Source organism: Pseudomonas sp. GW821-FHT09D08 (genome assembly GCF_059416305.1).
Map to the genome: position 1 here is coordinate 104899 of NZ_JBWKOX010000006.1, position 57671 is coordinate 162569.

Consider the following 57671-nt stretch of genomic DNA (forward strand, 5'->3'; position numbering starts at 1 on the left):
GCGCGGCATCCCGACCATGACCGTGCTCGCGTTCTTTCAACTGACGCCCCCCGGCATGACCGCCGTACTCTATCGTCCTTTGCCGGGCGAAACGCTGCGCCAGATTTCCAGCCGTGAAGGCTTTGACTGGCGCACGAACCTCGACCCGCTCGTGGCCCTTATTCGCCGCTTGCATGGCGCGGGCATCTACTTCCGCTCGTTGCACCTGGGCAATATTGTCGTGACACCGGACAATGAAATGGGCCTGATCGACGTGGCCGACATGCGCTTCCTGCGCGCGCCCTTGAACCCTGAATTGGCAAGGCGCAACCTGCAACACTTCGCGCGCTATATTGCGCGCGAGAAGCTGAACGAACGCTTTCCAATGCAAGCACTGGAGCAAGCGCTGCTAGCGGCATGAGAACAGCCGCCGGGTGGTTTCGGTGAAATCATTCCAGGCTTGCTCCGGCGCCAACGCCCGCGACTGAGCCTCGACAACCTGTGCACTGGAACTCCTGAACGCACGGTTCAGGAGGTCGGCCCAGGACGCGGTGCTGTCTACGGGCGCGTACCAGCCGGCATCACCCAGTTGTTCGCGGAACACCGCCAGCTCACTGGTCAATACCGGCACACCGGCCATCACCGCCTCTTGCAGGATCAACCCCAGGCCCTCTTCCGTGGACGGAATGGCAACCCAGTCAAATGCCCGATAGAGGGTCGCCGCCTCAGGAAAATGCCCCGGCAGGGACACCTTGTCGCGCAAGCCAAGCGCCTCGATACGCGCCTCGAGCCTGGGCCTCGCCGGCCCCTCGCCGATGATCACCAGGCGCGCATCCGGCTGATCGGCCGTCGCACTGGCAAAGGCCTCCAGCAAACAGCCAAACCCCTTGCCGTCTACCAGTCGACCTACCGCACCCACTGCCAGCGAGCCATCCAATGGCAGTCCCAGGTGGGAGCGCGCCTGCTCACGGGTAAGCACTGCGGCACGGAACACAGCAGGATCGAAGGCACTGCGCAGCACCGCCACAGGCCGTTGCAAGTAACGCTCAAGGGAGCTGGCGAGGGTTTGCGACACGGCCGCCAGGGTCAGTTGCGACGCTGGAAGCTGCTCGACGAGCTTGCGATCAGCTTTGCGCAAGCGCGTGACACCATGAAAAATCACCACGGCGCGCACCTGCGGCGAATGCTTTAGCACCGGTAAAAGCACGCGTGCGACACCGATGCCATCAAGCAACACAACCTGCACATCTTCAGGCAGGGCCCTCTGGAAGCGCGCACGCATCCAGGGCATCAGCCACTTCCACAGGTGCCGTCCCTTGAGCCTGGCAGATGAGAGATTCCACTCGACGGCCTCTTTGACCAAGCCATCGTTACTCTCGGCGCTGCCCTGAAGCAACCAGGTGTGCACCCGTACCTCGCTGTCGGCCTGGGACAATATCTGCTGATGAACCTTCTGCACCGAAGCGAATGCAGAGCCACCAGCCCACATGATGTTGAGAATACTCATCGAAAAAACCTTATGCGGTGTGGGTGCGGCTCGTCGTACTTACTAATGGATCAACCAACCGATACCGACCCCCAGGATCAGCATGACGGCCAGCTTGACCCGCTCTCGTCGCTTACGCCGTACCTTGTTCAAGCGCTCTCCTGCCGTCGCCACATGCAAACCAAAACCGGTGTGCAAAACGGCATCACCTTCCAGGGTAACGGCGGCCAGGTTCAGCTGCGCGTAACGCCTGGAAAGCCCCTTCTCACCTTCAAACCCGGCATAGGGCGCACACAACCAATATTCCTTGATACGCCGCAGGCCCGGGTTCAGCGAGAACCCCTGCCAGTCAGGCTTATCGGACAGCAAAGGATAGCAAGGCACCCCACCAATCAGCTCACGCGCCCCCAGATGGATATAGGGACTGTGCACCTGCAGGTCGTAGACGTAGTTACGCAACCAGACTTGCAGGATATCGGGGCGTTGCTCCAGGACCGTCTTGGAATCTTCGACAAAGCCGGGTCGATAAAACGCCCAATCATCTTCGCAATGGAATATGTACGGGGTCTTGACCGAGCCGTAGGCCAAGTCGATGGATGCCAATTGCCCCAGTTTCGGGCGGTTGATCAGGAACGTGCAATGGCCGAGCCAGTGCTCAGGAATCGCCAGGCGTACCGCGTCATCGCCAGAGTCTTCGGTAATGAAGACTTCGCGGATGGCCGCTGTATTGAACAGATCGAAGCTCGCGAGCGTGCGCTTCAGCAAATCGAAGCGACCACAACTGGTCACGACGAGCGTTATATCGCTTTGAGCGGAGAATTGCATTCAAGCCTCGATAATATCATAAGGCCACTAATCGCGGCCACCTGGCAGATATCAAACGCCCAATTTCAAGCGCAACTTTTCCAGCAAATTCAACGGGGCTCGGGGTCGCAGCGGTGGCTTCAGCACCTCGACAATGCGCTGGCCGATGCGCGCAAAGCTGAACTGGCTGACCGCGAGGTCTTGCCCGTTGCGCGCAATCTCGGCCGCCAACTGAGGGTTGGATCGCAATGCAGCGAGTTTTTCCTGCAACTGGGGAATGTCTTTGTAGAACACCACATTGACCATGTCCTTGAAGCCAAGGGCCTGGTTTTCCGCGGCGCCCTGGTCAAACGCCAGCAGCACACAACCACAGGCCATGGCTTCGAAGTTCTTGATCATATACTCGCCCATGCCCACGTCGGCACTGACGAAAAAACGAATCCGGTTGAGGGTTGCGCAGTATTCCTCACCGGATTTGGTGCGCGTGACCACCAAAGGTTCAACGCGGGCCAACTCATCGAGCAATGCCTTGCGACCACTGTAGGCCACGCTGTTGGTGCTGCCGACAAAGGCCAGCTCAATGTCGCGCTCCAGCCCCTGGGCCTGCAACAGCGCCTGATCGTAGCCCTTGGGCACGAACACCGCATCGAAGCCTTCGGCGCGCAGGCGTTCGGTCACCATATGCCCCGAACTGATGACCCGCGCCCACGGCAACCGACGGTAGTGGGCACTGAACTTGCCCGTGTACTTGCAGGGAATGTAGTTCTGGTAGGCATCGTGTTCGAGGATCACCAGGTTCGGGATCGTACGGATAAAGCCGGCCTGGCGAATCTCCTGCTTGAACCGCAGGAAGAACACGATGCGGTCATAACGGCTCACGTCGACTTCACGCTTGAAGTAACCGCGCAGGTTGCGCTGCTCAGCACTGCTCAGCCAGCGGGTATCACACTCGCAGTGCTCGGCAATGCCTTCGTACAGGCGATCCAGAATCGCGCGCTGTTCTTTCTGTACCAGAAACAAAACTTTCATGACCTTCCCTTTCACAACTGCCGTCACAAACGCCAGAACAACTCATGCCGTCGTACGGCCTTGCGGAAAAACTCGTTCTCACCATAAGGCGACCGCGCCCGCCCCGCCAAGACCCGTTGCAGCCAGCGCCGCACACGCCGCTTGAACGGCGGGGCGGGTTGCAGGTCATGCATCATGCCCAGCGCCATGGCCTTGTCGCGCTGCCGGGCCGGCGACAGCGACAGGCTGCACGGCCACAGTTCCAGCGTGTCATCGAACAGCGGCGGCAGGGCAATTCCGGCGCCCGCGTCGCCCATGGGCCAGCGGTCGTTGTCATGCAGGTGGTTGGCGTAGCCGAGCACGGTGGTCGGCTGCCACTCCAGACCTTGCAAGGCTTCGATCACCGCTTGCTGCGCGCAGATGTGGTCCGGATGGGGATCCAGGACCGGATGGGGCAAGACGATCACTTCAGGGCGCGCGGTCAGCAGCAACTGACGCAGATCGGCGAGCAGGTTTTGCCAGGTCGGCAGGCCATCGGCATCCGCCGGCAACGGGAAAGGGTTGAATTGGCGGAACAGGCGGGTATCCGACAGGTCGGCCTCGCGCGAAGCGATCGGCTGATCAGGCGCAGCGCGCATCGCCGGCAGTTGCAGGCAGAAGTAACCCAGCTGCACGCAGTGTGACTGTGGCACACCGGCCCAAAGCGGCACGGCTATGCTGTCCCAGGCGCGCAGGCGCCCTTTGGTCCGCGCGGCCTCGACCGGATCCAGGCCCATGCGTTGATAGTGCTCGGCTTCGATTTCACCGGCGGTAAGGGTCACGATCCATGGCTTGTCGGCCTGGCTGTAAAGACCGAAGGCAGCCAATTCGGCATCGTCGGCATGAGGCGCGATAACCATGACCCGCTGTGCCGAATAATCCGGCGTGCCCCAGGCCCACAGCCGAGGAGCGCCCTGCACAGTACAAAAACGTCCGCGCAAGCGCAGCTCACCGGACATCAGGGCCGACGCCCAGCCACTGAGGTTCAGGTAGCGAACGCCATTCACCCCGCGCTCGAAGGCCTGTCGGTCAGTGCTCTCGCCGCCCAGAATCTCAATGGCCGGATCCAGGAAACGTCCCAACCAACCACTCTTGACCTTGATAGCCAATACCAGGGTCGCCTCGGCTTGCAGCGGCGAATCCACCCGCAGCCGGTCACCGTCAAAGCGAACCCCGGCCACCTCGGCATCCGCCGAAAACCGGTATCGGTAGTCTTCGTTGGGCGCATAAAACAAATGGTCGGCAAACCATGCCTCGTGGGCGGCCCAGGCCAGCACACCGAGCACCAGCGGCAGCCACCAAGCCACCCAGATACCGATCACCACCAGCAACAGCAAGCCGATCAGCAAACCGACCCGTTTGTTGCGCCGATGGCGCTTGAGCAATTGCTGTTTGCGACTCATACGGTCAGCACCGGCACAGGGTTGCACCAACGGTCCTTGTACTCACGGTCGGCACGCCCGAAGGAGAAACGCAGCGGCTTGCCCACTTCACGGGCCTGTTCCCAGGCGCCCTGGGTGTTGAGGAAGCTCAGGACACTGCCCGGGCTGAACGCACGGGTTTCAGGGTCGACGCCGCCATTGACGTACTCCACGCTGATCCACTCCGGCGACTCGACCCGGTACACCAACTGGACCGCGATGGGCGCATCATTGAGGAAAATCACCGAGCCGATCAGCCATTCGCGCAGCAGCTCGATCACCTCGGCCATGCGCTCGGCGCCGGTGGCGACAAAGCCCCAGCGGCGCAGGAACAGATCGCAGTAGATCGCGGCCAATTCCCCACTGGAAAACTCGCTCACCGGTCGCACCACCCCACCGGCCTCTTCGAGCAAGCGCAGTTCGCGACGCTGGTTGTAGCGAAACTTCTTCGACAGTTCTTCCGGGGTGCGGGCCATGGCCAACTGTTCGGCCTGGAGCTTGAGGCCGCTGAAACGGCCTTCATTCAGGGCCGACAAATAGCGCGCACGGTGCCGCAAGGGCGCCTGGGCTGCAGGCGCGGCGGGCAGGATCAACTCGGCGTTGCCCAGGTCGAACAGGCCTTTTTTGCCGCGCTGCTTGAGCACATCCTTGGACAAGGCCAGGTCGCGCCCCCAGGTCGCGATGCAGGCTTGAAGCTCGCCGCCCTGCTCCCAGGCCAGGTAACGCACGGGGATGTCGGCCAGCCCGGCCAGACGTTCGATCACTTGCGGGTGGGTCGCGACACTGCCGCCAAAACGTTGCCAGGCATCGCTGTAGACCGGCGCGTCGACGACGGACCAGCCACGCTCGCGCCAGCCTTGGAATCGATTGAGCATCAAGCCCCCGCGGTCAGTTCAATAACGTGCGGCAATTGCCAGAAGGTATCGCGTACCGCCTGATCCGAGAAACGCTCGCGCAGGCGCTCCAGCATCATCTCGGCGCACTGCCGTTGCTGGTGTTGGTCCATCGCTGCCAGGTGCCGCAGCCCCTGGGCAAGGTGCTCGGCATCGCCGAAGGGAAACAGGATACCCACGCCTTCGACCACTTCCTTCGCGCCGCCACAGGCCGTGGCCAGCAACGGGACGCCGGCCGCCATGGCTTCCAGCAGCACCATGCCAAAGGGTTCATGGTCGGAGCTCAGGGCAAACACATCGAAGGCACGGAAATACCGGCGCGCCTCCGGCACCTGGCCGAGGAACAACACCTTGTCGGCAATGCCCAGCTCCCGTGCGAGGGCCTTGAGGTCCTGCTCCAGGCGCCCGCTGCCGAGGATCGCCAGGCGGCTTTCGGCCGGCAAGTGCGCCAGCGCCTGGGCAAAGCCCTTGAGCAGCGTGGCCTGGTCCTTGTCCGGGTGCAGGCGACCGACATTGCCGACCACCCATTCGTCCGGCGACAACCCCAACGCGTCACGCGCCTCATGTGCAGGCACCTGGGTGGCCTGCAAGGCGTCGACGTCGATGCGGTTGTACAACGTCTGGATGCGCGCCGCCGGCCAGGTCGGCAGGCAGCGGCGCATATCGTCACGCACCGCGTCGGAAACCCCCAGCAGGCTCAGGCGCTTGCGGAAGATCCCGGCAAACAGCCTGCGACTGCGACGCTGGTAGTCACCAAAGGCGTGATGCACGCCAATCACCGGCAGCCGCGTGCCGAGCAAGGCGATGTAGATCGGCTTGAAACGGTGGGCGATACAAAAACTGAAGTTGCGCGACGCGGCGATCTTGCGCAGTTCACGGATGGCACCCAGCTTCAGGCCACGGATGGCCTTGGAGCTGAATTCCATGAACAACACTTCATCGGACGCACAACCGGCGGCCACGTGCGGGTCGGCGACCCCGGTGAGAAACACCGTGGTCACCTTGTAGCCGGAGCCTGCAAACAAACTGGCGTACTGCCGCGCGCAGTCCAGGAACGGCCCGTCATAGCCATGGCAGAACTGCAGGACGTGGCGTTCAGCCGAGCGCGTCATAAGGGTCCACGCCGTCTTTGACGACCAGGATGTCTTCCATGATCAGGTACTGCAGGTCGGAGCCGAAGAACATGTTCAGCGCGTCGGTCGGCGAGCAGATCATCGCTTCGCCACGACGGTTGAGCGAGGTGTTCAGGGACACGCCGTTGCCGGTCAGTACTTCCAGCTCTTTCATCATGTCGTAGTAGCGCGGGTTGTATTCGCGCTTGAGCACCTGGGCGCGGGAGGTACCGTCTTCATGCACCACTTCCGGCACGCGGGTCTTCCACTCTTCCGACACTTCAAAGGTGAAGGTCATGAACGGCGCCGGGTGATCGACCTTGATCATCTGCGGCGCCACGGTGTCGAGCATCGACGGGCAGAAAGGCCTCCAGCGCTCGCGGAACTTGATCTGGTGGTTGATGCGGTCGGCCACGCCGGTCGCACTTGGGCAACCGATGATCGAACGACCGCCCAGGGCGCGCGGGCCAAACTCCATGCGGCCCTGGAACCAGGCCACCGGGTTGCCGTCGACCATGATCTTGGCAATGCGCTTGGGCATGTTCTCGATCCTGCGCCAGTTCGGCTTGCTCTCGTGCTTGGCGCAGGCGGCGATCACGTCTTCGTTGCTGTAGGACGGGCCGAGGTAGACGTGTTCCATCTTCTCCACCGGTACACCACGGGCGTGGGACACGTACGCGGCGGCACCGACAGCAGTGCCGGCATCGCCGGACGCCGGTTGCACGAACAGCTCTTTCACGTCGTCACGGGCAATGATCTTCTGGTTCAGCTTGACGTTCAGCGCGCAGCCGCCGGCGAAGGCCAGCTTGCCGGTGTCCTTGAGGATGTCGCCCAGGTAATGGTCGATCATCTGCAAGGCCAGCTTTTCAAACAGCGCCTGCATGCTGGCGGCGTAGTGGATGTACGGCTCGTCGGCGATGTCGCCTTCGCGCTTGGGACCCAGCCACTCGATCAGTTTCGGCGAGAAGTAGAAACCCTTGCCCTTCTCTTTATAACGGCGCAGGCCGATGACGTTGGCGTAGTCGGTGTTGATCACCAACTCGCCGTTTTCAAACGAGGCCAGGCGCGAGAAGTCGTACTTGCTGGCATCGCCGTACGGCGCCATGCCCATGACCTTGAACTCGCCGTCGAGCATCTCGAAACCGAGGAACTCGGTGATCGCGCCGTAAAGGCCGCCGAGGGAGTCCGGATCGTAGAATTCCTTGATCTTGTGGATCTTGCCGCTCTCGCCGTAGCCGAAGAACGTGGTGGCGTACTCACCCTTGCCGTCGATGCCGAGGATCGCGGTCTTCTCCTGGAAGCCGGAGCAGTGGTAGGCGCTGGAAGCATGGGCCAGGTGGTGTTCAACCGGTTCGATCTTGATTTTCTTCGGATCGAAGCCCAGTTGCTCCAGGCACCAGACGATCTTGTTGCGGTAGCGCTTGTAGCGACGGTTGCCCATCAGGATCGCGTCAAGGGCGCGGTCCGGGGCGTACCAGTAACGCTTGGCGTAGTGCCAGCGCGCCTCGCCGAACAGGCTGATCGGGGCAAACGGGATCGCCACCACATCAACGTCGGAAGGCTTGATGCCGGCCTGTTCCAGGCAGAACTTCGCCGACTCGTAGGGCATGCGGTTCTTTGCATGTTTGTCGCGTACGAAGCGCTCTTCTTCGGCGGCCGCGATCAGCTTGCCGTCGATATACAAGGCTGCGGAAGGATCATGGCTAAGGGCGCCGGACAGGCCAAGAATCGTCAATGCCACAGGGGTCTAGCCTCTTTTAGTCTGCATGCAGGCGGGTTGCGCCTGAAAAAAGTGTGCTTCCCGCCTGGGCAGGAAACAGCTAAAGGGCGGGATTATAGCTCAAAAGCAGTGGGAAGCTGTTAGCGGCAAGAGTCGCCTGCCCCATCGCCGTGTGCACAGTGCGAGCGCGCTGATGGGTCGCGTAGCCGAATTCCTGAATGATAAAAATCGTCCCAGTCACTAAACTCGCGCCCTTTTGCGCGTTTACACCCTAAGCGCCACGGATTCCGACTGACTCATGACCCCCCTCGCTCGCTTCAACCTGTTGTTGCCCGGCCTGCTCGCCCTGTGCGGCGTCGCCCAGGCTGATGACCCCGCGCTGATCCTCGACCCCAGCGTCGTCACCGGCTCGCGCAGCGCCAGCCCGACCTTCGACCTGCCCTACTCCGTGGACGGCATCGGCCGCGAGCAGATCAGCGACGGCCAATTGGGCATCAACGCTTCCGAAGCCCTGGCCCGCGTGCCCGGCCTGGTGGTGCAGAACCGCCAGAACTATGCCCAGGACCTGCAGATTTCCTCCCGTGGCTTCGGCGCCCGCTCGGCCTTCGGTGTGCGCGGCATCAAGCTGATCGCCGACGGCATCCCCGCCAGCACCCCGGATGGCCAGGGCCAGGCCGCCACGTTCAACCTCGACACCGCCGAGCGTATCGAAGTGCTGCGCGGCCCGGCTGCCACCCTGTATGGCAGCAATGCCGGCGGCGTGATCCAGATGTTTTCCCGCGATGGCGAAGGCCCGCCGCGCATCGGCGCCGAAACCCTGGTGGGCAGCGACGGCCTGAACAAGAACCACCTGAGCGCCGAAGGCGCGGCGAATGGCGCAGGCTTTGTACTCGACGCCTCGCGCATGGACACCAACGGCTACCGCGACCACAGCAGTGCCCGTCGCGACCAGACCTTCGCCAAGCTCAACTTCCAACCGGATGACGACAGCAAGCTGGCGCTGATCTACAGCAGCCTGGAACAGAATGGTACCCAGGATCCACTGGGGCAGACCTGGGACGCCTACAAGGCCAACCCGCGTTCGGTGAGCAGCAATGCGCTGACGTACAACACGCGCAAAAGTATCGATCATCAGCAATTGGGCATGAATTATGAGCGGTATTTCGGTGATGCGACGCTGCAGGTGAACGGGTATACCGGGCGGCGGAGTGTGATTCAGTATCTGTCGATCCCGGACAGGTTCGGCAGTGGCGCCGCCAACCCGGCTAACGCTCGCGGCGGTGTGGTAGCTTTCGACCGCAAGTTCTATGGCGGCTCCCTCCATTGGCTGCAACCCATCACCAGCGCACCCGGCGACCTGACCCTGATCACCGGCCTCGACTACGACCGCAGCCAGGATGATCGCCAAGGTTATTCCAACACCGTCAATGGGGTGCATGGTGTCAAAGGGGCCTTGGGTCGCGATGAAATCGACACCGCCACCAGCCTCGACCCGTTCGTGCAAGCCAACTGGTTGCTGGGTGACTGGACCCTGCAAGCCGGCCTGCGCCACAGCACCATGGAAATGGACGTAGACGATCACTTCCTCAGCGACGGCAACGACAGCGGCAGCAAGACCTACCAGAAGAACACGCCGTCGGTCAGCGTCATGTACGCCTTCACACCTGACTTGCACGGTTATGTAAGCGCGGGCAAAGGTTTCGAAACCCCAACCCAGGCCGAGTCCGCGTACTCCAGCACGGCGAACGGCTTCAACTTTGCGCTCAAGCCATCGGTCAGCAAACAGTATGAAATCGGCCTGAAAGCTCGCATTGGCCAGGACACCCGCGTGAATGCGGCCCTCTTTCAGATCACCACCGAGGACGAACTGGTAGTGCAGCAATCCAGCGGAGGGCGCACCACTTACCAAAACGCCGGCCGCACCCTGCGCCGCGGCTTCGAACTGGGCATCGAAAGCCAACTCAGCGAACAGTGGAGCACCAACCTCGCGTACACGCGCCTGCAAGCCACCTACGACAGCGACTTCACCAGTGGCACAACTCCCGTGGACAAAGGCAACTACCTTCCCGGCGTGCCGCAAACCACGCTGTTCGCCGAGCTGAACTGGAAACCCCGGGACTGGGTCAGTACCGCTGTCGAAGGCCTGTACCGCAGCAAGGTCTACGTCGAAGACACCAACAGCCAACACGCTGCGCCGGGCTACAGCGTGTTCAACTGGCGCGCACGGTTCGAGCAGAAGGTCGAACACTGGACCTTCCACCAGACCCTGCGCCTGGACAACCTGCTGGACCGCCAGTACGTCGGTTCGGTGATCGTCGGCGACGGCAATGGCCGCTACTACGAAGCGGCGCCCGGGCGCTCCTGGTACGCCGGGGCGGGTGCCGAGTATCAATTCTGAACGCACCACACCTTCAATGTGGGAGGCCCCGCGCTGTCGCGCAGCAAACCGGAACCCCTGTGGCGAGCGGGCTTGTCCCGCGTCGGGCTGCGCAGCAGCCCCAAAACCGGGTGCAGAGGAGTACCTGATACCCCGCATTCGTCTTCATCAGGGGGGCGCTTCGCACCCAACGCGGGACAAGCCCGCTCACCACCGGAATGCGGTCGCCTGAAATTGTTTATGTAATAAGGGGAGTTTGCTCATGCCCCCCAAGCGTCGGATGGAGTCCGCCTTTGGGGTGCAACACTAGACGCGCTCCAGCATCCGCCGGCTGGCAAAACTGAAGCTCAGCACGATAAAGATCAGCACCCCGGTCGCCACCTGCTGCCAGTAGAAATTCCAGCCGATCAGCAGCAGCCCGTTGGCGATCACGTTGATAAACAACACGCCCAGCAGGGTCCCCGGAACATTCGCCCGTCCCTGTCGGCTCAAGGTGGTGCCGATAAACACCGCGCCAATCGCATTGAGCAAAAACGCGTTACCGGACAGCGGCACATAGGCGCTGACTGTCGAGCTGAGCAACACACCGGCCACCCCACAGGCCAGGGCGGTAGCCAGGGCCACGATGGTGACGATGCGCCGCACCGACAACCCCGAGTAATACGCCAGCAGCGGCTGGGTGCCCTGGGCCAGCAACTCACGGCCCAGGCGTCCGCGCGCCAGGGCCAGGCCGTAGAACAGCGCCAGCCCCACTACCACCAGCAGCGGTGTCAGCCCAGTGAGCTCAGGCTTCAAGCCTTGGCTGATATAGATCGGCTGGCCGCCGTCCGAGAGCAGTTGCTGGGCGCTGGTGCCGATAAACAGGGTGCCCAGGGTGGCCAGGAACGGACTGATGCGCAGCCCGGCAATCAGGCCGGCGTTGACCAGCCCCACCAGCAGCGCCGCCGCCAGCGCGCCCGTGGCCGCCACCGCCCAGCCATGGCCGCCATTGAGCAGCACCACAAAGCTGAAACTGGCAAAGTCCAGCGCCGTGCCCACCGACAGGTCGATGCCACCGGCCGCTACCGCGTAGGTCATGCCGATAGCGACAATCGCCAGCAGCACGAAGTTGTTCAGCACCAGGCTTTGCAGGTTGCCTGCACTGAGGAAGCCCGGCGCTTGCAGCGCAAACACCACGACAATCAGGGTGAATACCAGTGGCAATGTCAGCGGCAATACGGCGCGTGCGTTCATGCCGTCGCCCCTCGGTTCACTGCACTGGAGGCTGCGACGACCAGCAGGATCAACACGCCCTGCACACCATTGACCCAGAAGCTGGAGAGGTTAAGCAGTTGAAAGCCATTGATCAGAAAACCAATCAACAGCGCCGCCAGCAACGTCCCAGGAATGCTCGCCACCAGCCGGCGGGAAAACACCACGCCGAGAAAGGCGATCGCCACCACCGACAGCAGCATGTCACCGGAGCCGGTGGTGCTGCCGCTGAAGAACGCCGCCGAACACAGCGCAGCCACCGCGGCACATAGACCGGACAGCAGATAGCTCGACAATACGTAGACGGGCACTCCAATGCCCGCCGCTTCGGCCGCCTGGGGGTATTCGCCCACCGCATGCAGGCGCAGCCCATAGGCCGAGTGCTGGATAAGCAGCGTCAACACGCCCGCCGTCACCAGCAGCACCCAGGCCAGGGCCGGTACGCCCAACCAGGTGCCACCACTGAGCAGGTCCAGCAGCGGCGAGTCCGTGGAGACCACCGTGTTCTCCGTCAACACCAACTCCAGCCCCGCCAATACATTCATGCTCGCCAGGGTCGCCAGCAACGGCGGCAAACGCAGCACCACCACGGCCAGCCCATTCAGCAAGCCGACCGCCAAACCGCAGCCCAGAGTCAGCAGCAACGTCAACCCGAGATCCAGGCCGGCATTATTGAGGCGGCTGAATACCGCCGCGCACAAGCCCAGGTTGGCCGCCAGCGACAGGTCCAGCCCTCCAGCCACCACGTTCGAGCCGCCGCCGATAATCACGCAGGTGAGCCCGAAGGCCAGCACGCCGAGGATCGCCGACTGGCTGAACACATTGGCCAGATTGCCTACCGACAGAAAATTCGGCGCAGCCACGGCAAACCCCAGCAGGATCGCCACAAACACGCCCACCGACCCACGGCGCAGCACCAGCACCCATAACCGCTGCGATAACCCAGGCGTCGCCGTTTCAAGCATGTTCCACCTCTCGAGCGCTTAAAGCCGCCGCAGCCACGGCTCCCGTCGCACAGGCCAGCAACTGATCGCTGTCCGCCTCCCCGGCACGGAATTCACCGGCGATCTCACCCCGATGCAGCACCAGGATTCGGTCACTGATCCCCAACAACTCCGGCAAATCCGACGACAGCACCAGCACCGCCGCGCCCTCTTCCACCAAGCGTCCGATCAAGCGGTAGATTTCCACCTTGGCCCCCACATCCACCCCCACGCAGGGCTCATCCAACAGGTACACGGCGGAGCGGCGGCTCAGCCACTTCCCCAGGGCGACCTTCTGCTGGTTGCCGCCACTGAGCTGGCTGACCGCCGCTTGGGGCCCAGGCGCCTTGATTGCCAATTCGTCGATCAGCCGCAGGCTTTCCGCCTGCTCCTTGCGGCGGCTCAACAAGCCCCAGCGGCTGAACCGTCCGAGCCCCGCCAGCGTGAGGTTTTCCAGCACCGAAAGCACTGGCGAGATCCCCTGGCTGCGCCGCTCTTCCGGCACCAGCGCAATGCCCTCGGCAATCGCCTGGGCCGGCGAACGCAGGCGCAGTAAACGCCCGCCCAGATGCACACTGCCGCTGTCGGCGCGCTCGACACCGAAGAGTGTCTTGAACAACTCCTTGGCTCCCGAGCCGACCAGCCCGGTCAGGCCGACGATTTCTCCGCGCCGCACGTCCAGATCGATCTGCCGATAGCGCCGCGCCAGGCTCAACCCGCGTACCTGCAACAGCGGCGCTCCCAGTGCAACCTTGGCCTTGGGGTACATCTCCTGCACCTCGCGGTTAACCATCAGCCGCGCAATCTCGGCGCTGGACGTATGCCGGGGCTGCACCACCGCCACGTCCCGACCATTGCGCAGCACCGTGACTTCATCGCAGAGGCTGTCGATTTCCTGCAGGTAATGGGAGATGTACAGGATGGATAAACCCTGGTCGCGCAGACGTTTGACGATGCGCAGCAACTGGTCGACTTCACGCTTGACCAACGCCACGCTGGGCTCGTCGAACACCAGGATCTTGGGCTGGCGAATCAACGCCCGGGTGATTTGCAGCACCTGGCGTTCGGCGCTGTTCAGCTCGCTCACCAGCGCACCGACGGGCAATTGCAAATCAAAATATTCCGCCAGCAAGCGCTCGGCTTCACGTTGCTGCCGACGTCGATCCACAAAGGGCCCGCGCCGCAATTCATGCCCGAAAAACAGCGCCTCGCCCACGGTAAAACTGGCGGGCAACAGACGCTCCTGATGGATGAACTGCACGCCCAGCGCATCCACCTGGCGCGGTGACAAGGCGGCGTACGACTGGCCATCGATACTCACCTGCCCCGCGTCCGCCTTGTGGATGCCGGCCAGGATCTTGATCAGGGTCGACTTGCCCGCACCGTTCTCACCCACCAGGCCGTGGATGCTGCCACGTTCGACTTTAAGGCTTGCGTCATCCAGCGCCAGGGTGGCGCCAAAGCGTTTACGCAGGTGGTGCAGGTGCAGTGCCGGCATCAGTCACCCCGCAGTTGCTGAACCTGGTCCAGGTTGGCTGCGGTGGTCAGCAGCGTGGCCACATGGGTTTCCTTGGGCAGGTCTCGTTGCCCGGCCAGGTAGCGCGCCACGTTCTGCACAGCGGTCTTGCCGATCAACGCCGGTTGCTGCGCCACCACCGCTCCCACCGGCGAATTTGCCTGGCCGAGCAGCGCCAGCACTTCCGGCGTACCGTCGACGCCGTAAGTCTTGATCTCGGTGCGCTTGGCATCGATCAGCGCCTTGCTCGCGCCCAACTGAGGAATGTCCCACGCCGACCAGATCGCCGAGACGCTGCCCGCCGGGTACTTGTTGAGCAGCGCCGAGACTTGTGAATAAGCATCCTGCACGGTGTTGGGGATCACGTCGCGAAGTTCCGGCTGGATGATTTCCAGCTGGGGGTAATCCTTGAGCGCCAGCTTCAACTGGTCATAACGGATCGCACACACCGGCACGCCGTAGAAACCGTTGAACACCAGGATCTTGCCTTTGCCGCCGGCGTCCTTGATCAACTGATCGGCCAACGCCTTGCCGGTGGCGACGTTGTCGGAGGTGGTGTTGTTGAGGCTGTACTGGGACGGTGCATCGATGGTGAACAGCGGGATGCCGGCCTTGCTGATGCGCTTGAGCCAGGGGTCGATCACGCTGAGGGTGCCGAGGGTCTGGATCACGGCGTCGGGTTTCTGGGTGACCACGGTTTGCAGCTGGGTCACCAGGTTCTTGTCGTTACGCCCGGCATCGAGGGTGATCGGCGTGCCGCCCAGGCGCTTGATCTCATCGACCTGGGCCTGGAACGCCTTGATATCGAAATAGTGACTGGTGCCGGTCATGCTCACGGCAATGCGCTTGCCGGCCAGGGACGGCACGGCCTCATCGCCCTCGGCAGCCTGGACACTGACGACATGGCCCAGCAACAGCGCGGCGCCAAGGCAGATCAAACGGGAAAGCGAGGAAAAGCTGGAAGTCATACAGGGCTCCGCTGCGACCGGTGAAAGGGTTCACCAGGAGGCATTGCAGAGCCCGTGCCAGGATTTTTATTGCATTAAATCAAGGGGGTAACGTTTCCGCATGAAGGAAGACTGTCGTTCTGGGGCAACAACTGTCTGTTAACTGTTGCTCAGGCAACAGTTCTTACTATTGAACGCGTCAGTAGACTCGCACAACCACGGCCGTCGGTTACTCAGGTGCTGCCCGTTGACACTCTAAAATCGCGGACATAGAATTTGCCGCAAATGGACTGGGGGATCCCGGTCGGCGTTATAGCCTCGGTGAGTCTCACCGGGGCTTTTCGCTTTCAGCAGTAGGGAAAATTTTCAGCCCCCAATTTTCAAAGCCCTCTCCCACCTTGTTCCGCCCTCCACTGCAATAAAACTTGCGTTTGAGCACGTCAAAGGCACGATTTTCCTGGCCCGGTCGTAAAACGCTCATGCCGATGGGGCGCGCAACAAGATCCGCAAGCTGCAACCCCGTAGAGTTGACCTGCTTCGTGGCAAACACGATGTCAAATGGTAGGCGGATACCTGGACGGTTGGCTCCATCGCACATCCGACGAAACTCCAACTCAAGCTCGTTATCCTCTTTACGACCTCGACGCTCGAAAATCACATGCGTCAGTGCGCTCTGCTGATTTTTCTCATGTAAAAACTCGTGAAGCGTCTCAAGACAGAAGCCCAAAGCCAGATGGTAGGGGTTGTGTATTGGGCCTTGCTGCTCTCTAAGCGTAGCTTTATCAATCACACAACTGATCAAGACGAAATTGCTCGACTCAATGATGCTGGTCAGCTCCTCCAGGAAAACATGCTTGTCTTGGCGAGAGACAAACATACTGGAGAACGCCCCTTTTTCCTTACGGATTTCCAGCTCATGCAAGCCAACAAGGTCATGCCCCATATGATTGAACTTGAACTTTTGAAGGGCAGGGATGACCTTTTCGCAATAGTGCCTCTTATGGAAAACACAGAAAGCTAAAACAAACATGGGGTAGTTGACATCAAGTGTCTGCATCCCGTGATCGCCACTTTCATCCACATAGACGATGAAGTCGCTGAACTCCCCTTTTGGCGGTTTCGCTGCCACAACTTCTGCAACACGCTCCGCCTCACTCTCACTTTCAAAGAGCAGAAACTGCGGAGGGGTTAGTTTTTCATCTGCCATGGGATATTTAATCCTAGGTTTTAGGTTCTTCTGGGTCGCCCCTCTACGTTCATATTGCCCTCAAGCTCTGCTACAGAGGGCCACCAGTCTGGACCCCTTTCGGCAAACGCTGATCAATCAGCTGATACAACGCACTACTCTCAGGCCAGTTCCGCATAAACCGCGCACGGTCCCTGGCATACGCCGGGGCGAAGCTGGCGGCAGAGCTGTGTTGGCACATCGCGTCGAGGTCGATCAGCGACCAGCGATCCTTATCCCAGAACAGGTTATGGCCCTTGAAGTCGCCATGGCTGATGCGCTCGCGAATCAGCTCGGCGAACAACTGGTCCAGCGCCAGCAGTTCATCTTCCGGCGCGTCACCGTGTTCGATATAGGGCGCGAAACGCTCGATGATGTCCGGGCCCGGCAGGTATTCGGTGACCAGGTAAGCGCGGCTGCGCAGCCAGAAAAAACGCTTTTCCAGTACGGCCAACGGCTTGGGCGTGGCGATGCCGAGGAAGGCCAGGCGATTGCCTTCGCGCCAGGAATGCCAGGCGCGGCTCGGGCGCCAGAAGCGCTTGAGCCAATGGGCGAAGCCCTTGATGTTGTAGCGCTTGATCACCAATGGCCGGCCGGCCACATCGACCTTGGCCACGCTGGCCGCACCACCGGTCTTGTACAGGTGGCCCTGGTCGAGCAACGCATCCGCCTGCTCCAGCACCGGCAGCATCGCCGGCTCTTCCTCGCGACGGATCGCGCGCAAGGCAAAGGCGCCACGCACCACGCTGAACAGCGTGCAGTCGCGCCCCACTTTGTTCAACAAGTCCTTCAAACGCCAGGCGCTGACCTTGCGCACCTGTTTTTCCAGGGCTTGCAGGGGCAAGGCGTGCTCGCCGTTGCTCAGCAGGTAGTACACCAGCAGTTCTTCGGTAAACGGCTCGAGGTTTTTCGGCAACTGGGCGAAAAACACCCCGAGGTTTTCCAGCACGCGGTCGCGCGACAGGGGCTTGCCGGCCTCTTCAACACGAATGCCGGCGCCATCGATCAAGTACAGCTTGCCGTCCCGGCGCAGCAGGTTGTCCAGGTGCAGGTCTTCCTGCCACAGGCCCTTGGCATGCATCTGGCCGATCGCACCCAGGGCCTCGGCCAGCACGGCGGTTTGCTCGTCGGCCAGTGGCGGTAGCGCTTCAACGGCGTGCCAGGCATCGGCCAGGCTCTCGGCACCTTCGATAAACTCGAACAGCAGCCAGCCGCCCTCGCCGTCCTGCAAGCCATCGGCGAGCAACAGCGGGGTGGTCAGGCCTTGCTCGGCCAGCAGGCGTACGCCGCTGAGTTCACGCTGGAAATGCCGCGCGGCCTTGCCGCCCACTAATAACTTGGCCAGCACCGGACGCCCGCGCCAGATCGCCGCGCCCACATAACGCTCGCCCGGCAACACCCGCAACAGGCTCAGCAGTTGCAGTTGCCCCGGGCCGGCGGCATCCGCGAGGTCGACGGTGAGGGGCAGGCTCGGCGTGCGGCCGGCGCTTTTCAACTCGGACAGGCGCATCAACGGTTCTCCTTGTGGCTACGCCGCTTCGTCAGGCGTTGCAGCCAGGTGGTGACGAGGGCGCTGCCTTCGGGCTGATCGAGGTAAGCCGCCAGCAATTGACGCACCTGGGCGTCGGACCACTGTGGCGCACGGCGCAACAGCGGCTCCAGGTCCTTGACCCGGTCACGCCAGCCGAACAGCAGCGGGCGGGTTTTCTCCAGGTCGATCAACTGCGCGGCGTAGCCGTCACCAGTAGCCTGCAGGAAAATATGCTTGGGGTAGAAACAGCCATGCACCTGGCCGACGCTGTGCAACCGGCGCGCCAGTTGACCGCAGGCCAGCAGGATCGCGCGGTGCTGGGCATCGCTGAGTTGCGCCCATTGCTCCAGCAATGAATCCAGGTCATTCCAACCGTCCAGGGCACGGGTCAGCAGCATCGCGCGGTGCTCACCGGCGACTTTGCGCTCGCCGTAGAACGCCGCCTGCAACGCCGGGATCCCGAGCTTGCGGTAACGGCTGATGTTGCGGAACTCGCGGGAGAAACTGGGCTCGCCCAATGGCCGGTGCAAGCTGCGCGTGAGGTAGTTGCTCTGGCGCTTGAGGTAATAGCCGTGGCCGTCGAGCTCCAGGCGAAACACGCTGCTCCAGCCGCCACGGCTGGTGTTCGGCTCGTCCACCGCGTCCAGTTGCCGGGCCCACAGGGCGTCGAATGTCGCGAGGCCGTGGCGCTCCAGCAGGGCGCGATCTTCAGCCGCCAGGAAATCACTCATTCACGTCCCTCGAAAAACTTCACTACGTGGCGAATCCGCCGTTTGTCCGACTCACTCAGGTGCCGACACCCACGGTACTGCATGTAGAAGCGCAGGCGCTGAGTGGCCGACAAGTGATACTTGGCCACCTTGTCCAGGCAGGCCAGGTCCTTGGTGATGCGGTACTTGAGCCAGAAACCGCGCCAGAAATCACCGTTGGGGCAATCGATCAGGTACAGGGTGGCCTGATCGTCGATCAGCAGGTTGCGCCACTTCAAGTCGTTATGGGTAAAGCGATGATCGTGCATGGTGCGCGTGTATTCGGCGAGCTGGCGGCTGACCGCGTTGACCCACTTGGGGTCGCGCAGGCGCGCATCCTTACGTTCGGCCAGGACCGAGAGGTCTTCGGTCCTCGGCAACTCGCGGGTGATCATTGCGCCACGATCATAGGCCAGGCCGCTGCGCTCCAGGCCCCAGGCGACCACATCGGCGGTGGGAATGCCCCACTTGGCGAAGCGCTTGAGGTTCTGCCATTCGGACTTGACCCGCGGCTTGCCCAGGTAACGCCGCAGGCCCTTGCCGGCGCCGGTGTAGCGCTTGACGTAGTAGTTGACCCCGCCACGCTCCACGCGAATCACTTCCGACAGCGGGTCGCGGGTCAGCCGCTCGCCTTGCAGGGCAAACACCGCTTCGAGGCTTCCAAAATCATCCGCCAGGGCGGCGTAGGCAGGTTCCAGGTTCCAACCCGCCATCAGATCGCATCCCCGTAACGTTGCTTGCGCGCGTAGAGCTTGTCGGCCTTGCGTTGCATCAGGCTCAGAGACGCCGACTGCTCGGCCAGGACCTGGCGCAGCGGCTGGCGGAAGTAGCCCTTGAGGAAGCGCAATTTATCGCGCCGGGTCAGGCCGATGTCCAACGCCGAGTAATACAGCGCGGAGAGGTCCTTGTCGCGCCAGCGCAGCGGCAGATGAGCGCGCATTTGCGCCCGATGCAGGTCGATCACCGAGAGCTTGATGTTGCGTGCGTCGATCGGCCTGGACGTGTCCAGCAGGAAGTGGCACAGGTAGCAGTCGCGGTGATTCACGCCGCCCCGGTGCATGTCGCCGACCATGCGCGCCAGTTCGGCCGTGAGCGCATGACGCAGTGCAGGTGTGGGCGGTTCGGCGACCCAGTTGACGGTCAGGTCTTCAAGGCTGATGGTCGGCGCCAGCTCTTCGGTGATGATGAACGAGTGCTGGTCCGCCGGGTTGCTGCCTTTTTCGCCGAAGGCCACGCCGGTCATGGTCGGCACGCCGATCGCCTGCAAGCGGTGAATGGCATCCCATTCCAGGCCGGCGCCGAGCACCGGCAGCTTGGCGGTGATCAAGTTCTTGAAGATTTCCGCCCAGCCGATGCCGCGGTGGATTTTGACGAAATACGGGCGGCCATCCACCTCGGTGCGCAGCGTGCGACGCGCCGCCAGTTCACGGAATACCTGGCCTTGCAGTTTCTCGACTTCGGCGAAGGCGTCACGCCCGGCCCATAACGTCTTGAACGGTTCGGCAAGAATCAACTTCATCGTTTTGGCTCCGCCAGAATCACATCCGCAGCGTGCTGCGGCATGCTGTAGAGGTCGGCCGTCTCGGCGAAGGCCAACCCATTGCGGCCCCAGGCCGCGCGCTGTGCAGAATCGGTCAACATCTGCGCCAGGTACTGGTTCAACTGAGCCTGCTCAAACGGCTCGTCCAGCACCAGGCCGCTGTCGGCTTCGGCGATGTAATGGGCATAACCACACACCGCCGAGACCAGCACCGGCAACCCGGCCACCAGGGCTTCGAGCAACACGGTGCCGGTATTTTCGTTGTACGCCGGGTGGATCAACAGGTCGGCGCCCAGCAGGAAGCGCGGAATATCGCTGCGCCCCTTGAGGAACTGCACGTTATCGCCCAGCCCGAGGGTGGCGCTTTGCAGTTGGAATACCTTGGGGTCGTCCTGGCCGATGACAAACAGGTGCGTGCGTTTTTTCAGCTCGGCCGGCAACGCCGCCACGGCCTTGAGGCTGCGGTCGACGCCCTTGGTCTTGAAGCCGGAACCGATCTGCACCAGCAGCAGGTCGTCATCGCCCAGGTTGAACTCCTTGCGGAAGCCTTCACGAATCTCGGCCGCATTCGGCGGCGCGCGGCGATCCTGGGCAATGCCCGGTGGCAACAGGTGAAAGCGCTCCAGCGGCGTGTCGTAATGCTTGATGAACAGCGGCTGCTGCACTTCGGAAATCATCAAGACTTCGGTCTTGGCGTCCTTGGCAAACACCGCGCGCTCGTACTCGGCAAAGTGGCGATAGCGCCCAAAACTGCGGTACAGCGAATGGCGCAGGTTTTGTGCCTTGTCTTCGAAGCAGCCGTCGGCGGCGTAGTACACGTCCAGGCCAGGCATCTTGTTGAAGCCGATCAGGCGGTCCACCGGGCGCTTGGCCAGGTCGGCCTGCATCCAGGCGCTGAGCTTCTCGTTGCGCCGATGGTTGAAGAACGCCTTGACCGGCGCCACCAGCACTTCGAAGCCGGGCGGGATGTCGCCCTCCCAGATCAGCGTGTAGACACGAATCTGATGGCCGCGCTGCTGGCACTCCAGGGCGATGCGCATGAAATCGCGCTGGAGGCCGCCGAAGGGGAAATATTTGTACAGAACAAAAGCCAGTTGCATCAGTGCAGCTCCTCAGCCAGTAACAACGTGCTCAGCCGGGTTGCCACACGCTCAGGGTTCAAGCGCGTGAAACACAGGGGCGACTCGCGCTTGATGTCGAACCGACGCAGGTCGTCGGCCGTCGGTTGATAGGTACATTGTTTTTGCAGGCACGGCGCACAGGCAAAGTCGCTGGCCAGGTGAATCTGGCCCTTGCCGTAGGCGCCGGTCAGGCCGGGGTTGGTGGGGCCGAACAGGGAAATGGTCGGCACATCCAATGCCGCCGCCAAATGCCCGAGTCCGGTGTCCACCGCCACACAGGCGCGGGCGCCGGCCAATACCCGGGCCACGCCGGCCAGGTTCAGCTTGGGCAGCACTTCGGCGTTGTTCAGGCCTTGGGCCAGGCGCTCCGCCCGGGCCTTTTCGGCGGCGTTGCCCCACGGCAACTTCACGTCCACGCCCAGGCGGCCCATACGTTCAGCCAACTCGCGCCAGTAGGCTTCGGGCCAATGCTTGGTGTCCCAGGTGGTGCCGTGCAGCAGCAGGACGAAGGGCTTTTTCGGCGGCAGGCCGAGCAGTTTTTCGGTGCTGAGGCCGTAGTCGCCCAAGCCTTTGGGCAAGTCATAGCCGAGGGCCACGGCGAACAGTTGGCGCAAACGCTCCACCGCATGCTGCCCACGGGCCACGGCCAGGCGCCGCGAGTAGAAGCGCGCCGCAATCGGCTCACGGGCCGAGTGTTTGTCGAATCCGGCCACCGGAGCTCGCACGTAGCGGGTCAGCCAGGCGCTTTTGAACAGGCCTTGGGCATCGATCACCAGATCGTACTTGGTCGACTGGACTTGCTGCTTGAAGCGCCGCCACTCGCCGCTCTTGAAGGTTTGCCAGAGGTTCTTGCGCCAGCGGCGGATCGCCACCGGGATCACCTTGTCCACCGCCGGATGCCAGGTGGGGATTTCAGCAAAGCCTTCTTCCACCACCCAGTCGAAGCGAATGCCGGGGATCGCCCGTGCCGCGTCAGTCAGTGCCGGCAAGGCGTGGATCACGTCGCCCAGGGATGAGGTCTTGATTACCAGTACCCGCAACTCAGTGAACCTCGACCACGTCGCCCTGCAACCGCTGCAAGGCATCGGTTACCGGCTGCGGCAGCAATTGGCGCAGGCAGTTGTAATGGCCGAAGCGGCAGGTGCGATCAAAGCACGGGCTGCACTCCAGCCCCAGGCGCACCACTTCGACCTGGTCGGCCAGCGGCGGGGTGAAGCCCGGCGAGGTGGAGCCGTACACCGCCACCAACGGGCGGTTCAGCGCAGCGGCCACATGCATCAGGCCGGAGTCGTTGGACACCACGGCGTCCGCACAGGACAGCAAGTCGATGGCCTCGGCCAGGGACGTGTCGCCACTGAGGTTGACGGCCTCTTCGCGCAGGCCCGGGATCAGGCGCTGGCGAATGTCTTCACCCACCGAGTGATCGTTTTTCGAACCGAACAACCACACCTGCCAACCTTCGCGAATCTTCATCTCGGCGACTTTGGCGTAGTGGTCCGACGGCCAGCGCTTGGACTCGCCAAACTCCGCACCGGGGCACAGGGCCAACACCGGACGATCCAGGGCCAGGCCGAACTTGGCCAGTGCCGCATCGCGGGTCTCCGGGTCGATCTGCAGGCTGGGGCGCGGGTACGGCTTGGGCAGCTCGGCGCCCGGCGCATAGGCCAGGGCCATGAAGCGTTCGATCATCAGCGGGTAGCGCGCCTTGTCCAGGGTGCGCACGTCGTTGAGCAGGACGTAGCGAAACTCACCGCGCCAGCCGGTGCGCTTGGGAATGCCGGCAAAATACGGCACCAACGCCGACTTGAGCGAGTTGGGCAACAGGATCGCCTGGTCGTACTGGCCCGCCAAGGATTTGCCGATGCGACGGCGGGTCGCCAATTCCAGGGCACCGTGGCCGAGCGGAAAGCTCAAGGCCTTGCGCACTTCGGGCATGCGCTCGAGGATCGGCCGGCTCCACTCGGGGGCGAGCACGTCGATCTGGCAATCTGGATAGCGCACGCGCAGGCTCTGGAACAGTGTCTGCGCCATCACCATGTCACCGACCCAACTGGGCCCAACGATCAGAATATTCATGTAGTTTCCACAAACGATGCGGGGAGGCTTATGCCTCCCCGCCCTAATAGTGTTTCAACCCAACCCCAGCGCCTGCCAGATTCGCATCACCTGGCGCCGTTCGTCAGCGAACTGATCACCGGGCACTGTACCGGCCTCGTTTTGCAAGGCCTGGCGATGCGCGGCGGAACGGTAGGCCTTATACACCTCGCGCAGCAGATGGGCATCGGCGGCGGGCATCAAGCCCACCTGCTCGAGGCCTTCCAGAATGCGGATATTGTCGGTATAGCGCAGCAACGACGGATGTTGCGCAGACCACGCCAAAGCCGCGTATTGCACCATAAATTCAATATCGACGATACCTCCGGCGTCCTGCTTGAGGTCGAACAGCACCGTGGCGTCGAAGGCATTGGCGCCGGTGCCGGCCGCCGTGGCCTTGGTCCCCAGGTTGTCACGCATCTTGGCGCGCATCTCGCTGACCTCCTGGCGCAACTTCGCCAAGTCGCGCTCACGCCCCAGCACTTTAGCCCGTACCTGCTCGAATGCCTGGCCCACATCCTGGCTGCCCACCAGCACCCGCGCGCGGATCAGGGCCTGATGCTCCCAGGTCCATGCTTCATTTTGTTGATAGCGGTCAAACGCCCCGAGGGAACTGACCAGCAACCCGGATGCGCCGGATGGTCGCAGGCGCATGTCGACTTCATACAATTGGCCGGAGTTGGTCTGGGTGGTCAGCAGGTGAATGATCCGCTGGCCCAGGCGCGTGAAGAACTGCGCGCCGTCGATCGGCTTGGCACCATCGGTCTCGGCCTGCGGGTCGCCATCGTGGATAAACACCAGGTCCAGGTCCGAACCATGCCCCAGTTCGATGCCGCCGACTTTCCCATAACCGACAATGATGAACCCAGGATCGCACAAGGTGCCGTCCAAGCGCTGCGGCGAGCCGTGGCGGGCCACCGTCTGGCGCCAGGCCAGGGCCAGCACTTGTTCGAGGATGGCTTCGGCGAGCCAGGTCAGGTAGTCGCTGACTTTCATCAACGGCAGGCTGCCAGCGATTTCCGACGCGGCCACGCGCAGGCGGTGGGCCAGCTTGAAGTGCCGCAGGGCTTCCATCTGCTGTTCAAGGTCATCCTCGGGGATGCGCGTAAGGCGTTCGCGCAACTCGGCGGCGAGTTCCGGCGCCAGCGGTGGCTTGAACAGGCGGCCTTCGTTGAGCAATTCATCCAGCAGCAGCGGGAAGCGCGTGATCTGCTCGGCGATCCACGGGCTGGCGGCGCACAGGGTCAGCAGGCGGCGCAGGGCGTCGGGGTTTTCCGTCAGCAGCACCAAGTAGGCGGAACGCCGGGCGACGGCCTCCACCAGCGGCAGTACACGCTCCAGCACCAGGTCCGGGTTGGCGTGCTCGACGGCCTGGGCCAGCAAGCGCGGGATAAAGGCATCCAGGCGTTCACGCCCCAGGCGCTGCATGGCCCGCAGTTGCGGGCTGTTGCGCAGGCTGGCCAAGGCTTTAAGGGCCTTGGTGGCGTCGGTGAAGCCGCCTTCAGCCAATTGACGGCAAGCGGCCTCTTCATCCTGGGACTCTTCCCACAGCGGCAGCCATTCCCCGCCCACGACCAACTCGCTTTCCGCGCCTTCTTCTTCATCAGGATCCGCAATCACCTGGCGGAAGTGCCAGTCCACACGGCCACGCCAATACATCAGGCGCTCATGGAACGCCGCCCAGTCGGCAAAGCCGAGCATAAAGGCAATGCGCGCCTGGTCTTCAGGGCTGTCCGGCAGCATTTGGGTCTGGCGGTCGGCAATCGCCTGGATCGCATGTTCGGTGTAACGCAGGAATTCATAGCCATTACGCAACTCGGCGATCACCGCCGGCGGCAGGTAGCCCTGGCCTTCCAGGGTGCCGAGCACCTTGAGCAGCGGCCGTTGCTGCAGGCTGAGGTCGCGGCCGCCATGGATCAGCTGGAACGCCTGGGCGATAAATTCCACTTCGCGGATACCGCCCGAGCCCAGCTTGATATTGTCGGCCATGCCTTTGCGCCGGACTTCCTGCTGGATCAGCTGCTTCATGGTGCGCAGCGCCTCGATGGCGGAAAAGTCCAGGTAACGGCGGTACACGAACGGCCGCAGCATATCGAGCAACTGCGCACCGGCCACCTGGTCACCGGCGACCACGCGCGCCTTGATCATGGCGTAGCGTTCCCAGTCGCGCCCCTGGTCCTGGTAGTACTGCTCCAGCGCATTGAAGCTGAGCACCAGGGCACCGGCCGAACCGTAGGGGCGCAGGCGCATGTCGACACGGAACACAAAGCCGTCGACGGTCATCGGGTCGAGGGCCTTGATCAATTTCTGACCAAGGCGGATAAAGAATTCCTGGTTATCCAGGGAGCGCTTCACGCCCACGGTTTCGCCGCCTTCGGGGTAGGCGAAGATCAGGTCGATATCCGACGAGAGGTTCAGCTCCACCGCGCCGAGCTTGCCCATGCCGAGAATGACCATGTGCTGCGGTTCGCCGCTGCGCCGCCCGGTCGGCGTGCCGAACTGCACACAGTGGCGCTGGTACAGCCATTGGTAGGCCTGGTCGATGCTGGCGTCGGCCATGTCGGAGAGGTCGCGACAGGTTTGCACCAGGTCGGCCTGGCGGGTCAGGTCGCGCCAGATGATGCGCACTTGCTGACGGGTACGCTGGCGACGCAGTACGCGGCCCAGCTCATCTTCTGTTTCGGCCTGTTGCACGGCGCCGGCAATCTGCCCGCACAGCTCGCCCGGCGCAAAGCCGCGGTCCAGCTCGCCCCAGGCGGCCAGCTCGAGCAACATCAAAGGGTCACGAACACTCTGTTCAATGACAAAATCACTGGCGGCACACACCCGGGCGAAGTCGGCCCACCGTTGCGGCGTCCACGCAGAAAGGCCATGATCGTCGTCCAGCGCGGCCACGGCGTCACGAAATGACTGCTCGGCCCGCTGGGCCTTTGGCAACAGAATGGCCGGCAGTTCGGCCAGCGTTGGAAGGCTCATGGTCTATCCTTGGTTGGCGTGTAAATGGCCTGCTGCTGTGAAAGCAAGCACCGCGCTCGATGAAGGACTGTCGAACAAAGGTGATAAATAGCTGAAAATATGTAATTTTTGGCAGGCAACATTAAACTTCTACCTTTTCTTGTTCGCAAAAGATCAACAATAACGATTATGCTCACCAGCCAGACCGAGCAATCCGCTCGGTCTTGTGTAGTTTTACTACTCGTATATACATTCGAAAGGCTGAAATGGCCGACGATTTGTAGTAAAACTACAGGACGCCGAAGCAACCTTCGGCCATCCAAGAATTTATGTCGTCTGCCCACAAGGCCAGTCGCAAACTTCAGGCAACCGATTCTGGTAGCCTTTCCGCCCTGGAGCAAGCCATGCAAGACCTCGATCCCGTCGAAACCCAGGAATGGCTGGACGCCCTGGAATCGGTTCTCGACAAAGAAGGCGAAGACCGTGCTCACTACCTGATGACCCGTATGGGCGAACTCGCGACCCGCAGCGGCTCGCAACTGCCCTACGCCATCACCACGCCATACCGCAACACCATCCCCGTTACCCACGAAGCACGCATGCCTGGCGACCTGTTCATGGAACGCCGCATTCGCTCGCTGGTACGTTGGAACGCCATGGCGATGGTAATGCGCACGAACTTGAAAGATTCTGACCTGGGCGGTCACATCTCCAGCTTCGCTTCCAGCGCAACCCTGTATGACATCGGCTTCAACTACTTCTTCCAGGCCCCGACCGAAGAACACGGCGGCGACCTGATCTACTTCCAGGGCCACACCTCGCCGGGCGTCTACGCCCGTGCGTTCATGGAAGGTCGCATCAGCGAAGAGCAAATGAACAACTTCCGCCAGGAAGTCGACGGCCAGGGCCTGTCGTCCTACCCGCACCCTTGGCTGATGCCTGATTTCTGGCAGTTCCCGACGGTATCCATGGGCCTGGGCCCGATCCAGGCGATCTACCAGGCACGCTTCATGAAGTACCTGGAAGCCCGTGGCTTCATCCCGGAAGGCAAGCAGAAAGTCTGGTGCTTCCTGGGCGACGGCGAGTGCGACGAGCCGGAATCCCTGGGTGCCATCTCCCTGGCCGGCCGCGAGAAGCTGGACAACCTGATCTTCGTCATCAACTGCAACCTGCAGCGCCTCGACGGCCCGGTTCGCGGCAACGGCAAGATCATCCAGGAACTCGAAGGCGTGTTCCGCGGTGCCCAGTGGAACGTGACCAAGGTCATCTGGGGCCGTTTCTGGGACCCACTGCTGGCCAAGGACGTCGACGGTATCCTGCAACGTCGCATGGACGAAGTCATCGACGGCGAGTACCAGAACTACAAGGCCAAAGACGGCGCGTTCGTGCGTGAACATTTCTTCAACACGCCTGAACTCAAGGCGATGGTTGCCGACCTGTCCGACGACGAGATCTGGAAACTCAACCGTGGCGGCCACGACCCGTACAAGGTCTATGCGGCGTACCACGAAGCGGTCAACCACAAAGAACAACCGACCGTCATCCTGGCCAAGACCATCAAGGGTTATGGCACCGGTGCCGGCGAAGCGAAAAACACTGCGCACAACACCAAGAAGGTTGATGTTGAAAGCCTGAAGCTGTTCCGCGACCGCTTCGACATCCCGGTCAAGGACGAAGAGCTGGAGAACCTGCCGTTCTTCAAGCCTGAGGCAAACAGCGCCGAAGCCCGCTACCTGAGCGAGCGTCGTACCGCACTGGGCGGTTTCGTGCCACAGCGCCGCGCCAAGAGCTTCAACATCCCGACACCTCCGCTGGATACCCTCAAGGCAATCCTGGACGGCTCGGGCGACCGTGAAATCTCCACCACCATGGCCTTCGTGCGGATCCTCGCGCAGCTGGTCAAGGACAAGGAAATCGGCTCGCGTATCGTGCCGATCATCCCGGACGAAGCCCGTACCTTCGGTATGGAAGGCATGTTCCGTCAGTTGGGCATCTACTCCTCCGTCGGCCAGCTCTACGAGCCAGTCGATAAAGACCAGGTGATGTTCTACAAGGAAGACAAGAAGGGCCAGATCCTCGAAGAAGGCATCAACGAAGCAGGCGCCATGAGCTCCTTCATCGCTGCCGGTACTTCGTACTCCAGCCACAACCAGCCGATGCTGCCGTTCTACATCTTCTACTCGATGTTCGGCTTCCAGCGTATCGGCGACCTGGCTTGGGCAGCGGGCGACAGCCGTACCCGTGGTTTCCTGATCGGCGGTACCGCCGGCCGTACCACACTGAACGGCGAAGGCCTGCAACACGAAGACGGTCACAGCCACATCCTGGCTGCCACCATCCCGAACTGCCGCACCTTTGATCCAACCTACGGCTATGAGCTGGCGGTGATCATCCAGGACGGCATGAAGAAGATGACCGAAGAGCAGCAGGACGTTTTCTACTACATCACCGTGATGAACGAGTCCTACCAGCAGCCAGCCATGCCGGCCGGCGTGGAAGAAGGCATCATCAAGGGCATGTACCTGCTCGAAGAAGACACCAAGGAAGCGGCGCACCACGTGCAGCTGATGGGCTCCGGCACCATCCTGCGTGAAGTCCGTGAAGCAGCGAAGATCCTGCGTGAAGAGTTCAACGTCGGCGCCGACGTCTGGAGCGTGACCAGCTTCAACGAACTGCGTCGCGACGGCCTGGCCGTAGAGCGCAACAACCGCCTGCACCCGGGCCAGAAGCCTGCGCAGAGCTATGTCGAAGAGTGCCTGGCCGGCCGTAAAGGTCCAGTCATTGCCTCTACCGACTACATGAAACTGTTTGCTGAACAAATTCGCCAGTGGGTCCCGTCCAAGGAATTCAAAGTCCTGGGCACCGACGGTTTCGGTCGCAGTGACAGCCGCAAGAAGCTGCGTCACTTCTTCGAAGTCGACCGTCACTTCGTGGTGTTGGCAGCCCTGGAAGCCTTGGCTGACCGCGGTGAGATCGAACCCAAGGTGGTAGCTGACGCTATCGTCAAGTTCGGGATCAACCCGGAAAAACGCAACCCACTGGACTGCTGAGGAGACTTTTTGTGAGCGAACTCATTCGCGTACCTGACATCGGCAGCGGTGAAGGTGAAGTAATCGAGCTGTTTGTAAAGGTCGGCGACACCGTCGAAGCCGACCAGAGCATCCTGACCCTGGAATCGGACAAGGCGAGCATGGAAATCCCTGCTCCCAAGGCCGGCGTGGTCAAGAGCCTGAAAGTGAAGCTGGGCGACCGCCTGAAAGAAGGCGACGAACTGCTGGAACTGGAAATCGAAGGTGCCGCTGATGCGGCCCCTGCGGCGGCTCCTGCTGCCGCTGCTGCTCCGGCACCTGCCGCGGAAAAACCTGCCGCTGCAGCCGAGGCTCCTGCAGCCCCGGCTGCCGCGCCGGCCGAAGCCACCGTCCAGGACATTCATGTTCCGGACATCGGCTCGTCGGGCAAAGCCAAGATCATCGAGTTGCTGGTCAAGGTCGGCGACACCGTCGAAGCCGACCAGTCGCTGATCACCCTGGAGTCCGACAAGGCCTCCATGGAAATCCCATCGCCGGCTGCCGGCGTGGTGGAAAGCATCGCGGTCAAGCTGGAAGACGAAGTCGGCACGGGCGACTTCATCCTCAAGCTGAAAGTACAAGGCGCTGCGCCTGCTGCTGCTCCAGCACCGGCTGCTGCTCCGGCGGCCAAGGCTGAAGCCGCTCCGGCCGCTGCCGCCCCGGCACAGGCTGCAAAAGCCGAGGCCGCTCCGGCCCCTGCGGCTCCCGCACCGGCACCAAGCGGTGCCAAGGTTCACGCAGGCCCGGCGGTTCGCCAACTGGCGCGTGAATTCGGCGTCGAGCTGAACGCTGTGTCGGCCACCGGCCCCCACGGTCGCGTACTGAAGGAAGACGTGCAGGTCTACGTCAAAGCCATGATGCAGAAAGCCAAGGAAGCACCGGCTGCCGGCACTGCTACTGGCGGCGCGGGGATTCCACCGATCCCGGTGGTGGACTTCAGCCGCTTCGGCGAGACCGAAGAAGTGCCGATGACCCGCCTGATGCAAATCGGCGCGTCGAGCCTGCACCGCAGCTGGCTGAACATTCCGCACGTGACCCAGTTCGACCAGGCCGACATTACCGACCTGGAAGCTTTCCGCGTTGCGCAGAAAGCCGTGGCCGAGAAGGCCGGCGTGAAACTGACCGTGCTGCCGCTGCTGCTCAAGGCCTGCGCGCACCTGCTCAAGGAGCTGCCGGACTTCAACAGTTCGCTGGCGCCAAGCGGCAAGGCGATCATTCGCAAGAAGTACGTGCACATTGGTTTTGCCGTCGACACGCCGGATGGCCTGCTGGTACCGGTCATCAAGAACGTCGACCAGAAGAGCCTGCTGCAACTCGCTGCCGAAGCGGCTGCACTGGCGGCCAAGGCCCGTGACAAGAAGCTCACCGCAGACGACATGCAAGGCGCGTGCTTCACCATCTCCAGCCTCGGTCACATTGGCGGTACGGGCTTCACGCCAATCGTCAACGCGCCGGAAGTGGCGATCCTGGGTGTTTCCAAGGCCACCATCCAGCCAGTCTGGGACGGTAAAGCGTTCCAGCCGAAGCTGATGCTGCCACTGTCGTTGTCCTACGATCACCGTGTGATCAACGGCGCGGCCGCTGCACGCTTCACCCAGCGCCTGAGCCAGTTGCTGAACGATATCCGCACCATCCTGCTGTAAGCCACAGCGGCCTCCCTTTCATCGGGGAGGCCTGGTTGCACCGATTTCCGAGCGCCACGCTCGTACCTCAACCCCGTCAATTTGGCGGGGCTTTTTTTGCTTTTCTCTACAGACAGAACAGGGTTGTACACCTTCTGTCATCCTGACTGAAGAATTCCCCCGCACGGCCGATAACCCCCTTATAGCACTTAGCCTTCATCCTCTCTTGTCAGCCCGCGCCGCATGATGCAACCTTGCCGCAGGCAACAGTAAAGAGGGCGTGAGCCCGGCGCCGTGCGCGTTATTTGAAGTGAGTTCCCCCCCATGAAAAGCCAACCCGATGTCGCCCGTATGGCGGCCGAGGTAGTGACGCAGTTACCGGTGCCTTCGCGCCTCGGTATGCTGCGTTTCGAGCGGCTTAATGAGGCAAGCTGGGCCCTTCTGTACCTCGACCCTAACTGCGAGCGCCAATTCGGCCTGTCGGCGGTCGAGCTGTGTGCACTGCTCGGTACCCCCTTCGCCAGCCTGATGGAGCCTCAGGCGCGCTATCAACTGCACGACGCCATCCAACAGCAACTGAGCGAGAGCCCTCACTACCTGGTGCGCTACACCCTGCACACCAATGATGGTCCCCTGAGCCTGCTGGAAATGGGCGAAGCCTACAAACAACACAATCGCCACCTGCTGCGCGGCTACCTGATGGTGGTCGACGGCCTGTTCAACGAAATCTCCCTGCCCGCCCCGACGGAGGACCTGGAAAGCCAGAACAGCCGCCTGCAGATCGCCCTGGAGCTCAACCAGCGCGCCCAGCAGGAACAACTGCAGCACCTGGAGCGGGTGCGCGCCCAGCAGGAGCTGATCCTGTTGCTGGCCCGCCAGCGCTACACCGCCAACAATTCGCTGCAGGAAGCCGCAGAGCTGATCACCCGCAGCGCCTGTGACATCTACCAGATCGACTGCGCCAGCATCTGGAACCTCGAAGGCCAGCGCCTGGTACCGATCTCGGCCTACCACCGCGATGACCAGCAGCACCATCTGCCTGAGCCCATCGACGCCAGTTGCTTTCCGGATTACCTGGAAGCCCTGCACACCAGCCGCGCAATCGACGCGACCAACGCGATGCGCGACCCGCGCACCCGGGAAATGGCCGAGAACCTACGCGCCAAGGATATCCACGCCATACTCGATGCGAGCATCCGCGTCGATGGTCAGGTGGTCGGTGTGCTGTGCCTGGAACAGGGTGGCAGCTCACGTGTCTGGCAGGCCGATGAAATTGCCTTTGCCGGCGAACTGGCCGACCAGTTCGCACAAGTGATCAACAACCACAACCGCCGTACCGCCACCAGCGCCCTGCACCTGTTCCAACGTGCCGTGGAGCAAAGTGCCAATGCCTTTTTGCTGGTCAACTGCGACGGCGTGGTGGAGTACGTCAACCCAAGCTTTACCGCGATTACCCAATACAGCGCCGAAGAGGTCCACGGCCACCGCCTGGCCCAGCTGCCGGCCCTGGAAAACCTCAGCGAACTGCTGTTCGACGCACCGTCGAGCCTGGCCAAGAGCAACAGCTGGCAGGGCGAGTTCAAGAGCCGACGTAAAAACCTCGAGCCCTACTGGGGCCAGCTGTCGATTTCCAAGGTGTATGGCGACAACCGCGAGCTGACTCACTACATCGGCATCTACGAAGACATTACCCAGAACAAGCTGGCCCAGCAGCGCATCGAACGCCTGGCCTACACCGATAACCTGACCAACCTGGGCAACCGTCCGGCATTCATCCGCAATCTGGATGAGCGCTTTGCCCGCGACAGCGACAGCCCGATCAGCCTGTTGCTGGTGGACATCGACAACTTCAAGCGCATCAACGACAGCCTCGGCCACCAGACCGGCGACAAGCTGCTGATCAGCCTGGCCCGCCGCCTGCGCAACAGCCTGAGTGCCGGCGGCAGCCTGGCGCGTTTTGCCAGTAACGAATTCGCGGTGCTGCTGGACGACACTGACCTGGAAAGCGGCCAACAGGTGGCCAGCCAACTGCTGGCGACCCTCGACAAACCGATGTTCGTCGACAACCAACTGATCAGCGTCACCGGCTCGGTGGGCCTGGCCTGCGCGCCGCTGCACGGCCGCGACCCACAGACCCTGATGCGCAACGCCGGCCTGGCCCTGCACAAGGCCAAGGCCAACGGCAAACACCAGGTACAGGTGTTCACCGAAGCCTTGAACGCCGAGGCCAGCTACAAGCTGTTCGTGGAGAACAACCTGCGTCGTGCCCTGACCCAGAACGAACTGGACGTGTTCTACCAGCCCAAGCTGTGCCTGCGCAGCGGCCGCTTGCTGGGCATGGAAGCGCTGCTGCGCTGGAACCATCCGGAAAAGGGCATGATCCGCCCCGATCAGTTCATCAGCGTCGCCGAAGAAACCGGCCTGATCATCCCGATCGGCAAATGGATCGCGCGCCAGGCCTGCCGCATGAGCAAGCAACTGAGCGCCGCCGGCCTGGGCAATCTGCAGGTGGCGATCAACCTGTCGCCCAAGCAATTCTCCGACCCGGACCTGGTGGCCTCGATCGCCACGATCCTCAAGGAAGAACAGCTGCCGGCCAACCTGCTGGAACTGGAACTGACCGAAGGCCTGCTGCTGGAAGCGACCGAAGACACGCGCCTGCAACTGGACCAGCTCAAGAGCTTCGGCCTGACCCTGGCCATGGACGACTTCGGCACCGGTTACTCGTCGCTGAGCTACCTGAAAAAATTCCCCATCGACATCATCAAGATCGACCGCAGCTTTATCCACGAAATCCCGGACAACCAGGACGACATGGAAATCACCTCGGCCGTGATCGCCATGGCCCACAACCTCAAGCTCAAGGTGGTGGCCGAAGGCATCGAGACCGCCGAGCAACTGGCGTTCCTGCGTCGGCACCGTTGCGACGTTGGCCAGGGCTACCTGTTCGACCGGCCGATCCCCGGTGCAGAGCTGCTCGAGAAGCTTAGACGCTATCCGCGCGGGCCAATCGCCTGACAGCGCTGTAACACTCGGGCACACTGGCTGTCTGAAATTTACCGCTAACCCAACCTGACGAGAGGACTGCTCATGGTCTTGCGCTCGGAAATTCTGGTGAACAAAAACGTGCTGCCTACTCAAGAACAAGCGTTGCCCGGTCGTGAAACCCCGATGAACCTGCCGCAGACGCACTTCGTCAACGGCAACCCGCTGCTGGGCCCATTCGTCGACGACGTCGGCTTCGCGATCTTCGGCCTGGGTTGTTTCTGGGGCGCCGAGCGCAGGTTCTGGCAGCGCGATGGCGTGGTCAGCACCGTGGTCGGCTATGCCGGTGGTTTCACGCCGAACCCGACGTATGAAGAAGTCTGCTCGGGCCTGACCGGCCACAGCGAAGTGGTGCTGGTGGTGTATGACCAGGCCAAGGTGAACTACGAAGACCTGCTGAAGATGTTCTGGGAACTGCACAACCCGACCCAGGGCATGCGCCAGGGTAACGACATCGGCACCCAGTACCGCTCGGTGATCTATGCGACCACGCCTGAGCAACTGGCGGCGGCGCAGGCCAGTGCCGAGGCCTATCAGGCCGAATTGACCAAGGCCGGCCTGGGCACCATCACCACCGAAATCGAAGAGGCGCCGACGGTGTACTTCGCCGAGGCGTATCACCAGCAGTACCTGGCGAAGAATCCACAGGGCTACTGTGGGATCGGCGGTACCGGGGTGACTTGCCCGATCTGAAGATCGGAGCTGCAAGTTTCAAGCTGCAAGTGGTGTTTTCTGATCTCACTTGCAGCTTGAGGCTTGAGGCTTGAGGCTTGCAACTTACAACTACTCAGCTATGAGCCAATCCATCTGCCACCCACCCTGGGTCTGGCCAAGCTTCTTGGACAGCCACGGCAGCAGCTCGCGCAACTCCTCTTCCAGGCCCCACGGCGGGTTGGCAATCGCCAGGCCCGAGCCGGTCAGGGTGTTGGGCGTGTCCAGCGGATGCACCAGCAATTCCACGCGCAGCAACTTCGGCGCACCGGTGCCGGCCAGGTCCTGGTAGAAGCGGCGCAGCATGCGCTGGTCCTTCACCGGGTACCAGATCGCCGCGACGGTCTGGCGCATACGGCTGACGGCTTCCTTGAGGGACGCGGCACAGCGCTGCATTTCGTCGAGTTTTTCAAACGGCGGATCGATCAGCATCAACGCACGCTTTTCCGGCACCGGTAACAGCGCGCGCGGCACATGCCAGCCTTCGCCCAAATGAACCTTGACCCGACGATCGCCCTTCATGTTGTCCTTGAGCAACACGCCGTCTTCCGGGTGTTTTTCATTGAGCAGCACGCGGTCCTGGGGGCGCGTAAGGCGGCGCGCCAGCTCCGGTGAGCCCGGGTAGTAGCGCAACTGGCCATCGGGGTTCATCTCGTGCAGCACGCGCATGTAGTCGGCGGTCAACGGCGGTAGATCGTCGGCGCCCCACAAACGCGCGATACCTTCCAGGTACTCACCCGTGCGATTGGCCTGGTCACCTTGCAGGTCGTACAGGCCAATCCCGGCATGGGTGTCGAGGTAGGCGAACGGCTGCTCCTTGCGCGACATCAGGGCGATGAGGCGGGTCAAGGTCAGGTGTTTGAAGACATCGGCGTGGTTGCCGGCGTGAAAGGCGTGACGATAATTCATGGTTGCTCCTGCGCAGGGGGCGAAGTTTACCTTCTACGGGCGCAAAGGTGCAGGGCCGCATGCCGGGCGGTGCTTATGCCGCAAACGCAGGCAGCCCGTTGAAAAAAATCTAAATGCCGACGGCAAGGCGGATTTATTGTGGCCTTCCACCACTCCAGGGAGGTCAATAACAATCATGAAAGACGCCACCATCGCGCTGCACCACGGTTTCAAGTCGGACCCGACCACCAAGGCCGTCGCCGTGCCGATCTACCAGAACGTCGCCTTCGAATTCGATAACGCCCAACACGGCGCCGACCTGTTCAACCTGGACGTACCCGGCAATATCTACACGCGCATCATGAACCCCACCAACGATGTGCTGGAGCAGCGCATTGCCGCCCTTGAAGGTGGTATCGCGGCGCTGGCAGTCTCGGCCGGCAGCGCGGCGATCCACTATGCCATCCAGACCTTGACCCGTGCGGGTGACAATATCGTCACCACACCGCAACTCTACGGTGGCACCTACACGCTGTTCGCCCACCTGCTGCCGAGCTTTGGCGTGGAGGTGCGTTTCGCCCGGGACGACAGCGCCGCCGCCATCGCCGAACTGATCGACGACAACACCAAGCTGGTGTACTGCGAAAGCATCGGCAACCCGGCGGGCAATATCATCGACATCGAAGCCCTGGCCGACGTCGCCCATGCCCGCGGCGTGCCGCTGGTAGTGGACAACACCGTGGCCACGCCGATCCTGTGCAAGCCGATCCAGTTCGGCGCCGACATCGTGGTGCACTCGGTGACCAAGTACGTCGGCGGCCATGGCAACTCCCTGGGCGGTGTAATTGTCGACAGTGGCACGTTCCCGTGGACGAAATACGCGGATAAATTCCCCGGCCTCAACCAGCCCGAGCCGGCCTATCACGGCGTGGTCTATACCGAAAAATTCGGCCCCGCCGCCTTCATCGCCCGTGCCCGCACCGTGCCACTGCGCAACACCGGTGCAGCGTTGGCGCCGATGAATGCCTTCCTGTTGCTGCAAGGCCTGGAAACACTGGCATTGCGCATGGAGCGCCACACCGAAAACGCCCTGAAAATCGCGCAATTCCTGCAAGGCCATGCCGAGGTGGAGTGGGTCAGCTACGCCGGCCTGCCGGACCACCCGCACCACGCATTGGCGCAGAAATACATGCAGGGCAAACCGTCGGCGATCCTGTCCTTCGGTTTGAAAGGCGGCTTTGATGCCGGTGTGCGCTTCTACGACGCCCTGCAAATCTTCAAGCGCCTGGTCAACATCGGCGACGCCAAGTCCCTGGCCTGCCACCCGGCTTCCACCACTCACCGACAGATGAACGAGCAGGAACAGGCCAAGGCCGGCGTAAAGCCGGAAATGATTCGCCTGTCGGTGGGTATCGAAGCGGTCGAAGACCTGATCGACGACCTGCAACAGGCGCTGGCCTCAACTCAGCTCTGAGTCCAGGTAGCCCGCCAGCGCTTCAGCGCTGATGTCCGTACTGCGCGCGAAGTAGGCGACCTTGTGCCGCAAGGTCGCCGGTGTGAAAGCGGCATACAGGTCGGGGCGCTGTTCTTCCAGCCACTGCAGCAGGTTGTCGATCAGGGTCTGCGGCGACTGCGCGGCCAAGTACGCCAATAACGCGTCAGGCACGCGCCACCAAGGGCTGGCCTTGGCCGCAGTGACCGATGGCGTCGCCACGCTCAACGGCTGGCCATTGATCAGATAGCGCTGGAACACGGGCAGTACTGCGCCGATTTCATCGCCCAGTTTCTGCACAATCGGCAGAAACTGGGCGCCATCCCAGAAGCGCAGGAATACGCTCCGCTCATCGGGAAGCACTATCTTGGTCAGGCCTTGCAGGTGAGCAACCACGACTTCCAGCGGGCTGGACGATACCGCCAGCCAACCCCAGTCCGAAGCGTCAGTGGCTGCGATCCAATCGAGGAAGGCACTGTCGGGTTCGACAATCCCTGCGTAGGGCATCACCTCATCCCACCCGGCATAAGCCGTGCCCGCCCAGAGCGCTTGAGGCAACATCCCGCCGGCCGAGACTTGCCACGCAGCCAGCGGCTTCGCGTCGCTGGCACTGCTCAGTACCACGTAAAGCCGCTCATTGGGGAGTAGAGGGAATTGTGCCAGCCAGTCATCGGGGCTCAAGGGTTGGGACATCAGGGTAAATTCCTTTTAAGGTTGAATGGAATGGGAGGGCGCACTGCCCGTCACTGCAGCGTTGGCACTCTTCACAAAACGGCGCGCTCCGTTTCAGGCTGGCGACCTGTATCCGGCTCAGCGGTGCGGGTACAACCGCCAGCAACGCCGCTTTCACCCCAGGCATCAATGGCGACGCCGCCGGAGCAGGCGCGCCTCCCGGTTGAATGGGCGTGCTGCTGAAAATCCCCTCTGCCGACAGCGTGATCGACTGCCCACCGGCCTGGATGGTCACGCTTGCGCCCGCATCAATGACAACACTCTGCCCGGCGCCCATCCGGATGCTCTGCCCGGCCCGCATCTGCTGCGAACCGCCGACCACCAGATGGTCGTCCTGCTTGAGCTCCGTCAAACGGTTGCCATGGGTGATGCGCTGCTCTTCGCCTTGCAGCTCATGGTGCGACTCACCACCCACCCGGATGCGGCGCTGATGGTCGATCTGCACCTGCTGGTCATGCAGCACATGCTGGGTCCAATCCCGCTGGGCACGCAGGTAGATCTCCTCGGCGCCCTTGCGGTCTTCGATGCGCAGTTCGTTGTAGCCACCGCCACCGGGGCTGCTCTGGCTACGGAAGATGCTGCGGGTCTTGTCTGCCGGCAGGTCGAGGGGGACCGGCGTCGCCGCGTTCGGCAGGCAGCCCATTACCAGCGGCATGTCCATATCGCCATTGGCGAACCCCACCAGTACTTCCATGCCCACTCGCGGGATAAGTACCGAGCCATAGCGGTCATGGGCCCAACCGCTGGCCACCCGCAGCCAGCAGCTGGAATGATCGTCATGCGCCCCAGCGCGATCCCAGGCCAACTGCACCTTGACCCGGCCGTATTCGTCGCAGTGGATTTCACTGTCGACGGGGCCGGTCACCACTGCGCTTTGATAACCCGACAACACCGGCCGCACCTGCTCAGGCAAGGGCGGGCGGAAGATCACGTCCCACGGAGTCGCCACACATTCATTGCGATACCCCTGAAGAAAATCTCCACCGCCAACCTCGGTGACAGCCTCCTCCAGGACCTGGGGCTGCCTGCCTTCGTGGGTCACTTGCGTCACCAGCCACACGTCATTCCATTCGTCCCGCGGATGCCCGGTCAACTTGAAGAACCGGCCGCTGCTCAATGCAGGGTCATCGCCGCTGGCACGGGCTATTCGATAGTCGCTACGGTGCCGCTCCAGGCCACGTTGCGCGAGGTATTTGCCGTGGGGGCGATCGGAAAAATGACCGGGGTAGGCCTGCGCGTCAAACCGTGGAAGCTGTTCGCCGACCACGCCACTCTCCAGCACCAGGCTCGGCTTGAGAAAGTCGTAGTCACGCAGGTTGACCGCGGTGGTGCGGGTTTCCAACCGCAGCGCAAAGCGCTTGATGGCCGGCGTATCCGCCACCATCCCGGAACCCGGCATGTAGGGCGTAGGCTGATCTGGCGAGGCGAAAACGGTCTGGTCATCGCCAAACACCAGCAGGTGCCCTTCGTGCGAATGCTGGAAGTGATAGTGAATCCCCTGCTCGGCACACAGGCGCTGAATGAAGGCCAGGTCGCTCTCGCCAAACTGCACGCAATACTCGCGTTCGGGATAGGCACCACTGAGGTGAAATTCGAATTGGTCCGCATGGAGCCGCTGCTCCGCCAGCACCTGCGCAATGATCTGCGGCACCGTCTTGTGCTGGAAGATCCGCTGGTGACTGCTGTGCGCGAGATAGGCCAACTGCGGCACAAGGCTGATCTGGTAACGCGTCAGCCGCCGCCCGGAATCGCCCTGCGCCACCCGATAAACCAGGCCGTGGACACCACGGCCGTGAGCGTCGAAGCCCAGGTATGCCGAGCGATGCAGCAGGCTTTCCAGGTCCAGGTCGGGCTGTTCGCTGACCAGTTCAAGATCAAAACGATACGGCTGGCTGATGGCTTCGCGGCCCTGGAACTCAAACACCTTGAGTTCACTTGGCACACCGTCGAGGGTCAGGGTAAAGGCACTTTGATTGGCAGGAGCGAACATCCGGTGTTTCTCTGCGAGGGGTAGGCGGGAGATTCTGCACCACTGCCTCACCCTGCCGGGCACAGCCCAAATAAATCAGTAAAACCCTACATGTGTACGTAGGAGTCCTACTCAGTCCAGCTCGAATCGCACGCAAAAAAAGACCCGCCATCCGTAGGACGCGGGCCTTCTTTTAATTCATCGAGCGCTCAGCGCCCGGCAAATCACTTGTTGAGGTTGTAGTCTTTTTCCGCCGCATCAAAGCGCTCGACCATACCGGCTGTCGGTGCGCCCAGCTTGCTCACGACGTAGATCGCCAGGCTGGCGAAGATGAAGCCTGGGATGATTTCGTACAGACCCAGCAGTTCGAAGTGCTTCCACACGATCACGGTGACCGCGCCGACCAGGATCCCGGCCAGTGCGCCGTTACGGGTCATGTTCTTCCAGATCACCGAGATCAGCACCACAGGGCCGAACGCCGCGCCGAAACCGGCCCAGGCGTAGCTCACCAGGCCCAGGACGCGGTTGTTCGGGTTGGCGGCCATGGCGATGGCAATCAAGGCCACCAGCAGTACCATCAGGCGGCCGACCCAGACCAGTTCAATCTGGGAAGCGCTTTTGCGCAGGAAAGTCTTGTAGAAGTCTTCGGTCAGGGCACTGGAGCACACCAGCAACTGGCAGCTCAGGGTGCTCATGACCGCAGCCAGGATGGCCGACAGCAGTACGCCCGCGATCCATGGGTTGAACAGCAACTTGGCCAGCTCGATGAACACGCGTTCATGGTTCTCGTTGACCGGGCCCGCCACTTCCGGGTGCGCCGAGAAGTAGGCGATGCCGAAGAAGCCCACGGCCACGGTGCCGCCCAGGCACAGGATCATCCAGGTCATGGAGATGCGACGCGCGTTGGCAATCGACTTCACCGAATCCGCCGCCATGAAGCGCGCGAGGATGTGTGGCTGGCCGAAGTAACCCAGGCCCCAGCCCATCAGCGAGATGATGCCGATGAAGGTGGTGTTTTTCAGCATGTTGAAGTTGTCGGGGTTCTTGGCTTCGATGGCCAGGAACGTGGTGTCGACGCCACCGGTGGCCAGCAGCACGATGATCGGCGTGAGGATCAGCGCGAAAATCATCAGCGTGGCTTGTACGGTGTCGGTCCAGCTGACGGCCAGGAAACCACCCACGAAGGTGTAGGCAATCGTCGCCGCAGCGCCGGCCCACAGCGCGGTCTCGTAGGACATGCCGAAGGTGCTTTCGAACAGGCGGGCACCGGCCACGATGCCGGACGCGCAGTAGATGGTGAAGAACACCAGGATCACGACCGCAGAGATGATCCGCAGCAGGCCGCTTTTATCTTCGAAACGGCTGGAGAAGTAGTCCGGCAGGGTCAGAGCGTCGCCGTTGTGCTCGGTCTGTACCCGCAGGCGACCGGCCACGAACAGCCAGTTGAGGTAGGCACCGACGATCAGGCCGATGGCGATCCAGCTTTCCGACAGGCCGGACATGTAGATCGCGCCCGGCAGGCCCATCAACAACCAGCCGCTCATGTCGGAAGCACCGGCTGACAAGGCAGTCACCACGCTCCCGAGGCTGCGACCGCCGAGGATGTAATCGGAAAGGTTGTTGGTGGAGCGATAGGCCATGAAGCCGATCAGCACCATTGCTGCGATGTAGATCACGAACGTGATCAGGGTTGGATTACTAACGCTCATAGGAGTGACGCCCTGGCTTTGTTTTTATGTAGCGGCGGTCTGTCAGACGGCCACCTACTGGAAGTAGGTAAACGTAACTGCGTGCCGCGCATTTATGACTGACGTTTCCCCAGGAAAGCCGCCAGCCGATGAACCAAACCCTAAAGCCGGTTGCACCTTGGGCGCGAATGCTATTCAACAAAGTAAATAAGGTGCAACCAGTTTCTTGGGAATAAGTTGCACCCAAGTGTAAAACCCGCAAAACGCCCCTTTTTTGCTCCTTTTCGGAGCAAGAACAGCCGATCTCAGAAGCAAATGCACCAAGCCGAAGCGGATTCCGTCGGCGGCCAATTTTTTTCCGATCAAGCGACGAAAAATTCATCAACAAAATGGGTTGCACCCGGTTGCACCTCTCCCTGAGCAAAGCTAATCTTGCCGCCAGCTGATGCCACTCGGTAGTGGCACCCATGAGGATAAGAAAATGGCTACGACCACCCTTGGGGTCAAACTCGACGACCCGACCCGCGAACGCCTCAAGGCGGCCGCGACCTCCATTGATCGCACGCCGCACTGGCTGATCAAGCAGGCGATTTTCAATTACCTGGAGAAACTCGAGGGTGGTGCAACCCTGACCGAACTCAACGGATTGAGCAGCAAGGACGCTGACGACGCAGGCGAAGTCCAGAGCGACCACGCCCACCAGTGCTTCCTGGAGTTCGCCGAGAGCATCCTGCCGCAATCCGTACTGCGCGCTTCGATCACCGCCGCTTACCGTCGCCCCGAGCCGGAAGTGGTGCCGATGCTGATCGAACAGGCCCGCCTGCCGGTGCAAATGGCCGAAGCCACCAACAAGCTCGCCGCGTCGATTGCGGAAAAACTGCGCAATCAGAAGAGTGCCGGCGGCCGTGCCGGGATTGTTCAGGGCCTGCTGCAGGAATTCTCGCTGTCGTCCCAGGAAGGCGTAGCCCTGATGTGCCTGGCCGAAGCGCTGCTGCGGATCCCGGACAAAGGCACCCGCGATGCGCTGATCCGCGACAAGATCAGCACCGGCAACTGGCATCCGCACCTGGGCAACAGCCCGTCGCTGTTCGTCAACGCCGCCACCTGGGGCCTGCTGCTGACCGGCAAACTGGTCGCTACCCATAACGAAGCCGGTCTCACCTCATCCCTGAGCCGCATCATCGGCAAGAGCGGCGAGCCGATGATCCGCAAGGGCGTCGACATGGCCATGCGCCTGATGGGCGAGCAGTTCGTGACCGGCGAAACCATCGCCGAAGCCCTGGCCAACGCGAGCAAATTCGAAGCCAAGGGTTTCCGCTATTCCTACGACATGCTCGGTGAAGCCGCCCTCACCGAACACGACGCGCAAAAGTACCTGGCCTCGTACGAGCAAGCCATTCACTCCATCGGCAAAGCCTCCCACGGCCGTGGGATTTATGAAGGCCCGGGCATCTCCATCAAGCTGTCGGCCCTGCACCCGCGTTACAGCCGTGCGCAGTACGAGCGCGTGATGGATGAGCTGTACCCGCGCCTGCTGTCCCTGACCCTGCTGGCCAAGCAATACGATATCGGCCTGAACATCGACGCCGAAGAAGCCGACCGCCTGGAACTGTCGCTGGATCTGCTCGAGCGCCTGTGCTTCGAACCGCAGCTGACCGGCTGGAACGGCATTGGCTTCGTGATCCAGGCCTACCAGAAGCGTTGCCCTTATGTGATCGACTACGTCATCGACCTGGCACGCCGCAGCCGCCATCGCCTGATGATCCGCCTGGTAAAAGGCGCGTACTGGGACAGCGAGATCAAGCGCGCCCAGGTCGAAGGCCTGGAAGGCTACCCGGTGTATACCCGCAAGGTGTACACCGACGTTTCCTACATTGCCTGTGCACGCAAGCTGTTGTCGGTACCGGAAGTCATCTACCCGCAGTTCGCTACGCACAACGCCCATACCTTGTCGGCGATTTACCATATCGCCGGTCAGAACTATTACCCCGGCCAGTACGAGTTCCAATGCCTGCACGGCATGGGTGAACCGCTGTACGAGCAGGTAGTAGGCAAGGTTTCCGAAGGCAAGCTGAACCGTCCGTGCCGCGTGTACGCACCGGTCGGCACTCACGAAACACTGCTGGCTTACCTGGTGCGTCGCCTGCTGGAAAACGGCGCCAACACCTCGTTCGTCAACCGCATCGCCGACCAGTCCATCTCGATCCAGGAGCTGGTGGCCGATCCAGTGGCCAGCATCGAGCAGATGGCGACGCTGGAAGGCGGCTTCGGCCTGCCGCACCCGCGTATCCCGCTGCCCCGTGACCTGTACGGCGGCGACCGTGCCAACTCGGCCGGTATCGACCTGGCCAACGAACACCGCCTGGCATCGCTGTCCTGCGCCCTGCTGGCCACCGCGCACAACAACTGGAAGGCCGCGCCGATGCTCGGTTGCGCCGCCAGCGAACAAGCGGCGACCCCCGTACTGAATCCGTCCGACCTGCGTGACGTGGTCGGTCACGTGCAAGAAGCCACTGTCGAAGACGTCGACAACGCGATCCAGTGCGCCATCAGCGCCGGCCCGATCTGGCAGGCCACCCCGCCCGCCGAACGCGCCGCGATCCTGGAACGTGCCGCCGACCTGATGGAAGGCGAGATCCAGCCGCTGATGGGCCTGCTGGCCCGCGAAGCCGGCAAGACCTTCGCCAACGCCATCGCCGAAGTGCGTGAGGCCGTGGACTTCCTGCGCTACTACGCGGTACAGGCGCGCAACGACTTCACCAATGACGCCCACCGCCCACTGGGCCCGGTGGTGTGCATCAGCCCGTGGAACTTCCCGCTGGCGATTTTCAGTGGGCAAGTGGCTGCCGCACTGGCCGCCGGTAACCCGGTACTGGCCAAGCCTGCCGAGCAAACCCCGCTGGTCGCCGCACAAGCCGTGCGCATCCTGCTCGAAGCCGGTATTCCGCAAGGCGTACTGCAATTGCTGCCGGGCCAGGGTGAAAGCGTGGGTGCGCGCCTGGTGGGTGATGATCGCGTCAAGGGCGTGATGTTCACCGGCTCCACCGAAGTCGCGCGCCTGCTGCAACGCAATGTCGCCGGGCGCCTGGATGCCCAGGGCCGTCCGATCCCGCTGATCGCCGAAACCGGCGGCCAGAACGCAATGATCGTCGACTCCTCGGCACTCACCGAACAGGTGGTCATCGACGTGGTGTCCTCGGCCTTCGACAGCGCCGGTCAACGTTGCTCGGCCCTGCGTGTGTTGTGCCTGCAGGAAGATTCGGCAGACCGCGTGATCGAAATGCTCAAGGGCGCCATGGCTGAATGCCGCCTGGGCAACCCGGAGCGCCTGTCGGTGGACATCGGCCCGGTGATCGACGCCGAAGCCAAGGCCGGCATCGAGAAACACATCCAGGCCATGCGCGACAAAGGCCGCAATGTGTACCAGGTGGCGATTGCCGACGGTGAAGAAATCAAGCGCGGCACCTTCGTGATGCCCACCCTGATCGAGCTGGAAAGCTTCGACGAGCTGCAACGGGAGATCTTCGGCCCGGTGCTGCACGTGGTGCGCTACAAGCGCAAGGAGATCGACCAGCTTATCGGCCAGATCAACGCTTCCGGCTATGGCCTGACCCTGGGCGTACACACCCGTATCGACGAGACCATCGCCAAGGTGATCGACAACGTCAATGCCGGTAACGTCTACGTCAACCGCAACATTGTCGGTGCCGTGGTCGGCGTGCAGCCGTTCGGCGGCGAAGGCCTGTCGGGCACAGGCCCGAAAGCCGGTGGTCCGCTGTACCTGTACCGCTTGCTGTCGACCCGTCCTACCGATGCGATCGAGCAATCCTTCGTACGTGGCGACAAGCTGGCGGCACCGGATGTACGCCTGCGCGACGCCATGAGCCAACCGCTGACCGCCCTGAAAACCTGGGCCGACAGCAATAAGTTCAGCGAACTGAGTGCGCTGTGCAGCCAGTTCGCCGCGCAATCCCAAAGCGGTATCACCCGTCAGTTGGCCGGCCCGACCGGCGAGCGCAACAGCTACGCCATCCTGCCCCGCGAGCACGTACTGTGCCTGGCGGACGTGGAAGGCGATCTGTTGACTCAACTGGCAGCGGTATTGGCCGTCGGCGGTTCGGCGGTATGGCCGGAAACCGACCTGACCAAGGCCGTGTTCCCACGCCTGCCGAAGGAGATTCAGGCGAAAATCAAGCGCGTGGCCGACTGGACCAAGGACGAGGTGGTGTTTGACGCCGTCCTGCACCACGGCGATTCCGACCAACTGCGTGGGGTGTGCCAGCAAGTGGCGCAGCGTGGCGGGGCGATTGTCGGGGTGCATGGTTTGTCCCAAGGCGAGACCACAATTGCCTTGGAGCGCCTGGTGATCGAGCGTGCGTTGAGCGTTAACACCGCTGCAGCGGGCGGTAACGCCAGCCTGATGACCATCGGCTAACTGAATGTGGGAGGGGGCTTGCCCTCTCCCACATTTGATCGCATTTCAATTCCCTCCCCGCGTTCTGCCTCTTCATCACCCAGATCAATCTTGCTATCCAGTCTTTATTCGCGCACTTAGACTCAGGCCAATTCCTCCAAAGGTAAGCCGCCATGTCCGAGACGCTGCTCAGTTCCCGCAATCTGGCTTTCGAGCTGTACGAAGTCCTCGATGCCGAAGGCCTGACCCAGCGCGAGCGGTTTGCCGAGCACAATCGCGAAACGTTCGATGCCGCGATCAGCACAGCGCGCAGCATCGCCGAAAAGCACTTCGCCCCCCACAACCGTAAGAACGACGAAAACGAACCGCGCTACGAAAACGGCGCAGCCATCCTGATTCCGGAAGTCAAACCGGCGGTGGATGCGTTCCTGGAAGCCGGCTTCCTCAATGCGGCCCGCAGCTTCGAAGCCGGTGGCATGCAGTTGCCGACCCTGCTCTCTCAAGCCTGCTTCGCTCATTTCCAATCCGCCAACGCGGCCTCGACGTCCTACCCGTTCCTGACCATGGGCGCCGCCAACCTGATCGAAAGCTTCGGCACCGAGGAGCAAAAACAGCGCTTCCTGCAACCGATGATCGAAGGCCGCTTCTTCGGCACCATGGCCCTGACCGAGCCCCACGCCGGCTCATCGCTGTCGGATATTCGTACCCGCGCCGAGCCCGCGGCTGACGGCAGCTATCGCCTCAAAGGCAACAAGATCTTCATCTCCGGCGGCGATCACCCGCTGTCGGAAAACATCGTGCACATGGTGCTGGCCAAGCTGCCGGACGCGCCCGCCGGGGTGAAGGGCATTTCGCTGTTTATCGTGCCCAAATTCCTGGTCAACGACGACGGCAGCCTCGGCGCGCGCAATGATGTGCTGCTGGCCGGGCTGTTTCATAAGATGGGCTGGCGCGGCACCACGTCCACGGCACTGAATTTCGGCGATAACGGCAACTGCGTCGGCTATCTGGTGGGTAAACCGCACCAAGGCCTGAGCTGCATGTTCCAGATGATGAACGAGGCGCGCATCGGTGTCGGCATGGGCGCGGTGATGCTCGGTTACGCCGGCTATCTCTATTCGCTGGAATACGCCCGCGAACGCCCGCAAGGCCGCCTGCCCGACAGCAAGGACCCAAGTACCGCGCCGGTCTCGATCATCCAGCACGCCGATATCAAGCGCATGTTGCTGACGCAAAAAGCCTACGTCGAAGGTGCCTTTGACCTGGGGTTGTACGCCGCGCGGCTGTTCGATGACACCACCACACTGGAGACCGAGGCCGAACGCAGACAGGCCCACGAACTGCTGGACCTGCTCACCCCCATCGTCAAATCCTGGCCCTCGGAGTTCTGCCTCAAGGCCAACGAACTGGCGATCCAGATCCTCGGCGGCCACGGTTATACCCGCGAATACCCGGTGGAGCAGTACTACCGCGACAACCGCCTGAACCCGATCCACGAGGGCACCCATGGCATCCAGTCCCTGGACCTGCTGGGGCGCAAGCTGGCGCAGAACGGCGGCGCGGGCCTGAAGCAACTGATTCGGCTGATCGCCGACACGGGCGCGCGGGCACAGGAATATCCAGGCCTGACGGCATTGAGAGAACCGCTGGAGCACCTGGTCAGCCGCCTGCAAAGCGTGACCATCGGCCTGCTGACGGATCTCGCCCAGGGCAAGGTCAACAGCAGCCTGGCGAACTCGGCGCTGTACCTGAAGGTATTCGGGCATACGGTGATTGGCTGGCGCTGGCTGGAACAGGCGATTCGCGCCGAAGAAGGGCTGGCCAAGGGCAATGCGGCCGATGTCGCCTTCTATAAAGGCAAGCTCCAGGCTGCCCGGTACTTCCTGACTTGGGAGATTCCGGGCTGCCATCATGAACTGGTGATTCTGGAGGCACGGGATGATACGTGCCTGGGGATGCAGGATGAGTGGTTCTAAGGCTGGATCGCCTTGGAAATCACCTCGACCGTGGCGCTGACTTGCTCTTGGTAACGGTCGAGTTCCTGCTGGTGAGCCTGCTGCATTTCGATCTGCTCGGCGCACAGGTTCAGCGCCGCCAGCACCAGTAGCTTGTCACCGATCAGGGTCGGGTACTTTTTCTTGGTGGTGGCCAGGGAGGCCTTGAGCATGGTCACGGCGTGCATCAGGGTCTTATCTTCCCCGGCCGGGGCCTTGATCGAGTAATCCTCTCCGAGAATCGAAACGACCTTTATCCCTTCATTCATGCGCTGACAGGGCCTGCGCTCACGCGCTCAACTAGCGCCTGGATACGCGCTGCCGTCGCGCCGTGCTTTTCTTCCTGTTCCATCAGGTTCAGTTGCAGGCTGTCGTTCTCATCCTTGGCGCGAGCCAGTTCGGCCTTGAGGGATTCGTTGCTGCCCAGTAGCTCCTGATTCTGCTGTACCAGGTCGCTGACCAGTTGTTCCAGTTGGCTGAGGGATGCTTCTAACATTTTGATTTCTCGGGCTTTTTCAAAGGGCGGTGACGATAAAGAAAATTCACCTCGGATGCCAGGGTTATCCCTGGCGCGCAGCCCGTTTTTCAAGGGCCGGGCCACGCTTTCGAGCCTTAGTGACTGCATTTCCCCCATCTGGTTCCTGAATCCGCGCAACCCCTCGTCAGATGCGACAAAAACGCACAGCCCCCTTTAGACTTTAGTCGTACGCCCGATAGAGAGGCACACCCCGTCTCATGACCGCACGGATCGCGCCTCTCCCAGGATTTCCGCATGTCGCTTCGTAATATGAATATCGCCCCGAGGGCCTTCCTCGGCTTCGCGTTTATTGGCGCGTTGATGTTGTTTCTAGGCGTGTTCGCCCTGAACCAGATGAGCAAGATCCGTGGCGCCACTGAAGACATCACCCTGTCCAGCGTGCCAAGCATCCGCGCCCTGGATGAGTTCACCCAACTGACCCTGCGCCTGCGCGTGTTGTCTTACCGCTTGCTGACCAACCGCGAGCCGGATGTGCAGCAAAAGACCCTGGAAGCCTTCGAACTGCGCAACCAGCAGATTCGCGCCGCCCAGGGCGTCTACGAGAAACTGATTGAAAGTAGCGAAGAACGTAGCACCTACAACGAATATGTAAGCCTGCTGGGCCAGTACCATCAGATTGAAGAGCGCATGAAGAGCCTGTCACGGGCCAACCAGGTGGATGAGCTGCGCAGCCTGCTTAACACCGAATTGCTGAGCAACTCCGAGCAGGTCAACGCCGTGCTGACGCGCCTGCTGGACCTCAATAACAAGATGGCCCTGGCCACCAATCAGGAGGCCGAAGACCAGTACAACGTGGCCTTCAACCTGGTCGTGGGCCTGCTGGTGATCGCCACGCTGCTGACCCTGCTGTTTGCCTGGCTGCTGACCCGCAGCATCACCCTGCCGATTTCACAGGCACTGGAAGCGGCGGAAGAAGTCGCCGAAGGCAACCTGACACGGCCGATCAAAGTCAACGGCAACGATGAGGCCGGGCGCCTGCTCGCCGCCATGGCCAAGATGCAGGACAAACTGCGCGACACCCTGCAACGCATCGCCGGCTCCGCCACCCAACTGGCTTCCGCCGCCGAGGAACTGAACGCCGTCACCGACGAAAGTGCCCGTGGCCTGACCCGGCAAAACAACGAAATCGAGCAAGCCGCCACCGCCGTCAACGAGATGACCAGCGCCGTGGAAGAAGTCGCACGCAATGCGGTGAGCACCTCGGAAGCCTCGCGCAACGCCACCACGTCTGCTGGCGACGGCCGCGACCTGGTGCAGGAAACCGTCAGCGCCATCGAGCGCATGAGCGGCGATGTGCAGGCTACCGCCACCCTGATCGGCGAACTGGCCAATGAGTCGCGCGATATCGGCAAAGTGCTGGACGTGATTCGCGGCCTGGCCGACCAGACCAATTTGCTGGCCCTGAACGCGGCGATTGAAGCCGCACGCGCCGGTGAAGCCGGTCGCGGGTTCGCGGTGGTCGCCGATGAAGTGCGGGCCCTGGCCCATCGCACCCAGCAGTCCACCAGCGAGATCGAGCGGATGATCGGCAGTATCCAGGCCGGCACCGAGCACGCGGTGGACTCGATGCGCAACAGTACCGAACGGGCGGAGTCGACGCTGAACATCGCCAAAGGCGCCGGGATGTCGCTGGACACCATCAACATGGCGATTGTCGAGATCAACGAGCGCAACCTGGTGATCGCCAGCGCGGCGGAAGAACAGGCGCAGGTGGCGCGGGAAGTGGACCGCAACCTGGTGAACATTCGTGATCTGTCGGTGCAGTCGGCGACCGGCGCCAGCCAGACCAGTACAGCGAGCAGTGAGCTGTCGCGCCTGGCGGTGGATTTGAATGGGATGGTTGGCCGCTTCCGCCTCTAAGCGCCTGCACTGGCTTGAAATGTGGGAGGGGCAAGCTCTAATGCCGGTCAGTTAAGGCTTTTTGTAGGAGCGAGCTTGCTCGCGAAAAACGCCCAGGCAACGCGTTCATTCTCGATAAGCGCGGTGGCCCTGAGTTCTTCGCGAGCAAGCTCGCTCCGACAGTGAATCACTTTCGCTTAACTGAACGGCATTAGGGCTTGCCCCTCCCACATTTAGTTATGCGTGAATCAGAAAAAGCTTTTTGACAGCACCGCAATTCAACAGGTTAGAATCCCTGGCACGCAGACTGCATGGTCAGTTTGCGTCCCGTCTTGTTTGCCCATGGAGTACTGCCTTTGAATGCGACGACCATCAACAGCCTGTTCTTGATCGGCGCGTTGCTGGTGAGTGCGAGCATTCTGGTGAGTTCTCTTTCCTCGCGCCTGGGTATCCCGATCCTGGTGATCATCCTGGCCGTGGGCATGGTGGCCGGCGTCGATGGCGGCGGCATCATTTTCGACAATTACCCGACTGCCTACCTGGTGGGCAACCTCGCGCTGGCAGTGATCCTGCTCGACGGCGGTTTGCGTACACGGGTGGCGAGTTTCCGCGTGGCACTCTGGCCGGCATTGTCCCTGGCCACCGTGGGGGTGTTGATTACCACCGGCCTCACCGGCATGGCGGCGGCCTGGCTGTTTGACCTGAATATTATCCAGGGCCTGCTGATCGGTGCGATTGTCGGCTCGACCGACGCCGCAGCGGTGTTCTCGCTGCTGGGCGGCAAGGGCCTGAACGAACGGGTGACCGCCAGCCTCGAGATCGAATCCGGCAGTAACGACCCGATGGCGGTGTTCCTCACCGTCACCCTGATCGACATGCTCGCCAGCGGCCAGACCGGCCTGCACTGGAGCCTGCTGACCCACCTGGTGCGCGAGTTCGGCATCGGTGGCATCGTCGGCCTCGGCGGCGGCTGGTTGATGCTGCAAATGGTCAACCGCATCAACCTGGCCACCGGCCTGTACCCGATCCTGGTGATCGCCGGCGGCCTGTTCGTGTTCGCCCTGACCAACGCCTTCCATGGCAGCGGCTTCCTCGCCGTGTACCTGTGCGGCCTGGTGATCGGCAATCGCCCGGTGCGTAGCCGTCATGGCATTTTGCATATGCTCGACGGCATGGCCTGGCTCGCGCAGATCGGTATGTTCCTGGTGCTGGGCCTGCTGGTCACGCCTCATGATTTGCTGCCGATTGCCCTGCCGGCCCTGGGCCTGGCGCTGTGGATGATCCTGTTTGCGCGGCCGCTGTCGGTGATGGTCGGCCTGCTGCCGTTCAAAGCCTTCCATGGCCGCGAAAAGGCCTTTATCGCCTGGGTCGGCCTGCGCGGCGCGGTGCCGATCATCCTGGCAGTGTTCCCGTTGATGGCCGGCCTGCCCCATGCGCAGCTGTACTTCAACCTGGCGTTCTTTATCGTGCTGGTGTCGCTGCTGGTACAGGGCACCAGCCTGCCGTGGGTGGCCAAGCTGCTCAAAGTGACCGTTCCGCCGGACCCGGCGCCGATCTCCCGCGCAGCCCTGGAAGTGCACGTCACCAGCGAGTGGGAGCTGTTCGTCTACCGCCTCGGCGCAGAAAAATGGTGCATCGGCGCGGCCCTGCGTGAGCTGAAAATGCCCGAAGGCACGCGCATCGCGGCCCTGTTCCGTGGCCAGCAACTGCTCCATCCGTCGGGTAGTACGGTGCTGGAAGTCGGCGATCTGCTCTGTGTGATCGGCCATGAACACAACCTGCCGGCCCTGGGCAAACTGTTCAGCCAGGCACCGCAACGCGGCCTCGATTTGCGCTTCTTCGGCGACTTCGTCCTCGAAGGCGACGCCCAGCTGGGCGCGGTTTCGGCGCTGTATGGCCTCAAGCTCGAAGGGATCGACCCGGACATGCCGCTGAGCCGCTTCATCACCCAGAAAGTCGGCGGCGCGCCGGTAGTGGGCGACCAGGTGGAGTGGAACAACACCATCTGGACCGTCGCGGTCATGGACGGGAACAAGATTGGCAAAGTCGGCGTCAGATTCCCCGAAGGAAGTCGCCCGGGCCCCGGACTCTTCCTCTAAACTGCGGGGCGACAGCACGCCCCCGATTCTTCACCTTGCTCGATCGGTCTCTATGCCAACCCTGCGCACTTTTCTCGCCACTGCCCTGCTGGGCCTGACCCTTTGTGTCGGCAGCGTCTACGCCGCCGACCCGCCCAGCGCCGACGCCATCCAGCAAACCCTGGACAAGCTGCCGGATCGCAAACTGCCCGACGCCGACATGAAGGCGCTGCAGTCGATCCTGCAACAGACCCTGACCTACCTGGGCAACAAGCAGGATTACGAGCAGCGCCTGGTCGACCTCAAGCGCCAGCTGGAAGACGCGCCGCGCCAGACCAGCGAGAACCAGCGCGAACTGACCCGACTCAAGGCCACCAAGGTCATTCCGGTGGCCCAACGCTACGCCACCCTGCCGGTGCCGCAGCTTGAGCAACTGCTGGTGCAGCGCAGCACCCAGCAAGGCGACCTGCAAAAGGAACTGGCCGACGCCAACAGCCTGACCATCGCCGCCCAGACCCGTCCCGAGCGCGCCCAGACCGAAATCAGCAGCAGCCAGACGCGTATCCAGCAGATCAATGCCACCCTCAAGGCCGGCAAGGACAATGGCAAAGCCCTCAGCGGCGACCAGCGCAACCAACTGAATGCCGAACTGGCTTCCCTGAATGCCCTGATCCCCCTGCGCCGCCAGGAGCTGGCCGGCAACAGCCAGCTGCAGGACCTGGGCAACAGCCAGCACGACCTGATCCAGGAAAAAACCGCGCGCCTGGAACAGGAGATCCAGGACCTGCAAACCCTGATCAACCAGAAGCGCCTGGCCCAGTCCCAGCAGACCGTCACCCAACAGTCCATCGAAGCGCAGAAAGCCGGCGGCAGCAGCCTGCTGGCCACGGAAAGCGCGGCCAACCTGAAGCTCTCCGACTACCTGCTCAAGAGCACCGACCGCCTCAACGACCTGACCCAGAAGAACCTGCAGACCAAGCAACAGCTGGACACCGTGACCCAGAGCGATTCGGCCCTGGACGAGCAGATCAACGTGCTCAAGGGCAGCCTGCTCCTGTCGAAGATTCTGTATAAGCAGAAACAAGCGTTGCCCCGCCTGACGGTGGACCGCGACCTGGCGGACGATATCGCCAACATTCGCCTGTACCAGTTCGAGGTCAACCAACAGCGCGAGTTGATCAGTTCCCCCAGCACCTATGTGGATAACCTGCTGGCCAACCAGCCGCCGGCCGACGTCACCCCGCAACTGCGGCGCACCCTGCTGGAACTGGCGATCACCCGCAGCGACTTGCTGGAGCGCCTGAGCCGCGAGCTGAGCGCGCTGCTCAACGAATCCATCACCCTGCAACTGAACCAGAAACAACTGCTCAGCACCGCCACCACCCTGCGCGCGACGCTCGATGAACAGATGTTCTGGATCCCCAGCAACAAGCCGCTGGACACCGAATGGCTGGAAACCGTGCCGGCGCACCTGAGCAAGCAGGTCACCACCCTGCCCTGGGCCTCCAGCGTCAGCGAGCTGTACGATGGCCTGACCCAGCGTCCGCTGCTGTTTTTGCCGTTGCTGCTGCTGATCGGTGCCCTGTTGTGGCGCCGCAACGCGTTGTACGCGCGCCTGAAAAGAGTCCATCTGGACATCGGCCACTTCAAACGCGACAGCCAATGGCACACGCCCCAGGCGATCCTGGTGAATATCCTGTTGGCGATGCCGGTAGCACTGGGCCTGGCGCTGTGCGGCTACGCGCTGCAGATCGACGCACGTGGGCAGAACGCCAACCTGGGTGCGGCGCTGTTGCAGATTGCCCAGGCGTGGCTGGTGTTCTACACCGCCTACCGCATCCTGGCGCCGGGCGGCGTGGCCGAGTTGCACTTCCGCTGGGAAAAGCCCCAGGTCGAATTCCTCCAGGGCTGGGTGCGCAAGCTCGGGCTGGTGGTGCTGGCCCTGGTGGCCGTGGTGGCGATTGCCGAGCATCAACCGGCGGCGCTGGCCGACGACGTGCTGGGCATTGGGGTGGTCCTGACCTGCTACGCCCTGATGGCCTGGCTGCTGGGACGCCTGCTGCTGCACAGCCCGACCCACGAAAAAGCCTCGCTGTTCCGCAAAGCCGTGGGCCTGCTGTTTACCGCCCTGCCTATCGCGCTGTTCATTGCCGTGTGCTTTGGCTACTACTACACCGCACTCAAGCTCAGCGATCGGCTGATCAACACCCTGTACCTGCTGATGTTCTGGCTGGTCATCGAAGCCACCTTCGTGCGCGGCCTGGGCGTTGCCGCCCGACGCCTGGCCTATTCCCGCGCCCTGGCCAAACGCCAGGCCGCCAAGGAAGCCGGCGAAGGCGAAGCTGTGATCGAAGAGCCGACCCTGGATATCGAACAGGTCAACGAACAATCGATGCGCCTGATCCGCCTGGCGCTGCTCGGCGGCTTTATCGCGGCGCTGTACTGGGTATGGTCGGACCTGATCTCGGTATTTTCCTACCTGGACAACGTCACCCTCTACGAATACACCAGCGGCACCGGTGCCAATATCAGCATGGTGCCGATCAGCATCGGCGACCTGCTCGGCGCGCTGATCATCATCGGCATCACCTTCGCCCTGGCGCGCAACCTGCCCGGCCTGCTGGAAGTGCTGGTGCTGTCCAAGCTGGACCTGGCCCAGGGCAGTGCCTACGCCACGACCACCTTGCTGTCCTACATCATTGCCGGCGTGGGTTTTGTCTCGACCCTGTCCACCCTCGGCGTGAGCTGGGACAAGTTGCAATGGCTGGTGGCCGCGCTGTCGGTGGGGTTGGGCTTCGGCATGCAGGAGATCTTCGCCAACTTTATCTCCGGCATCATGATCCTGTTCGAGCGCCCGGTGCGGATCGGCGACACCATCACCATCGGCAACCTATCGGGCACGGTGAGCAAGATCCGCATCCGCGCCACCACCATCACCGATTTCGACCGCAAGGACATCATTGTCCCGAACAAGACGTTCATTACCGGGCAACTGATCAACTGGTCCCTGACCGACACCATCACCCGCGTCACCCTCAAGCTGGGCGTGGACTACGGCTCCGACCTGGACCTGGTGAAGGAATTGTTGCTCAAGGCCGCGCGAGAAAACCCAAGGGTGTTGAAGGAACCGGAACCCCATGTGTACTTCCTCAACTTCGGCGAAAGTACGCTGGACCACGAACTGCGCATGCACGTGCGCGACCTCGGTGACCGCAACCCGGTGATCGACGAAGTGAACCGCTTTATCAACCGCGAGTTCAAGAACCACCACATCAACATCTCGTTCCGGCAGATGGAGGTGTACCTGAAAAACCTCCACGGCCAGGAGTACAAGCTGGTGCCGGTGGAGGACGAGAAGAGAACCATCGTCGGACCGACCGAGGCGCAAGATGTGCCGGAGCCGCCGGACGGCAAAGTGGCGGATGCACCCGAGCCACCGCCCAGCAAACTCGACTAAACGCCCTATCCCCAGCAGAATGCTCGGACATTCTGCTGGAGATGGCCGGTGAAAGCCCTCGACGAACTGACCTTCGACAACCGCTTCGCACGCCTGGGCGACGCGTTCTCAACCCACGTACTGCCCGAGCCCCTCGACGAACCGCGCCTGGTGGTGGCAAGCAATGCCGCCATGGCCCTGCTCGACCTCGACCCTGCCGTGGCGCAAACGCCGGTATTCGCCGAGCTGTTCAGCGGCCATAAGCTGTGGGCCGAAGCCGAGCCGCGGGCAATGGTCTACTCCGGGCACCAGTTCGGCGGCTACACCCCGCAGCTGGGCGATGGTCGGGGATTGCTGCTGGGCGAGGTATACAACGAGGCCGGCGAGCATTGGGACCTGCACCTCAAGGGTGCCGGAATGACGCCCTACTCGCGCATGGGCGATGGCCGCGCGGTGCTGCGCTCGTCGATTCGGGAGTTCCTGGCCTCCGAAGCGCTGCATGCACTGGGTATCCCCAGCAGCCGTGCGTTGTGCGTGATTGGCTCCAGCACCCCGGTCTGGCGTGAGAAGCAGGAACGTGGGGCGATGGTGCTGCGCCTGGCCCGCAGCCATATACGCTTTGGTCACTTCGAGTATTTCTACTACACCAAAAAGCCCGAACAGCAGGCCGAGCTGGCCGAACACGTGCTGAACCTGCACTACCCGGCGTGCCGCGAACAGCCCGAGCCCTACCTGGCGATGTTCCGTGAAATCGTCGAGCGCAATGCCGAGATGATCGCCAAATGGCAGGCCTATGGTTTCTGCCACGGCGTGATGAACACCGACAACATGTCGATCCTCGGCATCACCTTCGACTTCGGGCCCTTTGCGTTTCTCGACGACTTTGATGCGCACTTCATCTGCAATCACTCGGACCATGAAGGACGCTACTCCTTCAGCAACCAGGTGCCCATCGGCCAGTGGAACCTCAGCGCGCTGGCCCAGGCGCTCACGCCATTTATCAGCGTCGATGCCTTGAAAGAAGCCCTTGGCCTGTACCTGCCGCTGTACCAGGCCCACTACCTGGACCTGATGCGCCGCCGACTGGGGCTGACCACCGCCGAAGACGACGACCAGAAGCTGGTGGAGCGGTTGCTGAAGCTGATGCAGAACAGCGGCGTGGATTACACCTTGTTCTTCCGACGCCTGGGCGACGAATCGGCAGCGCTGGCGGTGGCGAAGCTGCGCGATGACTTTGTCGACCTCGCCGGGTTCGATGCCTGGGCCGAGCTGTACACGGCCCGTGTTGCGCGGGATGGGGATTACAGCGAAGAGCAGCGCCGTGAGCGGATGCATGCAGTGAACCCGCTGTACATCCTGCGCAACTACCTCGCACAGAACGCTATCGCCGCCGCCGAATCAGGCGA

The 57671-nt window shown here is 62.2% G+C and carries 39 protein-coding genes and 1 pseudogene (2 of these 40 only partly in view); 14 read left to right on the top strand and 26 right to left on the bottom strand.

The annotated features are described in order from the left end of the window. Positions 1-400 carry the 3' portion of a BUD32 family EKC/KEOPS complex subunit gene (locus AC07OP_RS13495; protein WP_495101408.1) on the top strand. 167 nt of this gene lie to the left of the window's left edge, so only the last 400 of its 567 coding nucleotides appear in the window; its start codon lies beyond the left edge, outside the window; its stop codon occupies positions 398-400. Here AC07OP_RS13495 and AC07OP_RS13500 read toward each other — a convergent pair. Genes AC07OP_RS13500 through AC07OP_RS13530 form a run of 7 tightly spaced genes read right to left on the bottom strand, consistent with a single transcriptional unit; the run spans position 389 to position 8483 of the window. Beyond that, entirely contained in the window at positions 389-1486 is a 1098-nt protein-coding gene (locus AC07OP_RS13500; protein WP_495101342.1) for a glycosyltransferase, read from the bottom strand. The genes AC07OP_RS13495 and AC07OP_RS13500 overlap by 12 nt on opposite strands. A gap of 42 nt (positions 1487-1528) precedes the next feature. Further along, positions 1529-2290: a glycosyltransferase family 2 protein gene (locus AC07OP_RS13505; RefSeq protein WP_115486423.1), complete on the bottom strand. Its 762-nt coding sequence runs from the start codon at positions 2288-2290 to the stop codon at positions 1529-1531. Positions 2291-2341: 51 nt separating this feature from the next. Continuing rightward, positions 2342-3298 (bottom strand): glycosyltransferase family protein, encoded by a 957-nt coding sequence (locus tag AC07OP_RS13510; protein ID WP_495101343.1) that lies wholly within the window; start codon positions 3296-3298, stop codon positions 2342-2344. Positions 3299-3321: 23 nt separating this feature from the next. After that, positions 3322-4719 (bottom strand): PIG-L deacetylase family protein, encoded by a 1398-nt coding sequence (locus tag AC07OP_RS13515; protein WP_495101344.1) that lies wholly within the window; start codon positions 4717-4719, stop codon positions 3322-3324. Beyond that, a complete protein-coding gene (locus AC07OP_RS13520; RefSeq protein ID WP_495101345.1) occupies positions 4716-5612 on the bottom strand; it encodes a GNAT family N-acetyltransferase in 897 nt (298 codons plus the stop codon). Before AC07OP_RS13520 ends, AC07OP_RS13515 begins: the two co-directional genes overlap by 4 nt. Next, positions 5612-6742, bottom strand: coding sequence for a glycosyltransferase (locus AC07OP_RS13525; protein ID WP_141156579.1), 1131 nt, complete (start codon positions 6740-6742; stop codon positions 5612-5614). Before AC07OP_RS13525 ends, AC07OP_RS13520 begins: the two co-directional genes overlap by 1 nt. Further along, complete coding sequence (locus AC07OP_RS13530; RefSeq protein ID WP_495101346.1) at positions 6726-8483, bottom strand: carbamoyltransferase family protein; 1758 nt, start codon at positions 8481-8483, stop codon at positions 6726-6728. Before AC07OP_RS13530 ends, AC07OP_RS13525 begins: the two co-directional genes overlap by 17 nt. Before the next feature lie 277 nt (positions 8484-8760). Between AC07OP_RS13530 and AC07OP_RS13535 the strand changes: the two genes are divergently transcribed. Beyond that, complete coding sequence (locus tag AC07OP_RS13535) at positions 8761-10860, top strand: TonB-dependent receptor family protein (RefSeq protein WP_495101347.1); 2100 nt, start codon at positions 8761-8763, stop codon at positions 10858-10860. Between the two features lie 285 nt (positions 10861-11145). Here the strand turns inward: AC07OP_RS13535 and AC07OP_RS13540 are convergent, their stop codons facing one another. From AC07OP_RS13540 to glnE, 13 genes are all read right to left on the bottom strand, one after another. Further along, on the bottom strand, positions 11146-12072 hold the full coding sequence (locus AC07OP_RS13540; RefSeq protein WP_141605386.1) for an ABC transporter permease: 927 nt from the start codon (positions 12070-12072) through the stop codon (positions 11146-11148). Continuing rightward, a complete protein-coding gene (locus AC07OP_RS13545) occupies positions 12069-13055 on the bottom strand; it encodes an ABC transporter permease (protein WP_108573639.1) in 987 nt (328 codons plus the stop codon). The genes AC07OP_RS13540 and AC07OP_RS13545 overlap by 4 nt, the downstream gene beginning before the upstream one ends. Beyond that, entirely contained in the window at positions 13048-14571 is a 1524-nt protein-coding gene (locus tag AC07OP_RS13550) for a sugar ABC transporter ATP-binding protein (RefSeq protein WP_495101348.1), read from the bottom strand. The genes AC07OP_RS13545 and AC07OP_RS13550 overlap by 8 nt, the downstream gene beginning before the upstream one ends. After that, a complete protein-coding gene (locus AC07OP_RS13555) occupies positions 14571-15557 on the bottom strand; it encodes a sugar ABC transporter substrate-binding protein (protein WP_495101349.1) in 987 nt (328 codons plus the stop codon). The genes AC07OP_RS13550 and AC07OP_RS13555 overlap by 1 nt, the downstream gene beginning before the upstream one ends. Positions 15558-15864: 307 nt before the next feature. Then, positions 15865-16743 carry a DUF3800 domain-containing protein gene (locus AC07OP_RS13560; RefSeq protein WP_495101350.1) on the bottom strand — a complete coding sequence of 293 codons (879 nt, stop codon included), beginning with the start codon at positions 16741-16743 and terminating at the stop codon, positions 15865-15867. A gap of 70 nt (positions 16744-16813) precedes the next feature. Continuing rightward, entirely contained in the window at positions 16814-18271 is a 1458-nt protein-coding gene (locus AC07OP_RS13565) for a lipopolysaccharide kinase InaA family protein (protein WP_495101351.1), read from the bottom strand. After that, on the bottom strand, positions 18271-19023 hold the full coding sequence (locus AC07OP_RS13570) for a lipopolysaccharide kinase InaA family protein (protein WP_027604951.1): 753 nt from the start codon (positions 19021-19023) through the stop codon (positions 18271-18273). Before AC07OP_RS13570 ends, AC07OP_RS13565 begins: the two co-directional genes overlap by 1 nt. Further along, a complete protein-coding gene (locus AC07OP_RS13575) occupies positions 19020-19754 on the bottom strand; it encodes a lipopolysaccharide kinase InaA family protein (protein ID WP_027604952.1) in 735 nt (244 codons plus the stop codon). Before AC07OP_RS13575 ends, AC07OP_RS13570 begins: the two co-directional genes overlap by 4 nt. Next, positions 19754-20560, bottom strand: a complete 807-nt coding sequence (gene rfaP / locus AC07OP_RS13580) for a lipopolysaccharide core heptose(I) kinase RfaP (protein WP_115486431.1) — start codon at positions 20558-20560, stop codon at positions 19754-19756. The genes AC07OP_RS13575 and rfaP overlap by 1 nt, the downstream gene beginning before the upstream one ends. Beyond that, positions 20557-21681, bottom strand: a complete 1125-nt coding sequence (locus AC07OP_RS13585) for a glycosyltransferase family 4 protein (RefSeq protein WP_495101352.1) — start codon at positions 21679-21681, stop codon at positions 20557-20559. Before AC07OP_RS13585 ends, rfaP begins: the two co-directional genes overlap by 4 nt. Continuing rightward, entirely contained in the window at positions 21681-22742 is a 1062-nt protein-coding gene (gene waaC, locus AC07OP_RS13590) for a lipopolysaccharide heptosyltransferase I (protein WP_027604955.1), read from the bottom strand. The genes AC07OP_RS13585 and waaC overlap by 1 nt, the downstream gene beginning before the upstream one ends. 1 nt (position 22743) lies before the next feature. Beyond that, a complete protein-coding gene (waaF, locus tag AC07OP_RS13595) occupies positions 22744-23778 on the bottom strand; it encodes a lipopolysaccharide heptosyltransferase II (protein WP_495101353.1) in 1035 nt (344 codons plus the stop codon). 54 nt (positions 23779-23832) lie between these two features. Beyond that, positions 23833-26772: a bifunctional [glutamate--ammonia ligase]-adenylyl-L-tyrosine phosphorylase/[glutamate--ammonia-ligase] adenylyltransferase gene (glnE, locus tag AC07OP_RS13600; RefSeq protein ID WP_115486434.1), complete on the bottom strand. Its 2940-nt coding sequence runs from the start codon at positions 26770-26772 to the stop codon at positions 23833-23835. A 383-nt stretch (positions 26773-27155) separates the two neighbouring features. Between glnE and aceE the strand changes: the two genes are divergently transcribed. The 4 genes from aceE to msrA all read left to right on the top strand — a co-directional run bounded on the left by aceE (position 27156) and on the right by msrA (position 35179). Next, complete coding sequence (gene aceE, locus AC07OP_RS13605) at positions 27156-29801, top strand: pyruvate dehydrogenase (acetyl-transferring), homodimeric type (RefSeq protein WP_065940828.1); 2646 nt, start codon at positions 27156-27158, stop codon at positions 29799-29801. Between the two features lie 11 nt (positions 29802-29812). Continuing rightward, positions 29813-31462, top strand: coding sequence for a dihydrolipoyllysine-residue acetyltransferase (gene aceF, locus AC07OP_RS13610; RefSeq protein WP_495101354.1), 1650 nt, complete (start codon positions 29813-29815; stop codon positions 31460-31462). Positions 31463-31765: 303 nt separating this feature from the next. Next, positions 31766-34459, top strand: a complete 2694-nt coding sequence (locus AC07OP_RS13615) for a putative bifunctional diguanylate cyclase/phosphodiesterase (protein WP_495101355.1) — start codon at positions 31766-31768, stop codon at positions 34457-34459. A gap of 72 nt (positions 34460-34531) precedes the next feature. Then, positions 34532-35179, top strand: coding sequence for a peptide-methionine (S)-S-oxide reductase MsrA (msrA, locus tag AC07OP_RS13620; protein WP_253493030.1), 648 nt, complete (start codon positions 34532-34534; stop codon positions 35177-35179). Positions 35180-35269: 90 nt separating this feature from the next. Here the strand turns inward: msrA and AC07OP_RS13625 are convergent, their stop codons facing one another. Continuing rightward, a complete protein-coding gene (locus AC07OP_RS13625) occupies positions 35270-36106 on the bottom strand; it encodes a 23S rRNA (adenine(2030)-N(6))-methyltransferase RlmJ (RefSeq protein ID WP_495101356.1) in 837 nt (278 codons plus the stop codon). A gap of 175 nt (positions 36107-36281) precedes the next feature. Between AC07OP_RS13625 and AC07OP_RS13630 the strand changes: the two genes are divergently transcribed. Beyond that, complete coding sequence (locus AC07OP_RS13630; RefSeq protein WP_495101357.1) at positions 36282-37559, top strand: O-acetylhomoserine aminocarboxypropyltransferase/cysteine synthase family protein; 1278 nt, start codon at positions 36282-36284, stop codon at positions 37557-37559. On the opposite strand, the gene AC07OP_RS13635 is transcribed toward AC07OP_RS13630, so the two are convergent. The 3 genes from AC07OP_RS13635 to putP all read right to left on the bottom strand — a co-directional run bounded on the left by AC07OP_RS13635 (position 37545) and on the right by putP (position 41987). After that, positions 37545-38270: a DUF4123 domain-containing protein gene (locus AC07OP_RS13635; protein ID WP_495101358.1), complete on the bottom strand. Its 726-nt coding sequence runs from the start codon at positions 38268-38270 to the stop codon at positions 37545-37547. The two genes, AC07OP_RS13630 and AC07OP_RS13635, sit on opposite strands and share 15 nt — an antisense overlap. Next, complete coding sequence (locus tag AC07OP_RS13640; protein WP_495101359.1) at positions 38245-40299, bottom strand: type VI secretion system Vgr family protein; 2055 nt, start codon at positions 40297-40299, stop codon at positions 38245-38247. Before AC07OP_RS13640 ends, AC07OP_RS13635 begins: the two co-directional genes overlap by 26 nt. 203 nt (positions 40300-40502) lie before the next feature. Beyond that, positions 40503-41987: a sodium/proline symporter PutP gene (gene putP / locus AC07OP_RS13645; protein WP_065940820.1), complete on the bottom strand. Its 1485-nt coding sequence runs from the start codon at positions 41985-41987 to the stop codon at positions 40503-40505. Positions 41988-42447: 460 nt separating this feature from the next. Between putP and putA the strand changes: the two genes are divergently transcribed. Both putA and AC07OP_RS13655 read left to right on the top strand, forming a co-directional pair. Continuing rightward, entirely contained in the window at positions 42448-46401 is a 3954-nt protein-coding gene (putA, locus tag AC07OP_RS13650) for a trifunctional transcriptional regulator/proline dehydrogenase/L-glutamate gamma-semialdehyde dehydrogenase (RefSeq protein ID WP_115486443.1), read from the top strand. Between the two features lie 152 nt (positions 46402-46553). Further along, positions 46554-48356 carry an acyl-CoA dehydrogenase gene (locus AC07OP_RS13655; protein ID WP_495101360.1) on the top strand — a complete coding sequence of 601 codons (1803 nt, stop codon included), beginning with the start codon at positions 46554-46556 and terminating at the stop codon, positions 48354-48356. Here the strand turns inward: AC07OP_RS13655 and AC07OP_RS13660 are convergent. Both AC07OP_RS13660 and AC07OP_RS13665 read right to left on the bottom strand, forming a co-directional pair. Next, positions 48353-48643, bottom strand: a complete 291-nt coding sequence (locus AC07OP_RS13660) for a cell division protein ZapA (RefSeq protein WP_017526490.1) — start codon at positions 48641-48643, stop codon at positions 48353-48355. The genes AC07OP_RS13655 and AC07OP_RS13660 overlap by 4 nt on opposite strands. Continuing rightward, positions 48640-48870, bottom strand: coding sequence for a hypothetical protein (locus tag AC07OP_RS13665; protein WP_003187970.1), 231 nt, complete (start codon positions 48868-48870; stop codon positions 48640-48642). Before AC07OP_RS13665 ends, AC07OP_RS13660 begins: the two co-directional genes overlap by 4 nt. A 291-nt stretch (positions 48871-49161) precedes the next feature. Here AC07OP_RS13665 and AC07OP_RS13670 point away from each other — a divergent pair. The 5 genes and pseudogenes from AC07OP_RS13670 to selO form a co-directional block, all read left to right on the top strand. Then, positions 49162-49917, top strand: a pseudogene (locus AC07OP_RS13670) (MCP four helix bundle domain-containing protein); the annotation flags it as partial. Continuing rightward, positions 49909-50772, top strand: coding sequence for a methyl-accepting chemotaxis protein (locus tag AC07OP_RS13675; protein ID WP_495101409.1), 864 nt, complete (start codon positions 49909-49911; stop codon positions 50770-50772). The pseudogene AC07OP_RS13670 and the gene AC07OP_RS13675, both read left to right, overlap by 9 nt. 335 nt (positions 50773-51107) lie before the next feature. Next, positions 51108-52850: a potassium/proton antiporter gene (locus AC07OP_RS13680; protein ID WP_027604969.1), complete on the top strand. Its 1743-nt coding sequence runs from the start codon at positions 51108-51110 to the stop codon at positions 52848-52850. A gap of 52 nt (positions 52851-52902) precedes the next feature. Then, a complete protein-coding gene (gene mscK / locus AC07OP_RS13685) occupies positions 52903-56286 on the top strand; it encodes a mechanosensitive channel MscK (RefSeq protein WP_115486447.1) in 3384 nt (1127 codons plus the stop codon). 48 nt (positions 56287-56334) lie between these two features. Beyond that, positions 56335-57671, top strand: partial view of a protein adenylyltransferase SelO gene (selO, locus tag AC07OP_RS13690; protein WP_495101361.1) — the 5' portion only. 127 nt of this gene lie beyond the right edge of the window; the window shows 1337 of its 1464 coding nt (coding positions 1-1337); its start codon is at positions 56335-56337; its stop codon lies beyond the right edge, outside the window.

Coding starts and splice junctions, on each gene's coding strand:
- AC07OP_RS13500 (WP_495101342.1), bottom strand. CDS start 1,486: ATGAGTATTCTCAACATCATGTGGGCTGGTGGCTCTGCATTCGCTTCG.
- AC07OP_RS13505 (WP_115486423.1), bottom strand. CDS start 2,290: ATGCAATTCTCCGCTCAAAGCGATATAACGCTCGTCGTGACCAGTTGT.
- AC07OP_RS13510 (WP_495101343.1), bottom strand. CDS start 3,298: ATGAAAGTTTTGTTTCTGGTACAGAAAGAACAGCGCGCGATTCTGGAT.
- AC07OP_RS13515 (WP_495101344.1), bottom strand. CDS start 4,719: ATGAGTCGCAAACAGCAATTGCTCAAGCGCCATCGGCGCAACAAACGG.
- AC07OP_RS13520 (WP_495101345.1), bottom strand. CDS start 5,612: ATGCTCAATCGATTCCAAGGCTGGCGCGAGCGTGGCTGGTCCGTCGTC.
- AC07OP_RS13525 (WP_141156579.1), bottom strand. CDS start 6,742: ATGACGCGCTCGGCTGAACGCCACGTCCTGCAGTTCTGCCATGGCTAT.
- AC07OP_RS13535 (WP_495101347.1), top strand. CDS start 8,761: ATGACCCCCCTCGCTCGCTTCAACCTGTTGTTGCCCGGCCTGCTCGCC.
- AC07OP_RS13540 (WP_141605386.1), bottom strand. CDS start 12,072: ATGAACGCACGCGCCGTATTGCCGCTGACATTGCCACTGGTATTCACC.
- AC07OP_RS13545 (WP_108573639.1), bottom strand. CDS start 13,055: ATGCTTGAAACGGCGACGCCTGGGTTATCGCAGCGGTTATGGGTGCTG.
- AC07OP_RS13550 (WP_495101348.1), bottom strand. CDS start 14,571: ATGCCGGCACTGCACCTGCACCACCTGCGTAAACGCTTTGGCGCCACC.
- AC07OP_RS13555 (WP_495101349.1), bottom strand. CDS start 15,557: ATGACTTCCAGCTTTTCCTCGCTTTCCCGTTTGATCTGCCTTGGCGCC.
- AC07OP_RS13560 (WP_495101350.1), bottom strand. CDS start 16,743: ATGGCAGATGAAAAACTAACCCCTCCGCAGTTTCTGCTCTTTGAAAGT.
- AC07OP_RS13565 (WP_495101351.1), bottom strand. CDS start 18,271: ATGCGCCTGTCCGAGTTGAAAAGCGCCGGCCGCACGCCGAGCCTGCCC.
- AC07OP_RS13570 (WP_027604951.1), bottom strand. CDS start 19,023: ATGAGTGATTTCCTGGCGGCTGAAGATCGCGCCCTGCTGGAGCGCCAC.
- AC07OP_RS13575 (WP_027604952.1), bottom strand. CDS start 19,754: ATGGCGGGTTGGAACCTGGAACCTGCCTACGCCGCCCTGGCGGATGAT.
- rfaP (WP_115486431.1), bottom strand. CDS start 20,560: ATGAAGTTGATTCTTGCCGAACCGTTCAAGACGTTATGGGCCGGGCGT.
- AC07OP_RS13585 (WP_495101352.1), bottom strand. CDS start 21,681: ATGCAACTGGCTTTTGTTCTGTACAAATATTTCCCCTTCGGCGGCCTC.
- waaF (WP_495101353.1), bottom strand. CDS start 23,778: ATGAATATTCTGATCGTTGGGCCCAGTTGGGTCGGTGACATGGTGATG.
- glnE (WP_115486434.1), bottom strand. CDS start 26,772: ATGAGCCTTCCAACGCTGGCCGAACTGCCGGCCATTCTGTTGCCAAAG.
- aceE (WP_065940828.1), top strand. CDS start 27,156: ATGCAAGACCTCGATCCCGTCGAAACCCAGGAATGGCTGGACGCCCTG.
- AC07OP_RS13615 (WP_495101355.1), top strand. CDS start 31,766: ATGAAAAGCCAACCCGATGTCGCCCGTATGGCGGCCGAGGTAGTGACG.
- msrA (WP_253493030.1), top strand. CDS start 34,532: ATGGTCTTGCGCTCGGAAATTCTGGTGAACAAAAACGTGCTGCCTACT.
- AC07OP_RS13625 (WP_495101356.1), bottom strand. CDS start 36,106: ATGAATTATCGTCACGCCTTTCACGCCGGCAACCACGCCGATGTCTTC.
- AC07OP_RS13630 (WP_495101357.1), top strand. CDS start 36,282: ATGAAAGACGCCACCATCGCGCTGCACCACGGTTTCAAGTCGGACCCG.
- AC07OP_RS13635 (WP_495101358.1), bottom strand. CDS start 38,270: ATGTCCCAACCCTTGAGCCCCGATGACTGGCTGGCACAATTCCCTCTA.
- AC07OP_RS13640 (WP_495101359.1), bottom strand. CDS start 40,299: ATGTTCGCTCCTGCCAATCAAAGTGCCTTTACCCTGACCCTCGACGGT.
- putP (WP_065940820.1), bottom strand. CDS start 41,987: ATGAGCGTTAGTAATCCAACCCTGATCACGTTCGTGATCTACATCGCA.
- putA (WP_115486443.1), top strand. CDS start 42,448: ATGGCTACGACCACCCTTGGGGTCAAACTCGACGACCCGACCCGCGAA.
- AC07OP_RS13655 (WP_495101360.1), top strand. CDS start 46,554: ATGTCCGAGACGCTGCTCAGTTCCCGCAATCTGGCTTTCGAGCTGTAC.
- AC07OP_RS13660 (WP_017526490.1), bottom strand. CDS start 48,643: ATGAATGAAGGGATAAAGGTCGTTTCGATTCTCGGAGAGGATTACTCG.
- AC07OP_RS13665 (WP_003187970.1), bottom strand. CDS start 48,870: ATGTTAGAAGCATCCCTCAGCCAACTGGAACAACTGGTCAGCGACCTG.
- AC07OP_RS13675 (WP_495101409.1), top strand. CDS start 49,909: ATGCAGGACAAACTGCGCGACACCCTGCAACGCATCGCCGGCTCCGCC.
- mscK (WP_115486447.1), top strand. CDS start 52,903: ATGCCAACCCTGCGCACTTTTCTCGCCACTGCCCTGCTGGGCCTGACC.